Here is a 57671-nt window from a genome sequence, read left to right as displayed (position 1 = left end):
ATAATATCGCGCGGTTTTAACGTTGGGTCAGCATCGAACATCGCCAATAGTTGATCATGCAGCACTTCCACTTCACGCATCGGGCTGTGACAAGCGTGTAGGCTCAGTGATTTATCACCCAAGCTAACCACTTGTTTGTGATGACTGTTTTCAATCTGTTGGTCATCTTGATGTTCTTCAAGATTGAGAATATCCGCTTGCAATTGATGGAGCAGACTGTCGCGCTCAACATCAACAAAGGCTTCAATTTCATGAGATTCCAGCTGAGACAACAGATACATATTGTCACGCCCGAGTTTACCCATGGACGCCAACAGACTGTTTCCAACCACATCGGTGTGCAGCTCATCGATCACATTATCTTCCAATGAGCCTTTCAGTTGCTCAGTTTCACCTTGCACTTCCGAGTGATCGTCCTGCCACACAACGTGCTGACGATGTTTCGCCGCCAAACGAGCCAGATATTTGCGATCTCGAACTTCACCCCAGTAATAACGACACGGGTTGGTGAACATCAGATGCACGTCGATGTGTTCACCAATTGCTTTTAGCGCATCCATATAGCGAGGCGGCAACGAAGAAATACCAAAAACAAACAAACGCTTGGGTAAATGGTCAAAATTGCCGTTAAAACTCGCTAATGTGTCGATAAAGTGCTCATAAAGGTTGGCACGGTGATAAGGAGACTGTCCTAATGACACAGTGTGATCGTACAACGCTTGCCACAGGATCGGCTGCCACGGATGCTCATCTTCCAGCTCTGGCACACTCTGCCCAGCTTCCCAACTTGCGATCCATTCCGGACGATACACCAAGTAACCATCGAAAATATCGGCAATTTTCTCAGCCAGCTGATACAGCTTAGAGTGGTCACTGTCATCTTTGAGGTACTGCGCTAACGGCGAAAACACCTCTTGGTTGAGAAGCCCCGGAAGCAGATGCATCAACTTCCACGTCATCGCTTCTTTGTTAAACGCACTGCGTTTTGGCACGTCTGGCAACACCTGCGTAAACATATCCCAAATGAAGGTAGCAGGAAGCGGAAAATCAATGTTCGCGGCAACACCAAACTCTTTGGCCAATTCCATTTTTAGCCACTGGGACATGCCCGGACTTTGAACCAGAATTTGTTCTTTTTCGAACGGGTTTTCCAGCGGACTGATTCGAATCAGTTCGACAAGGAGTGATTTAAGAACGTCAACTTGGTTGGAGTGATAAACAGTAAACAAATTGGGAATACCGAGCGCCGATTGAAACTGTTAGCTAGCTTAGCACAGCCCCATTTAAACCCGCAGTGATCTCGTGTTCGGAAAAAACAAAAGGTTATATATCACTCAAATAGAGTATGAATCTTCTTAATTTTCACATGTCAATCAAGTCTGACACTTCCATACAAAATGTGACATTCATCGCAACTATTCCATAATAAAAAACACTGTTTTATACTCCCACTACCCATAATTTATAAACAAACAAAAAGTATGTTTCGCAAACTGTCTTCCAACAGCGCTTGGCTGATTGCTTTTTTTGCTTGCTTTGCAGTGTATCTGTCGATCGCTTGTTATCCTTTTGTGTTGTCTAACAATCAGAATGAACCGCTAACCTTGTTGCAAGGTTACTATTTGGTTTCGACTCAATATGGCTGGCTGGGCTTGATCGCACTTCCATTTATGTTGTTGAGTTTATTGCTCTCTTTTCTACCGACTCGAGCATTCAAAGGCATCGTGATCGCTATCGCGATCTGTCTATTGATCATGTTTAAAGTCGATATCCTCGTTTTTCAGCAATACAAACTTCACATCAACGCCCTATTAATTCGTATGTTTTTCGAAGGTGGCGGTGATGTCTTCGATATTTCGTGGATGAGTTGGCTAATCTTCATCAGTGAAGTTGCCGTTCTGGTGATCGGGCTCGCCTGTACCGTTTGGGTAAGTAATAAACTGGCACAAAGCCGAGCTAAGTTCGTTTTGATCAGCGTCTGGTTTGCTGTATTGCTCAGCACGCAGATGATTCATGCGTACAAAAACGCGCTTTACGACGATGAAGTCAGTCAGTTTTCGAATAACTGGCCACTTTACTACCCGCTGACGGCTCGTAAATTTATTTACAAACACGACCTAGTGGATGAGAACATTGCATCGAAGAATCGCGTAGAGTTAACCAACATTGAACGTAGCTCACTCAACTACCCACTTGCGCCCATTCAAGTACAAAGCAAAGAGGAGCAACCCAATGTTTTGTTTATCTTAGTTGACGCGTGGCGCTACAGTGATGCGACGCCGGAAGTCATGCCAAATGTCAGCAAGTTCGCCGAAAAGACAGTGAATTTCACACAACATATGAGCGGCGGCAACTCAACTCAAGCCGGTATTTTCAGCCTGTTTTACAGCTTGCCCGCGACCTACTGGGAAAGCTTTTACGCAAGCCAACGCTCTCCTGTTTTTATGGATACGCTGCAAGCAGAAGGCTACCGCATGGGCATTTTTGGCTCGGCACCGCTCACCAGCCCGCCACTTTCTCGCACAGTATTCAAAAAAGTGTCGGACTTGACTCTGAGACAAACTGGAGAAACGGCCGTCGAGCGCGATCAGCAGATCACAGACAAGTTCATCGAGTTTCAAAAACAGGACAGCGACAAACCGTACTTTGGTTTTCTGTTCTACGATGCCGCCCACGGTACAGTATTTCCCGAACCTGAATTTGCGAAATTCAAACCATACTGGGAACGCGTTGACCACATTTTGCTCAACAACGATTTTGACGCTTCGCTTTACCACAATCGATACAAGAACTCGTTGTACTACATCGATAGCTTGATTGGTGATGTGCTGAAAAACGTCGACTTAGACAATACCATTGTGGTGATTTCATCTGATCATGGTGAAGAGTTTAATGACCATAAGATGAACTATTGGGGCCACACGGGTAACTACAGTGACGTACAAGTGCATGTGCCTCTTTACGTGTACATGCCAAATCGTCAACCAGAGCAAATTAATTACCGCACGACCCATTTCGACGTCGTGCCAACCATGATGAATACGCTGTTTGACGTTCAAGGCACAACGAGTTCATACAGCGTTGGTCATAACTTGTTTGATAGCTCTGCCCCTCGCGATTGGTATATTGCTGGCAGCTACTACAACTATGCATTGGTCGGCAAAGAACTGATGCTTGTGGTCAATCCTGGCGGGCACTCTCAGCAACTGAATCGCCAGTTAAAAGTCGAGAAAGAACAGAAAGTTCCTGTCGATATCATTCGTCATTCTCTGGATGAGATGTCGCGATTTTACAAAAAAGGCTAGTGTCCAACATCGACGCCGATTGAAATAAAAAAAGCCTCTTGGCTGTAAGACCAAGAGGCTTTTTCCTATCTGCTATTTAAGCGTGATGAGCGTGCATCAAGCGTGGCTGAATCAATAAGTTGTTGATGTATTGTAAAGCCACATAAGAGACAACAAATGTTGCCACAATCAACTCAAGACCAGCTAAGCCTCGCACTTGTTGAACATAGTGCGCAGCCAATCCTTGCAACTCCATCCAATTCGCCATTTTAAACAGCGCCGTCGCACCGATCACCATCGGGAAAGTGAACGCCGCATAGCCTGGGCTAAATGGCAGTCTAAGCAATTTAAAGAATGCGAGGTAAATGATGGCCGTCATCAATACCGCGATACCAAATAGCATAGCGATGATCACTGGTGATGGTGTCGCAGTGACCGTTAAGTACCCTGCCAATGATAGACTTGCTGGCGCTGCCATGATTGCCATTGTTGGTTTCGCTGCATCCGGAATTTCATGGGTAAACATGAAACGGTAAATCATCATCGGCAACATGATCGCGTACGCCACCATCCCAAACATCAATGCACCTTGTGCCACTGGTGCTAACATCGGGTTGCCAGAGAAAGACACATCCGCAACGATGATACCCACTGGCGGTACAAACCAACTAGGAACCATGTGGTGCAATTCAAAATCTTTGGCGCGATGGTAAACAAAGCTCACCAAGAACACGATGTGCAGAACCACTGCAATCAGCCAAAGTACATCACCAGCCAATGGGTAAAAATGGCCGAGAGAGTTCGATACCACCATAGTGCCCATCGCAAATGTCGGAACCACGCTGCCCACAACCGGATGAGCAAGATCTTCTCTCAATAAATGGTTATGTAGCAAAAACTTGGTTGCCAATATAACCAACAATACGCTCGCAATACCCGCACTAATCCACTGTCCGTAGCCATGTAATTCGGCGAAGTTTTCCCAACTCCAGCCTAAGCTTGCAATACCAAGAGCCAAACCCGCCATCGGAGTTGGTGCTCCCATTACTTTTGCTTTTGTTCTTTGAATCATGATGACCTCAACCAGACTCACTCTTGATGGAGCGTATAATACGCTTGCACTTCGTTCCGATATATCTAATTATTTAAAACAAACGTTCAAAATTACTTAACGGTGGGGTATGGCAAGTCACATTTCTCTTAAACAACTGAAAGTGTTTACGACGATCACGCAGCACAAAACGCTCACAGCAGCTTCTGATAGCCTCTTTTTATCAAAAGCCGCTGTGAGCATGGCACTCTCAGAATTAGAAAAGCAGATCGGCCATCACTTGTTTGATCGTGTTAATAACCGACTGATTTTGAACCAAGAAGGTCAAAAACTGCTGCCACTGGCGGATGAGTTACTCAACCGAGCCAAAGACATCGAGAGCATTTTCGATGGTGACCAAGCGCTATCGGGCCAACTTCGCATTGGTGCCAGCGACACCATTGGCAACCAAGTCGCGCCCTATTTGCTTAGCGAATTTCGTCAGCAAACGAACCATCGTTCTCAAAGTCTGTTCATTTCTAACTCTGCACAAATCTGCGACATGCTGACCGATTACGAGTTAGACATAGCCCTCATTGAAGGCAAAACACTTCACCCTGAATTGCAGTCTACCCAGTTTAGCGAAGATGAAATGTGCGTGATTTGCGCGCCAGATTCTCCAGCCGCGCACGAAGGGCCCGTAAATTTAACCGAGCTAGAAAACAGCGAGTGGATATTGCGAGAGGCAGGATCTGGTTCACGCGAATTTTTTATGCGCGTTGTCGCGCCGCGCTTGGAACATTGGCATGAAGCTTTTCAGCTCAATACCACCGAAGCGTTGATCAACTCAGTATCGGCGGGGTTAGGCTTGGGCTGCTTGTCACGTTTGTCTGCAGAACCTGCTATTCGTGACGGTCGCGTGCAACTGCTCGACATGCCTTTAGATATGAAACGTCGCTTCTGGCTACTGGTTCACAAAGAGAAATACCAAAGCCCACTACTCAGAACGTTTATCGAATTTTGCCAAGATTGGGAACGACCAAATAACCTTTATCTAGAGAATACGCCCTCCAAGTGAAACGGAGATAGTTTAAATGCTGGTCAGTTAGTTGTACGTGTCTCTCATTCTTAGGCTTGTCGCTAGACTTAACTGGTCAAAAACTGTATAAAAAGCCAGTATCAATACACCAAGTTAGGGGACCAACCATGGCTGTAATCGTCAAGTACGTGGTAGAACGCAATGGAGAAGAGAAAATGACTTTTACCTCTAAAGCGGAAGCTGACGCATACGATAAAATGCTAGACATGGCAGACGAACTATTCACGCTGCTAGGTAAAAGTGAACTTCTAGAAGACGAAGGTAAGCAAGAAGATCTTGCGATGTACCTCGCTCAAAACAAAGAAGAAGTGCTTTACGCACTGGGTGCAAAACGCAAACCGGCACCAAAGAAAGCAAAAAAGCTTGAATCTGTAGAAGAAGACAAGCAAGAAGACGCTGCATAAGCCTCTCATTTGTTAAAGAAACGCCGCATCATGTGGCGTTTTTTGTATCTGAAGGCACACATCATCATGGAAAGATCGCCCTTTCTTTCGAGCACAGATACGACAAATCGCCTTCTTTCATTTCAACAAACACCCGCTAATTGACCACCTCACAACCACATTTCTCATCAGACAGACATATCTCCCAAAAGACAAAAGGTATCCATCTACAGACTTTATCTATTTCCCCTCTTTAAACTCCCTAGCACTCTCATTATGATGGCTGACAACTTAATTATTTCTTGTCAGTGAACAGACGAGACACAAGACTCAACACATGGAGATCAACTATGGCTTTCTTTTCTCTAGCCTTTGGTACAGCGACTAAAAACCGCGATGGCAAAATCATTGAAGCGTTTTTTCCAAACCCAGTTCTTAACCCAAATGAAGAGCTTGTTAACGCACTAGCAGCAGTAACAGGTTACGAACAAGGCAACCAAGCTATCGAGATCTCTGCAGCACAAAGCGCAGAACTTGCGGCGGCTTTCGAAGCAAACGGCGATGCAGCAAACGCATCTTTCGCAACCAAAGCAGCAGAATCAGCACAGCCGCTTGTACTGGTTATTCTAGCTACGGATGAACAGCCACAATCTGTTGCTGAAGGCTTCCTAAAACTTCAACTTATCTCTAACCGTCTAGTTAAGCCACACGGCACAGTACTGGATGGTATCTTCGGTCTGTTGCACAACATCGCATGGACAAACGAAGGCCCAATCGACCTACCTGAGCTGGCTGAGCGTCAAATCGAAGCTCGCCTAGCTGGCCGTACGCTAAGCGTAGATTGCGTAGACAAGTTCCCTAAAATGGTGGACTACGTGGTTCCAACTGGCGTTCGTATCGCAGACACTTCTCGCGTACGTCTTGGTGCACACGTTGGCGAAGGCACAACGGTAATGCACGAAGGCTTCATCAACTTCAATGCGGGTACAACAGGCGTGAGCATGGTTGAAGGTCGTATCTCTGCTGGCGTAGTGGTTGGTAACGGCTCTGACATCGGCGGCGGCGCATCTATCATGGGTACGCTATCTGGCGGCGGCAAAGTTGTGGTTTCTATCGGTGAAAACTCTCTACTAGGCGCGAACGCAGGTCTTGGCTTCCCAATGGGTGACCGTTGTACTATCGAATCAGGTCTATACGTAACTGCTGGTTCAAAAGTGCGCATGCTAGATTCTGCTGGCCAAGAAGTAGAAGTAGTGAAAGCACGCGATCTTGCCGGTGTTTCTGACCTACTGTTCCGTCGTAACTCTGTGACAGGTCAAATCGAGTGTCTTGCAAACAAGAGCGCGGTTGAACTGAACAGCGAATTGCATAAAAACAACTAATAAATAGTTAAGAAAAATCCCCCAGCAGGAAACTGTTGGGGGATTTTTTAGCTTACAGCAAAATGCGTGATTACTGATTTAAAAAGCTGACCGCTTTATCTGGGAAGTCAGTAAACAAACCATCCACCTTCACTTGGTTGTAGTACACATCCATCATGCCTTCAAAACTGTCCGTGTACGCTGGAATGCGTCCTGGATCGGCACGGAACGTGTATGGATGAACTTGTAAACCAGCGTCTTTTGCAGACTTCATCAACGGCTTAATGATGATGTTGTCTTTGGTTGACTTATCATCCACCAGCATCGGCTTCCAAGGTCCAATACCTTCGGCGTAACTCGCCACTTTCTTCATTCCGTCGGCTTCGAACATCCAATCATAGCTGTATGGCGTTGCTGTATCGCCTTTGTACACCATAGTTTCGTTCCAATCGGTGTAAGCCATGAGCTGAACGAGCTTTAAATCCATGTCCATTGCGGGCATCAACTCACTGTTAATGCGTTGCAGTTCGTTCGCATCAAAACACTGCAGGTAAACTTTGTCATCTTGCGAGTCGTAACCGTACTGCTTCAAGACTTTAAGCACCGCTTTAGAAATGTCCTTACCTTCATGACGATGGAACCAAGGCGCTTTAATTTCTGGGTAAATACCGATGTCGTAACCCAACGTCTTGTTAAGTCCTTGGATCAGCTCAATCTCTTCAGCAAACGTCGGCACGGTAAAATCCGATTTCCACATTGGGAATCGTGTCGGATAACCAACGACCTTATTACCTTTGTCATCGATATTAAAGCCTTCAGTTACTCGCAAGGATTTGATTTCCGCCAGTGTGAAATCAATCGCGTAATAACGGCCGTCTTTGCGCGCACGATCAGGAAAACGCTCCGCAACATCCGTTACACGATCGAGATAATGGTCATGCAACACGACCAACTGGTCGTCTTTCGTCATTACCACATCTTGCTCTATGTAGTCAGGTTTCATTGCGTAAGCAAGCGCTTTGGCTTCTAGCGTGTGTTCAGGCAAGTAACCCGATGCGCCACGGTGTGCAATTACAAGTGGTTTTGCAATCGCACCAGCTGAGAGGCTAAGTGCTAAAAAAGTAAGACATACTGACTTTGTTTTCATTGTTATTTCCTTGATAAAGCGAAGAGGCAGTATTCCACTGCCTCTTTAAATAAATATTACGCTAGCGCTTCCTTTTCGCGCTCTTTTTGCTCGTGGTGCGCACGCTCACCTAAGAAGGCGTACATCAAACACACAATAGAAGTAATACAAGAACCCACTAAGATGATAAAGCCACCATCCCAGCCAAAGTGGTCTACCGTGTAGCCCAGAATCGCGTTTGCGGCAACTGCCCCACCTAAGTATCCAAATAAACCAGTAAGACCAGCAGCAGTACCCGCTGCTTTTTTCGGTGCCAATTCAAGTGCATACAAACCAATCAGCATGACAGGGCCGTAAATCAAGAAGCCAATCGCGATAAGAGCCATCATATCGATTGTTGGGTTGCCCGCAGGGTTGAACCAGTAAACCAATACCGCCAACGTTACCAATACCATGAACAAGATGCCTGCAGGTGCACGACGGCCTTTGAACAATTTGTCTGAAATCCAACCACACAATAACGTGCCAGGAATACCTGCCCACTCGTATAGGAAGTAAGCCCAAGACGATTTATCTACCGAGAAGTCCTTCGCTTCTTTTAGATAAACGGGTGCCCAGTCCAACACACCGTAACGGATCAAGTAAACAAACGCGTTTGCAATCGCAATCGACCACAACAGTTTATTGTTGAATACGTACTTGAAGAAAATTTCCTTCGCCGTCATTTCTTGTTCATGCGACTTGTCGTAGTCATCTGGGTAGTCATCTTTGTACTCTTCAATCGGCGGTAGACCACAAGACTGAGGCGTATCTCGAACCGTCATCCAAACAAACACAGCAACCAACGTGGCGAAAAATGCAGGAACATAAAATGCAGTGCGCCAATCATCGTTAAATGCCCACAGGCCAAGAATAAATAGTGGACCAATCAAACCGCCACCCACGTTGTGTGCCACGTTCCAAACCGAAACGATCTCACCACGCTCTTTACGTGACCACCAGTGCACCATGGTTCGTCCACATGCGGGCCACCCCATGCCTTGGAACCAACCGTTCAAGAAAAGCAAAATGAACATCGCAGTGACGCTGCCAGTCGCCCATGGCATAAAGCCAAAGCAAAACATCACTAATGCAGACATCAACAGGCCGCCACTTAGGAAGTAGCGAGGGTTGGAACGGTCAGATACGCTGCCCATTAGAAATTTAGAGAGACCATATGCAATGGAAACAGCTGCCAGCGCGACACCTAAGTCACCGCGGCTAAAGCCTTGCTCGATAAGATAAGGCATCGCCAAACTGAAGTTTTTACGAACCAAATAGTAACCGGCGTAGCCAACAAATATACCGATAAAGAGTTGCCAACGGAGGCGAGAGTAGGTGCTATCGATACTGCCTGGGGACAGACGATCAATGTGCGCCTTAGGTTTGAATATTCCAAACATAGGAACCTCATTATTTTGTATGCGATGGTAAAAAACACAAAAGGAGCGAACGAAACAAAAAAATCTTCGTTCGAAAGTTCATGAATTGTATTGAGTTAGGATTTTATTTCTGTGACAAATGTTGCACATGAATTAAATATAAGTAAATACAGTAAATTAGAGCGCATTAATTAGACCATCGTTCAACTTTACTCATAATTAGTTAATATGAAACTGATGTTTCAACCTCTCATTTGAGCATTCTAATTCGAAACCAATGAAACAAAGGCTCGAATAAGAACACAAATTAACCGTAAAAAGGGTGTTTCACATCCATCCTTGTTACGCGAAACCACTAAATAACTAAAAAGATGAAAAATGTTCGCGCTTAGTATCAAACGAAATAACAAAACTAATGTTATCTGAACTCAAACCTAGACAGTGATTCACGAACACAAGACATAAACCGCGCTTATTTTCCTCTCCATTTTCATAATTAACACTAATTTGGATAACAAGTTCCTCTCGAGATATAAACATAGCAACGCATTTTCTTATATCACCGCTAGTCCTTGATGTACTTGACCTCGCCTTACCTCTTTAGGGTTAATTACTACGCAAAATCTGAGTAATAAATCCCCAAGCACGTAGCAGCTTCACAAAACTCCTCTTACCAGTTGTGCATTCTTTTTCACATCGGTAATTTGAGCGCTTCCAAAACACACTTCGTAGCAAAGAAGTTCTTTTCGTTGTTTTCTTTTTCGATTAAAAGATGCGCCATTTAACAAAAACGAAGACTTTGATTAACAATTTTATGCTCAAACGCTCATTTTTAACGCGCGTTTGTTTTCGCAAACGTTTATATGTGCACAATAGTATCGTGCTAGACAGGCAAAAATGATCAAAGGACTTTTAACATGACAACGAACAAACACCCCTCTCTGCTCGGAGAATGTTTGGCCGAGTTTATCGGTACAGGACTACTTATCTTCTTCGGGGTAGGCTGTGTCGCAGCCTTAGTTCTAACAGGCGCATCATTTGGACAATGGGAAATCAGTATTGTATGGGGCCTAGGTGTCGCCATCGCTATTTACTGTACTGCCGGCGTTTCAGGCGCGCACATCAACCCAGCGGTAACCATCGCACTCGCTATGTTCCATGGTTTTGATAAGGCGAAAGTGGTGCCATACATCATCGCCCAAATGCTTGGCGCATTCTGCTCTGCTGCGTTGGTTTACAGCTTATACAGCAACCTTTTCACCGACTACGAAATCGCACATAACTTCGTCCGCAGTAGCCAAGATGCACTAGCAACCGCTGGTATCTTCTCAACCTATCCACATGCTTCCCTCTCTTTCTTTGGCGCTTTTGCTGTGGAATTCGTTATCACTGCCGTGCTGATGTTTGCGATTTTGGCTTTGGGCGATGAAAATAACGGCGCTGCACGAGGTGCAATGAACCCACTGTTAATCGGTATTTTGATTGCCGTGATCGGTGGTTCTCTTGGTCCACTAACTGGCTTCGCGATGAACCCTGCGCGCGACTTTGGACCGAAACTGTTCGCTTACTTCGCAGGCTGGGATTACGCTCTGACAGGTGCTAAAGACATTCCTTACTTTATCGTGCCTTTACTTGCTCCGATTGCAGGTGCGTGTTTTGGTGGTTGGTTGTATCCAAAAGCGATTGCGGCTTACCTTCCACAACAAGGCCACGGCTGTACAATTCCAAACCAATGTGAGACGGAAGAAGAAACAGAAGAAGCTAGAGCTTAAAACTGACGCAACTCGAACATTTACTAAAATATAAATAACGAAACAAAAGGATTCTTACCATGACTGAGCAAAAATACATTGTTGCCCTAGACCAAGGTACGACAAGCTCTCGCGCAGTAATTCTTGATCATGACGCGAACATCGTAAGCGTCGCACAGCGCGAATTTACTCAGATTTATCCAGAGGCAGGTTGGGTAGAACATGACCCAATGGAAATCTGGGCAACACAAAGCTCTACGTTGGTAGAAGCTCTAGCTAAGTCTGGCATCCGTAGCGACCAATTGGCGGCTATCGGTATTACTAACCAGCGTGAAACTACCATCGTCTGGAATAAAGAAACAGGCAAACCCGTTTACAATGCGATCGTATGGCAATGTCGCCGTACTGCTGACATCTGTGAAGATTTAAAAGCGCGTGGTCTAGAAAACTACGTACGTGACAACACAGGTTTGGTGCTTGACCCTTACTTCTCAGGTACCAAAGTGAAATGGATTCTGGACAATGTTGAAGGCGCGCGCGAAGACGCAGAAGCAGGCAAGCTGTTGTTCGGTACCGTCGATACTTGGTTAGTTTGGAAGATGACTCAAGGCCGCGTTCACGTGACCGACTACACCAACGCATCGCGTACAATGCTATTTAACATCAACGATCTATGTTGGGATCAGAAAATGTTAGATGAGCTTGGTATCCCAGCATCTATGATGCCAGAAGTAAAACGTTCATCGGAAGTTTACGGTAAGACCAACATTGGTGGTAAAGGCGGTACTCGTATTCCTATTTCTGGTATTGCTGGTGACCAACAAGCTGCGCTTTACGGCCAAATGTGTGTTGAAGCGGGTCAGGCGAAAAACACTTACGGCACGGGTTGTTTCTTGCTAATGAATACGGGCCAAGAAAAAGTCACTTCGACGCACGGCCTACTGACAACTTTGGCTTGTGGTCCTAAAGGTGAGCCTGCTTATGCACTTGAAGGTGCCGTATTCATGGGTGGTGCTTCTATCCAATGGCTACGTGATGAATTAAAAATCCTAAACGGTGCAGAAGACTCTGAATACTTCGCAACCAAAGTGGATACCTCAAACGGCGTTTATGTCGTGCCTGCCTTTACTGGTTTAGGCGCACCATACTGGGATGCCTACGCACGTGGCACGATTGTCGGCCTTACTCGCGGCGTGAACTCAAACCACATTATCCGTGCGACTTTGGAAGGCATCGCTTACCAAACTCGTGACGTACTGGATGCGATGCAAGCCGACTCAGGAATTAAACTTGCGAATCTTCGCGTCGATGGCGGTGCGGTAGCGAACAACTTCCTAATGCAGTTCCAATCCGATGTATTGAATACAGAAGTACACCGCCCTCAAGTAACAGAGGTTACCGCTCTTGGTGCAGCCTACCTTGCAGGCCTTGCCGTGGGTTACTGGGACAGCATTGACGAGTTGCAGAATAAAGCGGTGCTTGATCGCACCTTTGAGCCGCACGATGATGAAGAAAAACGCAATCGTCGTTACAAGGGTTGGAAACGCGCAGTGAAATGTGCGCAAACCTGGTCTGAGCTTCACGACGAAGAAGATTAATCTCACCTCCATACGAAAAAAGAGCGCCATTTGTGCGCTCTTTTTTGCGCTTTGCCCCTGATTCCTGAACTCGCTTACTTCTCACAACGCGCAAATTCGAGCACAATAGAGCTTCGAATTTGAAGCATTGGCCGTTACCAATGCACAAGGGAGTGGTAAGTGAAGCAAATACCTCGACACCAACAGATTGTTGAGTTGGTGAAAAAACAAGGCTATGTCAGCACGGATGAGTTGGTAGAAAGATTCAATGTCAGCCCACAAACCATCCGACGCGATCTTAATGAACTCGCCGACGACAACAAAATTCGTCGTTATCACGGTGGTGCAACCATCCCTCTCAGTTCTGAAAACACATCTTACAACACGCGTAAAGCGCTCAACTTCAATGAAAAAGATGTCATTGCAGACGAGGTGGTCAAGCACATTCCTGATGGCGCGACTCTATTTATTGATATCGGCACCACACCAGAAGCGGTTGCGCGAGCGCTCAATAAAAACCATAAACAGCTACGCGTGGTTACCAACAATATCAACGTGGCAACCATTCTCTTCCCCAACCCAGAGATCAAAGTCATCTTAGCAGGCGGTGAAGTTCGAAGTCGCGATGGCGGCATTGTTGGCGAGGCTACTCTCGACTTCGTTAAACAGTTCCGTCTCGACTTTGGCATTCTTGGCATCAGTGGTATCGACTTTGATGGCTCGCTATTAGACTTTGATTACCACGAAGTCAGGGTCAAACAAGCGATCATCGACAACAGCCGCAGTGTATTTCTCGCCGTCGACCACACCAAATTTGGGCGCAATGCCATGGTGAAGCTAGGCAATATCGCTCAGCTCAACATGATCTTTACCAACAAGCAGCCACCAGAAGAAATCCTGTCGATTTTAAAAGAAGCTTCAATTCCACTTGAAGTCGTTGAAGCGAACGAGACAAACTTCGAAAACGAGTAGTTTCAATCATTAATTTGCCTCTCAAATGACCTCTGTCTTAATTAGGCAGAGGTTTTTTTGTGCCTAAATCACACAAAACGCTCACAAACGAAAATAATAGATGATCACAAACGAAACCTAAGCTAGGATTAGATCATGTTCTAAAATGCTCGTTCGCTCACCAAGAGGTCAAATTTATGAGTATACAAAAAAATGCTTCCACTACTAGCTCATCCACTACCTTAGACTTGATCGTAATTGGTGGCGGCATTAACGGGGCTGGTATTGCGGCAGACGCAGCTGGCCGCGGTTTGAGTGTTGGCTTATACGAAGCAAGTGACTTTGCGTCCGCTACTTCTTCGGCAAGTTCTAAACTGATCCACGGCGGTTTACGCTACCTTGAACACTACGAGTTTCGTTTGGTTTCGGAAGCGCTCGCAGAGCGTGAAGTTATTCTTCGCAAAGCGCCTCACGTTGCCCTACCAATGCGTTTCCGTTTGCCTCATCGCCCATTCCTACGTCCAGCTTGGATGATTCGCTGTGGTCTGTTCCTTTACGATAACTTGGGTAAACGTACGACTCTGCCAGGCAGCAAAACAGTCAACTTAGCGAAATCGGGCTTGCTAAAACCAGAAATGAAAACCGGTTTCGAATACTCTGACTGTTGGGTTGATGACGCGCGTTTAGTATTACTTAACGTTCTGGCTGCTCGTGAAAACCATGCAGAAGTACGTAACTACTGCCGCGTAGAAAAAGCACACCGTGAAGGTGGTATCTGGCATGTCACAATTCATGACGTGATGACAGACCAACGTTTCGAACGCAAAGCAAAAGCACTAGTAAACGCAGCTGGCCCTTGGGTAAAACAGTTCTTTGATGATGGATTAGAGCAAGCCTCTCCTCGTAACATTCGCTTAATCAAAGGCTCGCACATCGTTGTTCCTCGTATCCACAACGAACCGCAAGCCTACATTCTTCAAAACAAAGACAACCGCATCGTATTTATGATTCCTTACTTAGATAAGTTCTCAATCATTGGTACAACAGATGTGGAATACAAAGGTGACCCACGCGAAGTGGCGATCTCAGATGACGAAGTCGATTACCTCATCGATATCGTAAACCAACACTTTGTCCACCAGTTGACTCGCGAAGATGTGGTTTGGACATACAGCGGTGTTCGTCCTTTATGTGACGATGAATCTGACTCTCCGCAAGCGATCACACGAGACTACACGCTAGAACTCGATGCGGAATACGACCATGCACCTCTGCTTTCTGTCTTTGGTGGTAAGCTGACGACCTACCGTAAGCTGGGTGAAGCGGCAATGAAAAAGCTGGCTCCTTTCCTACCAGAGATGGGAAGCGACTGGACGGCAAATCAAACCCTACCTGGTGGTAACTTCAGCTGTAGTCGTGAACAATTAGCTAAACAAATTCATGCTAAATACGCTTGGGCGCCAGAAGCATTGATTCTTCGTTACGTAACACAATTTGGTACCCAAACGTGGAACTTAATGGAAGGCACAGCAAGCGAAGCTGACCTTGGACACGCGTTCTCATCGCAAGCCGGCGGTGTTTACCAACGTGAGATCGACTACTTAATGAACCATGAAATGGCAATGACCGATGAAGACATTTTGTGGCGTCGTACCAAGCTTGGTCTGTACATGAACGATGAAGAAAAGCAGGCTTTATCGGACTATTTAAAAGAAAAGCTACAGCAGAAAGTGGTTAATCTTTCTCAAGTTGGCTAACTGCTCCTCCCCTCCCTACTAGAAAGCCTGCCTCGTTGTAGGCTTTTTTATTTTGCTGTTTTTACACCACACTTTGGCTTGCTTCACTTGATTACAAATAAGAGCAACTATTCATAGACATTTAGCGTTAAATGCAATCATACTCATTTAAATAATTATCCCTGAATAACTTCATGGCGCTAGGTTCAGAACGTTATCACTGATGCATTTCACGGAAAATAATGCAGCGGAAGAGCACAGGCTCTTTCCGAGTTATTTGGGGAAAGGCTCAGACAAGGAAAAGAAAATGGGTTTTATGATTGAACATTGGGATTTTTCAACCCCAGAAGCAACTCAGCAATCCACAACGGCGGAGCAGATTCAAGCCAAACATTGGTACCATTGTGAGCGGCTGCATCCCGATATTCGGGGCTGGCTAGAACAAAACCAAGTGCCACGTGCCACTGTTGATCACCTGTTAGCCGACGAGAGCCGACCGTCTTTCCACCCTTTGGATGACGAGAACTTCATGTTGATTTTACGAGGCGTCAATATGAATGGCGATGCTTCACCAGAAGACATGCTCAGTATTCGAATTCTCTATTTTCAAGGGGCACTGATTTCAACACGTAAGATCCCATCGCGTGCCATCATGGAAATTCGTCAAGCATTGGCGGAACATAAAGGCCCGAAAAGCCTTGCTGGTTTACTTCATCAGATTATTGAAGGATTAAATAGCAAAATAGACGTTTACCTCGATACGATTGAAGAGACGTTAAACCAGTTTGATGTGAATGATGAATCGACGTACAAGCATATGGCGACTCAAAAAGCGCTTATCTCCATCAAACGTTTTATTCGCCCTCAGCAATATGCTATTCGAGATCTCGTTGAATCAGAGTCCGAGTTGGTGGCTTTAAGGCCCCATCAATATCGCTTCGCCCACAATAATATTACGCGCATAAATGAAACACTTGAGTTTTATCTTGGAGAAGTCGCACTCTTTCAAGAAGAAATCAAACATCATCGTGACGAGAAAACTAATAAAAACAGTTATCTATTTACCCTAGTGGCGACTATTTTCTTGCCAACCAGCTTCCTAACAGGTTTGCTTGGCATCAACATTGGCGGTATGCCAGGCGTGGAATCCGCCATGGCGTTCACCTGGTTCTGTATCGCTTTAATTGTCATCTTTGCTCTAGAGTGGTGGCTATTCAAACGTTTGGGGTTTACGAATAAAACGGACGACGAAGACGAATAAGCGCGAATCCTATAAAGAACAACAATCAAAAGAGGAGCGCACGGCTCCTCTTTCTCTACTCACATTAGAGCCCTATCCGGGATGACCATCAACGCGAGGGGTAATAAGCATCACGCCAAAGCGCCAAACAAACAGGCCAAATGCGACAATCCACAATCCGCCACTGATATTAATCCACAGCATCATATTGGCAGGATCAAATATCACGGCAAAACTGCGAACCAAAGCTGCCGCGGTAATCGCCGCAAACGCAAGGCTCATGTTCGGACCTTTGTAGATCATGCGACCAGTATGTCCCATCGTCACGCGTGCGATCATCGCTAAAATCAAGCCGCCTAATGCACCTATCGCAAACAGGTGAATCAGGTTATGGCTGGCAAATGCATCTCCCCAAGTGCCTCGCAAAATTAAGCTTAGTGGCAAACACAAATACGCAGCATGCAGCGACCACACTAAAGGCTCGCTCAGGGTTAACCAAGGTTTCCAGCGAACAAAACGCACCAACTGAGCAACTCCTGCAAACAGCATCAACGGATTGCCTAATTCTGCAAACGTCACAGGGAAAAAGCTCAGCACAAATAGCATTACCAACGGCAAGTTCGCGAACCATTCTAACCAAGCCTGTGGTTGCGCTTTTTCGAAATTAAATCGACGCGCAGTAAAGAATGGAATCACACGTCCGCCCATGACCGACAATAACAGCGTAAACCACCACAACATCGCCTGCCATACAGCAGAAGAGCTAAACGGCGGCATGCCTTTTATTGTTGCGTAGCTTGCAAAGTTCGCAAAAATGGCCAAAAGAAACAGCGGCACAAAAAACAGATTACGCCAACCTTTGGCTCGATAAACACGAATGCCTACCTCATAGGCAACAAACAACAAAAATACCGCTTCAATGCTGCTGGTTAACCATAACGGCGCTGGCGTCCAGAGCAATATTCTAGGTGCTAACCACAAGCCAAATAAGATCAAAAGCGTGTAATGCTTGGTGCCACTAATGCCAGTCCAGTTTTGTACTGCGGTCAGTACAAAACCAACCACAATCGCCATCGAAAAGCCGAACAACATTTCATGAACGTGCCACCATAATGCCGGTACAGTTAATGCGTTTGGCTGTCCGCTCTGGAACATCCACACCCACAACGCGATCGCAACAATGGCGTAAATCGACCCAAACAGAAAAAACGGCCGAAAGCCTAATCGCAGCCATGCGGGGATTTTTTCTTCCACTTTTTTATCGGTGATATTCAGCATTATCTTGCCCTCAAGCGTCTCTCGATGCTGGTTAACTCAACTACAATATTGATGCTACCATAAACATGTATAAAAAATACATGTTAAGAATTAAGATTATACTTAAGAGGTAAAGTTGTGCTTCAGAGGCGGGTTAGGTATAAACGGTGAGAGACACAACCATCAGTTAAGGGATGCAACGAAGATGTACATATTTGGCTATGGCAGTTTGATTAATTCTGCGTCACGTAAGTTAACCGGACAAACGGGAGAAGCCATTCCCGTCATTGCTCATGGACTGGTGCGCTACTGGGGAAAGATTGATGACAGCTACACTCTGTCTCCTCTGGTTGTAAACCAAGGCGATGGGCAGGTCAACGGCGTTTTACTCGAAGTGAATGAAGAAGCTCTCGCAGAATTCGATCGCCGTGAGCGTGGTTATCATCGTATTCAAATTCAGCCAGATCAAATCGAAACGGACGCGAACTTTAACCAAGAACATAGCATCTGGGTTTACGTAAAAGACGAGCCATTACCACCGTGCGTAAAAAGCCCAATCATGCAAAGCTATGTCGATACCGTGCTAGCAGGTTGCTTGGAGGTATCCCATGCGTTTGCGGAGCATTTTGTGCGTCACACCATTGGCTGGCAACACGCAAAAGAAAATGACCGCCACCAACCTAAATATGGCAACCTTGCAGGCGTGCAAGAGCATCATTACGAGTTGATTGATAATCTGATTGCCCAAAATTCGTAGCTCAATCCCATCTGTAAAAACAGCTCTAAACTAAGAGCTGTTTTTACAATAGAGCGACCAGTGAACTGATTAAACAATTCTCACCCCAGTCGGCATCGCTCTTTCTGGCGTAAGCAACACACTTTCGGATTCATCATCCGTTTCTGCGCACAACAACATACATTCAGAGGTTTCACCGCGCATTTTGGCTTTGGCAAGATTACACAACACGACCACTTGTTTGCCCATCAACTCTTCCTCGGTGTAATAAGGTACTAAGCTGGTTACGGTTTGCAGTGTTTTTTCACCAATATCAATTTGCACAATGTACAGCTTGTCTGCATTTTGATGACGAGCCACTTCAATGATTTTTCCGGTACGAATTTCCAGTTTGGCAAAATCAGAGTAAGCAATAGTTTCCATAATTAAAACCTCAGTAAAGTTTTACTAAAAAGATAACGTTTACACTATCAGTAAGCTTAATAAATACAAGTGGTAAAGATCTCATTTCCGAAAGCAAATTCCCTATCAAATTGCACTTATTACACAATGGGTGTTTAATACTTCCAGTCAAAATTTTTAGCCACTAAAGGTTCTATATGGCAACGATCAAGGATGTCGCGAAAGAAGCCGGTGTTTCGGTCGCAACGGTTTCTCGCGTGATCAACAAGTCCCCAAAAGCCAGTCAATCATCGGTAGAGTCAGTCACCAAAGCAATGAGAAAACTGGGTTACAGGCCCAATGCCGCAGCTCGCGCACTGGTGAGTCAAAGCACAAACACCATGGGTGTGTTGGTGAGTGATGTGTCCGATCCTTTCTTCGGCACACTAGTCAGATCCGTCGATAATGTCGCGCGCGAAAATGGCAAACATATCTTGATTGGCAACGGTTACCATAATCCAGAAGATGAGCGTCAAGCCTTAGAATTGCTGATCAACAGCCGTTGCGATGCAATAGTCATCCACTCGAAAGGCTTATCTGATGAGGATCTAATTGGCTACGCCCAAGAAGTAAAAGGTATGGTGCTTATCAATCGTCATATCCCAGAGCTGGCTGAACGCTGTATTTCCCTTGATAACCGCAAGGGGGCATTCCTCGCGACAGAATATTTGATTCGTCACGGGCATCGCAAAATCGCTTGCATTGCCTCATCCCACGATATCGAAGATACCGATGAGCGATTGCAAGGTTACCAAGCCGCATTGAAAGAACATGGTATTGAACTCTCCAAAAGCTACATCGAATACGGTGAGCCCAACAGTGATGGTGGCGAAGTTGCGATGACCAACCTGTTAACCAAATCTTTGGAGATTACTGGAGTGGTGGCCTACAACGACTACATGGCCGCTGGCGCACTCGCAGCGTTAGATCAAAATGGCATTGACGTACCAAGTAAGGTTTCTATGGTCGGGTTCGATGATGGCTTAATCGCCCGCTTTGTTCACCCTAGCTTGACTACTATTCGCTACCCAATCGAGATGATGGCAGAACGCGCCGCCCGTTTGGCTTTGGCGCTATCTCGTGACGAAAAAATTGAAGACGAAACCATTATTTTTAGCCCAACTTTAGTACGAAGAAACTCTGTCGAGCGTTGTTGATGGTGAATAATCTGTAATTTGAAAACGAAAAGCCCGCTCAGGTTATTGAGCGGGCTTTTTCTTTGAGCACTTGTCGAGACGATATGGACTCTAGCTCAAGGCTTCGTTCGGTTTTGCAGACTTCACGTCAACGCCTTGCGCAAACTCACCACGCTGTAATTTTTCTCGTAAAATCGCGTGTTGGTCTTCGGTAAATGTGTAGCGAGACATAATAAAGATGCGCACTAAAGCTCCCAATGCGGGTAGCAACGCAATACAGAAGAACATGCCACTGAGCGCGGTTTCCGTTTGCACCGCATTTGGTACATAGCCAATCATCGTCAAGATAACCCCCGTTAAGCCACCCGCTACCGCAACAGAGAGTTTGCCTGTAAAGGTCTGTCCCGAGAACGTGATCGCCGCGGTACGTTTGCCGCTGTGGTAGTAAGAGTACTCAACTGTATCTGCAATCATGGCCGAGATAAGAGGGTTAGTCATCATAAAGATGCCTGTGATCACCGCTAACCACGCCATCACGACCGTTGGATTATCATAGCCAGTAAAATAGAACCCAATGCGAGCGATGATCTCTAAAACGCACAGCGCAATAAAGATGTCACGTTTTTTGAAACGCTTCGTCAGCACTGGCGTAGCCAAACACGCAATCGCACTTACCAAAGTGATGGTACCAATCAGAGAGACTAACCCTGCGTCCCCCATGTTGTATGTGAAGAAGAAAATGTACAGGCCATTCACTAGATTGAAAAACACATTCATGAAAAACGCTGCCAGAATAAAAAACAACGGCTTGTTTTTACGAACGGCTTGAAAGGTTTGTTTTAGCGTGACTTTTTCACAGCTCTTCGTCGAGATGCGTTCTTTGGTGTTATAAAAACCGTTCAGCATGAAGAACAAACCCGCGATCATCAACACAATCACAGCTGGTAAGTAACCCTGATCTGCTCGGCCATCAGCGAAGTAAGCGCTCAGTTTCGGGAACACAACCAAAGTTGCACCAATACCTGCATTCACCCCTAACATGGCACAAGTTGCCGCTTTTGCTCGCTCTTGCGGTTCATCCGTCATAACAGAAGACATAGACCAAAACGGCACATCAGAAATGGTGTAAAGCGTACCCCAAAGAATGTAAGTGATACCGGCATACATCACTTTTGTCGACGTATCAGCATCAATGTTATAGAACGCGGCAACCGTGACCAGAACAATCAGAATCGGCGTAAACAGCATGTAAGGGCGGAATTTACCAAAGCGAGAGTCTAGCGTGTCCATGTATCCGGCAATGAGCGGATCGTTCACCGCATCCCACACACGAGCAATCAAAAAAATCGTACTCGCCGCAATTGGAGAAATGCCCAAAATATCGGTATAGAAATAAAGAATAAAAGAGCCGACTAGACCAAAGCTAAAGCACTGGCCTACCCCATAGCCGAAGTAAGACATCAGCTCCTTATTGGTGAGTTTGTTTTGTAGAGTAGTCATTGTTCACGTCTCAATTGATTTTATTGTAAATAAGAAACCGACCCATTTCTCAGAGTCGGCTCACAGGCAATTAATCCACTTCTGCGAGTGTTTTGATCAATTGCACTTCGCTTGCGTCATACGGCTGTCCTTGCTCATCAAGCAAATCGTGGAACCATTGACTCGCATAGTTTGCATCGCTACGTTTTATCTCTGGCCAAGGCAGATGCGTTTGTGTTTTTCCTTTCACTAATCCCCACTGGTAGCAGCCAATGTTTTTCTGTTTAAAGACCGGAAGCTGTTCGTGCATGTACGATTGCGCATGACGAGCAAGCCACTCAGTACACATCATTGGTCGGTTGTAGCTTTCTACAATTTCAACGGCTTCATGGAACAGATCGAGTGGTAAGTAAGCGTGGAAAGTAATGATGTCCGATAGCTCCATCGCTTTGCGATCGGTTGGGTGTTCATAAATAGGTAGGCTTCGGTCAAGAATGCTTGGCGCATGCCAAGCGCCAACGGTGAGAGGCTGAGTTGGGTTTTCTTCACGTGCCCACTCAAACGCTTTTTCCATCAGCTCATGACTAAAGGTTTCCATTTCTTCGTCGTAAGCGATCTCACCCGTAGTGGTGAAAATCATGCGGTTGGTTGGCTCGTTATAGAGATCCCAAATAACGATTCGAGGGTCATTTTTGTAGGTAGAGATGATGTCGCGAATATACGCTTCGACCTCACCCCACATAGATTTGTCCATCACCACATTGCGACCAGGACTTGCTGCTGCTTGGCTGTTGTGCAAATCCGGTACGGGCGCTTTTTGTTCACCAAGATAAGGATGGTCGCCCGAGAAACCGCAGTCATCCATCGGCGTGAGCATCACTTTGATTTGATTGCGTTCGCAAATATCCAGAAAGCGCTCAATTCGCGCATGTAAACCATCGCGATCCGCTTGCCAAACTATAAATGGTAAGTTGGTACGTAAAGTGTTGTAACCCACATCATGCGCCCAAGCTAACTCTTGTTCCATCACCTCAGGTGCAAAAGATTCCGCTTGCCACATCTCATTCCAGTTAACCGCTGTGCGCGGTAAATAGTTAAAGCCACGTAGCCAGCCATGCTCTTTTTGCCATTGCCACGCTTTCTCTTCCGACCATCTTTTCATCTTACTCACCTTAAAACTAAATTATTAACTAATAATATTAGCTAATATATTAATTGATAATTTAATGACTAGGTGCTCAAAGAATAAACGTGGTGAAAATCACAGCTTTTAAGTTGCTCTGACTTACTTTTGTGATCTTTATCTTTAAAGGATGATCCGAACTTAATCTTTAGCTAATATCTTTAGCTAACGAAATTACGTAAAAGAGCAGAATGGCTAAAAAAATCACCATGAGTGACATTGCGGCGGCGGCTGGCGTCTCTCAGTCGACCGTATCGCTGGTATTGAATGGCTCAACTTCCGTAAAAATCGCGGAAGCGACCAAACGTAAAGTGCTCGAAACCGCAGAATCACTTGGCTACAAAAACAAAAAGGTTGCCCATGCTTTGGGACGCCCTAAAAAGATCGCATTGGTGATCAACGGCTTAACCAGTTATGACCCATTTATCGATGCCATCAATGCAGCGAGAGAAGAAGCGTGGTCGAACGACTACATATTGGTGACGTTCAATTACAGCCATGATGAAGTGTTGGCAAGCAAGATTGAGTCGGAGATCAACGGCGGTGATTACGCAGGCTTGGTTTACGCATCCAGTATGACGCGAGAGTTGGAGCAGCAACGCGTCACAACTTCCTTACCGACTGTACTGCTGAACTGCACCAACGAAGAACACACCGAAACGCCAAGTATTTTGCCGGCCGATATGATTGGAGCTTACAAAGCAGTTTCACACCTCACGACGCAAGGCTATCGTCGCATTGCCATGCTGTCTGGTGAAAGTTGGATGCTAGCCAGTAAGCAACGTGCCGATGGTTATCGTCAGGCTCTCATTGATGCAGACATCATTCCTAACTCAGAGTATTTAGTCGATGCAAACTGGTCGCTAAAAAAAGCGCACCAGCAAACACTGGCACTACTGAATATGGAGCAACCGCCAGAAGCGATTTTCTGTGGCAGCGACTATATGGCAATGGGGTGCTACCAAGCGATAGCGGAGTTGGGGTTGAAGATTCCTCAGGATGTTGCCGTTGTCGGTTACGATAATCAGCAAATCGCCTCTGAAAGCTTTCCAGCATTAACGTCGGTTGAACTGCCCTACTCAGACATGGGTAAACTCGCAATCGAATCGTTGATGGCACTGATTGAAGCGCAACCGTTGCTTTCTAACAAACGCAAAGTAGAGGGTGAGCTCATCGTTCGAACCTCTTCGACAAAAACAAAAAAGGTGGGCATGTAGCCCACCATAACACCCAAAGTCGTTGGAGTTGCATCGCTGCCGCTGCAAGTTCAAAGGGTAGAAGTGCTATCTAAAATTCAAACTGATAAGTAGTTTGATGCTGATAGCAATCCCCAGAGCTCAACACCCCATTGTTGAGTCCCCATTCTGGTTTGTTTGGCCCGTCTGGAAAGTACTGCGTTTCCAACGCAAGGCCGTCATAGCGTTCGTAAGTTTTACTTGCACCTGGCGTACCGGCTAAGAAATTACCTGAATAAAACTGGATGGCAGGTTTGGTGGTTTTCACCTTCATCACCACATCTTCTTTGGGTGCAATTAAAACCGCAGCGACAGACACGCCATCGGTCACTTCAGGTATGAATAGAAAGGCGTGATCGTAGCCACCAGCAGTTTTCTGATCTTGCTCGGCAAGAAATTCTTGGCCTATCGATTTTGGCTCGGTGAAGTCGAAACTGGTACCCAAAACTGGCTTTTGTTCACCGGTAGGAATTAACCCCGCATCCGTTGGCAAGTAATATCCAGCGTTAAGCTGTAAAGTATGATCCAAACTTTTCGCGCGGCTCGCCTCACCAGCCAAGTTAAAGTAGGCGTGATTGGTTAAATTCACTGGTGATGTTTTGTCAGTCTTAGCATCATAGGCGATAGCTAATTCATTCTCATCAGTGAGCGTGTACGTCACCTTCACATCGAGATTTCCCGGATAACCTTGGTCACCGTCCGGGGAGCGAAGTGAAAAAGTGACCTGTTGATCATTTTGCTCTTCAACCTTCCAGCGGCGTTTATCAAACCCTTCCAAGCCACCGTGCAGTGAGTTTTCACCGTTATTGATACCAAGTTGATACTTCTCTCCGTCTATCTCAAACTGCCCTTTCGCAATTCGGTTAGCAAAGCGGCCAACAATGGAACCAAAGTAAGCGTCTTGCTTCATGTGTTCAGCCATATTTGGTGAGCGCAACAACACTTCACGGTTTTCACCATTTACCGGTAATGTGCAACTCAACCATGTCGCACCGATATCCATAAACGACGCCGTCATACCATTCGCGTTGGTCAAATGAATCAGATTCGCAGTTTGGCCATCAAACGACGGCGTTGGCGCCATCGCTTGTTCTAGTTGTTGAAAATAGGCTTTCATCATCATTCCTTACAGCACTTCAACCAAACCCGCACCATTTTTGGCTTGGCAAACATAAATCGACTCTTTTAAGCCCGTAGCTGCTTGGTACTTCGCTTCAACTACCGCTTTCACGTCATCAACCAGTGCTGGCGGTACAAGTGCCACGATGCAACCACCAAAGCCACCGCCAGTCATGCGCACGCCGCCTTGATCGCCAATCACCTCTTTGGCTATCTCCACCAGCGTATCGATTTCTTTTACCGTGATTTCGAAATCATCGCGCATCGATGCATGAGACTCGGCCATCAGCTCGCCCATACGCTTCATGTCGTGTGCTCGTAGCGCTTGCGCCGCTTCCACAGTACGATCATTTTCTGTGATGACATGACGGGCACGTTTTGCCACCATTTCATCCAGCTCAGCGACTTTCTCGTTGAACTGCTCAATCGTCACATCACGCAAAGCTTTCACACCGAAAATACGCGCCGCTTCTTCACATTGCTGACGACGAGTGTTGTATTCACTGTCGACCAAACCACGTTTTTTATTCGAGTTGATGATCACGACGGCCATGTCTTCTGGCATAGAGACTGCTTCAGTTTCAAGGCTACGGCAATCTAATAGCATCGCATGATTTTCACGCCCTTCCGCTGAAATCATTTGATCCATGATGCCGCAGTTGCAACCGACGAATTCATTCTCTGCTTGCTGACCGTTTAAGGCGATTTCGGCTTGGCTGATTTCAAGGTTAAACAGCACTTTAAACGTTTGACCGATCACCACTTCCAATGCCGCCGATGAGCTCAAACCCGCGCCTTGAGGCACGTTGCCGCTGACTGAAATATCCGCCCCAGTAAACTGGTAGCCACGCGCCAGAAGACACTTCACCACGCCGCGAATGTAGTTCGCCCACATTTTGTCTTGCTGGAAGGTAATGGCTTGCGTGATATCGAATTCGTCCACTGCGTTACCGTAATCGACCGACACCACACGCACGATATTGTCTTCACGCTTTGCCGCCGCCACGACCGTTTGGTAGTTAATGGCACACGGTAGGACAAAACCATCGTTGTAATCGGTGTGCTCACCAATCAAGTTCACACGACCAGGCGCTTGAATAATATGGCTAGGTGCGTAGCCCAACAGTTGCTCAAATGACGCTTTCACATTTTGGATAAGTTCAGACATAGGGACGTTCTCTTAAAATAGTAATTTGTGTGGGATAGCGCGTTGAGCCTAACTTTCTATCTGTAAAGTCGCGCTATCCCGTTATTCGTAATCAGTCCAATTTAAAGACTTAGCATTCTTTGTAGTGGACATCACTCACATCACGCAGACGCTGCGCCGCTTGCTCTGCGGTCAGGTCACGTTGGCTTTCTGCCAGCATTTCGTAGCCCACCATGAACTTACGAACCGTGGCACTGCGCAGTAGTGGCGGATAAAAAAGTGCATGAAGCTGCCAATGGTCGATGTCTGTGCCTTCGTCAAAAAACGGCGCGTAGTGCCAGCCCATCGAGTAAGGGAAAGAGCATTGGAATAAATTGTCGTAACGGCTGGTCAGCTTCTTGATCGCTCGCGCTAAATCGTCTCGTTGCTCATCGCTGAGTTCGCTCATGCGACGAATGTGCGTTTTCGGCAACAACATGGTTTCGAACGGCCAAGCTGCCCAGTAAGGCACCACCGCCAGCCAGTGTTCGGTTTCCACCACAATGCGTGAACCGTCTTTGAGTTCCGCTTGTACGTAATCCACCAGCAAGTTGCTGCCGTGTTCTTGGTAGTAGGCTTTTAGGTTGTGCTCTTTGCGCTCGATCTCATTTGGTAAGAAGCTGTTCGCCCAGATTTGACCGTGTGGATGAGGCTGAGAACAGCCCATGGTTTCGCCTTTGTTTTCGAACGCCTGAACCCAAACGTACTCTTTGCCTAGCTCTTCAATTTGTTCGTTCCATGTATCAATCACGCCACGAATTTTATCCACTGGCAGCTCCGGTAAGGTTTTGCTGTGATCTGGCGAGAAGCAAATCACTCGGCTCAAACCACGCACGCCTTGCGTTTTGAATAGCGGGTTGTTTGACTCTGGTGCATCTGGTGAATTCACCATCAGCGCTGCAAAATCGTTATTGAACACATAGGTGCCTTGGTAGTCTGGATTAACATCGCCAGAGATACGTTCGTTGGTTGGACAAAGGAAACATTTACCGTCATAGCTTGGTAGCTCATCCAATGCGGGCTTTTCATCTGCGCCGCTCCAAGGGCGTTTAGCACGGTGAGGTGAAACCAAAATCCATTGCCCTGTCAGAGGGTTGTAACGGCGGTGTGGATGATCCACTGGGTTAAATTCGACATTCGACATGTTACTTACTCAACTCTTTAAAATTCTTCAAACTCAGCTTCCCAAAACCGTGAGAAGTGCAGATGGCAACGCGGCGACTACAATTACTCCGGGGAATAGCCATTGGGATTTTTTGACTGCCAGTTCCACGTATCGGCGGTCATTTCAGCCACCGTGCGTGTTGCCTTCCAGCCTAGTTCACGCTCAGCTTTTTCCGTGCTTGCCCAACATTCAGCAATATCCCCAGGACGACGCGGGCATAACTCGTAAGGCACTGATTTACCGCAAGCGGTCGCGAACGCATTCACCATCTCAAGTACGCTCGAGCCTTTACCTGTACCTAAGTTATAAATGTGCAAACCCGATTTCTCACCCACCATTTTCAAAGCCTCAATATGGCCGTCGGCCAGATCCATCACATGGATGTAATCACGCACACCAGTGCCGTCAGGGGTTGGATAGTCGTTACCAAATACCGCGAGTTTTTCTCGGCGACCAACTGCGACTTGAGCGATAAATGGCATCAAGTTATTGGGAATGCCTTGTGGGTCTTCCCCCATGCAGCCCGATGGGTGCGCGCCAACTGGGTTGAAGTAACGCAGTAAGGTGATGCTCCAATCGTTTTCAGCATGGAACACGTCGCTTAAGCACTGCTCCACCATATATTTGCTGCGTCCGTATGGATTGGTGGTTGCACCTGTTGGTGAATCTTCCGTAATCGGCACAATTTCTGGGTCACCGTAAACCGTTGCCGATGAACTGAATACGATGCTTTTCACGCCCGCTTTACGCATGCTGCGCGCCAACACCAATGAGCCATTGACGTTGTTGTCGTAGTACTCAAGTGGTTTTGCCACCGATTCGCCAACTGCTTTGAGGCCAGCAAAGTGGATCACGGCTTGGATGTCGTGCTGCGCGAATACCGTATCCAAAAAGGCTTCGTCACGGATGTCACCTTGGTGGAACGCAGGCTGTTTGCCAGTCAGCGCTTCAATACGGTTTAACACTTCCAGCTTGGCGTTACACAAGTTGTCGACGATGATAGGTTCCATTCCCGCTTCAATCATCTGAACGCAAGTGTGACTACCGATGTATCCCATACCGCCAGTGACAAGAACTTTCACTTTTGCTTCTCCATGTTGGCTGCTTTCGGTTCATACCTCACTCTGATGCGCTAAAAGCCAATCGCTATTGCATCGAATCAGTACGCCCATTTCTTAACTGGCTAAAAGTCTAGCAACCAATCTCGATCCAGATCCGTGATCGAATTCAAATTGTGTAAACGTTTCCACAAAATTACACAAAAGCCTTATTTTAGATGCTGACTTTAGTTAAATTAAACCAGGAAGATGATGAGCAGTGAAGATGAGTCGAGCAGATACCGCTCTCTTGCGTGGATCGCACGATTTTACTAAAAGTTTGTGCATCCCTAAGTAGCTGTTTACAATAGCCAGATTATTGAGTTCTCACTTGGACTGTGAGCAATGCCAACGGGAAATGTACATGGCAACACTAAAAGATATCGCCACTGAAGCGGGCGTCTCACTTGCAACCGTATCGCGAGTTTTGAATGACGATCCGACGTTGAGCGTTAAAGAAGAGACCAAACGCCGCATTTTAGAAATCGCAGAAAAGCTGGAGTACCGCACCAGCAGCTCGAAGAAAGCCACCAAAGAAGCCAAGCAAAAACATCACTTTTTGGCCTTGTACAATTACAAACAAGAAGCAGAAGTGAATGACCCGTACTACCTGTCGATTCGTCATGGGATTGAAACTCAGTGCGACAAACTCGGCATTACGCTAACCAATTGCTACAACAGCGAAGTTGATGTTGAAACGCAAAAGATCACGGGTGTCCTTTTAGTCGGGAAAGTCGACCAAAAGGTGGTCAATAAGTTACCTAAACGCCTAGCCGATAGCATCTGTTACATCGACTTTTCAGATCCAACTAGTCCTTACGATTGCGTTGATATCGACCTTGTGAGAATCAGCAAGCAAGTGGTTGATTTCTTTGTACAACAAGGCTACGAGCGTATCGGATTTATTGGTGGACAAGACGAACCCAACACCGCAGACATTCGTGAAAATGCGTTTGTGGACTACGGCAGTCTAAAAGGTGTGGTTTCTGAAGACGACATTTATCGTGGCGATTTCTCTAGCTTGTCCGGTTATGACTTAGCGAAAGAGATGCTGGCCAAAGGCGATTTCCCAAAAGCGATGTTCATTGCTTCGGACTCCATTGCGATTGGTGTGTTACGAGCAGTGCATGAGTTTGGTTTAAACATTCCTGATGATATTGCGCTGATCAGCGTGAACGACATTCCTACCGCACGCTTTACCTTCCCACCTCTATCTACCGTTCGTATTCATTCTGAAATGATGGGGATTCAAGGCGTGAACTTGTTAGTAGAAAAATACCGTGACGGACGCGCACTGCCCCTTCAAGTGTACGTTCCAAGCAAGCTCAAGCTACGCGGCACAACTCGATAAAAACACCCTCAAAACTGTTCAAATAAAGCACTGAATTTTCAGTGCTTTTTTATTTCTTCTTTTATTTTCTACCGAATTTTTACTGTTTTTACTTTCCAAAACAATCTAGATCTCATTCCTTTACGCTGATCACATCTTGCTCAACATTGGTCATTTAAAACGTGACCAAGTTAAAGTAAAACGTTTTCACTGATTTATTTTAGTAAAACTTTTACTAATATCTTTCTCAGATTATTCATAAGCATTTTTCACAATACATCGGCCGTTGTTTTTGCACTGATGTTGAGCCGGGTGAAACCAATCCGGACTCCAACATAAGCGCACCAAGCCGAGGGGAGATCAAAACGTGAACAATTGGGAAAACTTCCAACACTTACACGAGAATCGTATGGCACCGCGTGCGTACTTTTTCTCCTACGACTCTGTTCAGAGCGCACAAACCTTTCAACGTGAACTGAGTCGCCGCTTTATGTTGCTCAGCGGCCAATGGACATTCCGTTATTTCACCAACCCAATGTTGGTACCTGATGCGTTTTACTCACAAACAATGAACGACTGGGGACATATTACCGTCCCAAACATGTGGCAAATGGAAGGCCACGGCGATCTGCAATACACCGATGAAGGCTTCCCATTCCCGATCGACGTCCCGTTTGTACCAACCGACAACCCAACGGGCGCTTATCAACGCACATTTACACTTGGTCCACAGTGGGATAACCAACAAACCATCATCAAGTTCGACGGCGTGGAAACCTACTTTGAAGTGTACGTAAACGGCGAGTACGTCGGCTTTAGTAAAGGCAGCCGACTCACAGCGGAATTCGACATTTCCAAGTTCGTCCAACAAGGCGAAAACTTACTCTCTGTACGGGTGATGCAGTGGGCCGATTCCACTTACATTGAAGACCAAGACATGTGGTGGACGGCGGGGATCTTCCGCGATGTTTATCTTATGGGCAAAGAGCAGATTCACGTCCAAGATCTCACCATTCGCACCGATTTCGCCGACGATTATCAAAGTGCGATGCTCAGTGCTCAAGTCGAATTAGAAAACCTTTCCACCGCTATCGCGTCAGGCTATACGCTGGAATACGCGCTGCATGACAAAGGCACTGTCGTAGCCAGTGGTCAATGCGATTCACTGACTATCCAAAACCACCACTCAACAAGCTTTGCGATTGATATGGTGAGCCCAACGCATTGGACGGCTGAAAACCCTTACCTTTACCACTTGTTCATCACCTTAAAAGATCACCAAGGCAACGTAGTGGAAGTGATCCCACAACGCGTGGGTTTCCGTGATATCAAGGTGCGTGATGGCCTGTTTTACATCAACAATCAATACGTGATGCTGCATGGTGTAAACCGTCATGACAACGACCACCTAAAAGGTCGCGCAGTGGGCATGGACCGCGTGGAAAAAGATCTGATTTTGATGAAGCAACACAACATCAACTCAGTTCGCACCGCACACTACCCGAACGACCCACGCTTCTACGAGTTGTGTGATATTTACGGCCTGTTTGTGATGGCAGAAACCGATGTGGAAACCCACGGCTTTGCCAACGTTGGCGACCTGAGCCGTATCACCAATGATCCAGCATGGGAAGCGGTGTTTGTTGATCGCGCAGTGCGCCATGTGCACGCACAGAAAAACCACCCTTCTATCATCATGTGGTCACTCGGTAACGAATCGGGTTATGGCTGTAACATCCGTGCGATGTATACCGCGACCAAAGCAATTGATGACACCCGTTTGGTCCACTACGAAGAAGACCGCGATGCTGAAGTCGTCGATGTGATTTCGACGATGTACTCACGCGCTCAACTGATGAATTACTTTGGCGAACACCCACACGAGAAGCCACGCATCATCTGCGAATACGCCCACGCGATGGGGAACGGGCCGGGTGGTTTAACCGAATACCAAAACGTGTTCTATGCGCACGACCACATTCAAGGTCACTACGTTTGGGAATGGTGTGATCACGGCATTCTAGCGCGTGATGAACACGGCCAAGAGTTCTACAAATACGGCGGCGATTATGGCGACTACCCAAACAACTACAACTTCTGCATGGATGGTCTGATTTACCCAGATCAAACCCCGGGCCCTGGCCTGAAAGAATACAAACAAGTCATTGCACCGGTGAAAATCCGCGCCGTTGAAGGTTGCCATGACCGCTTTATCGTTGAGAACAAATTGTGGTTCACTAACCTCGATGATTACACCATTACTGCTGACGTGCGTGCCGAAGGTGAAACCCTGCGTAGCGTGCAATTCAAAGTCGAAGCTTTGGTCGCCAACAGCGAACGTGAAGTGACCATCGACTTGCCAGAATTGGATGAGCGCGAAGCCTTTGTTAACTTCACCGTACGCAAAGACAGTCGCACGCTTTACAGCGAAGCCAACCATGAAATTGCGGTGTATCAGTTCCAACTGAAAGAAAAGACCGCGTCTGCACCTGCGTTCATCAATCGCAACGCACAACCTTTGGTGATTAACGAAAGCCGTTTGGAACACGTAATTGAAGGCCATAACTTCACGCTTACTTTCTCGAAAGTAAACGGCAAGCTGACTTCTTGGCGCGTAAATGGCGAAGAGATCATTCAATCTGAGCCAAGACTGAACTTCTTCAAACCGATGATTGATAACCACAAACAAGAGTATGAAGGTTTGTGGCACCCAGCGCATCTGCAAATCATGCAGGAGCACTTCCGCACGCTGAGCGTGGAAGCGAGCGAAGATGCCATCCTGATCACCACCAGCAGCATTGTTGCGCCACCTGTGTTCGATTTTGGCATGCGTTGTACCTATCGCTATCAAATCAATGCTCAAGGCCATTTGAACGTGGAACTGAGTGGCGAGCGCTACGGCGACTACCCTCACGTGATTCCGGTCATCGGCTTGGATTTGGGCATCAACGGCAGCTTTGATCAAGTGAGTTACTACGGTCGTGGCCCAGAAGAAAACTACCAAGACAGTCGCCAAGCTAACCTCATTGATGTTTACCACACCAATGTGGCGGACATGTTCGAGAACTACCCGTTCCCGCAAAACAACGGCAACCGCCAACACGTGCGCTGGGCATCGCTCACCAACCGTCATGGCACAGGGTTATTGGTGAAACCTCAGCAAGAAATCAACTTCAGCGCGTGGTTCTACACCAACCAAAACCTGCATCAAGCGCAACATACGATCGAGCTAGAAAAGAGTGGCTACATCACCCTTAACCTTGACCATCAAGTGATAGGGTTAGGCTCGAACTCATGGGGCAGCGAAGTGCTCGACTCTTACCGCGTGTACATGGACGAGTTCCGTTACGGTTTGACGCTGATGCCACTGCAAGCAGGCGATTGCAACGCACAAGTGATGGCAAACCATGATTTCGACAACGCATTTTTCACTCAAACCAATACTCAATCAGTCAACGAGGCGTAATCCATGATCGTGTTAGACAGCTTAGAGCAATTCAAACAGGTATATCGCAACGGTCGTAAATGGAACCGCTGTGTGGAAGCCATTGGCAACATCGGCAACATCAAAGATGGCGTGATGCACTCGATTGGCGATTCACTGGTGTACATGGTTGAAGATGGCATCGCGAAACAAACCGAAATGTTCATCGGTAACCGTCGTTACTTCGATGTGCATTACTACCTCGAAGGCCGAGAAACCGTTGAGTTCGCGGATAAAACCGCGTTGACACGAGAACAAACTTATCGTGATGAAACTGACCGCGAATTTTTTTCTGGTCAGGGTGAAACACGTGAGCTTTGCGAAGGCCAAGTGGCGATTTTTGAAAACAGTGAAGCGTACCGCTTCCATGGAGACAACCACGTAAGAAAAGTGGTGCTCAAAGTGACCATCGAAGATGGCTACTTCCTAAATAAATAAAACAAGAGAAGGGCTGTGATCACAGCATTACAAGCCCTTCCTCCCTACAATTCCAACGTGATTCACCGGAGATAGAACATGTCTGAATCCAAACGTAATACGATAGGCAAATTCGGGTTGTTGTCCCTCACCTTTGCTGCAGTATTTAGCTTTAATAACGTAATCAATAACAACATCGAGATCGGTCTAGCGTCTGCACCAATGTTCTTTCTGGCGACCATTTTTTATTTCATCCCTTTCTGTTTGATCATCGCAGAATTCGTATCTCTGAATAAAGATTCTGAAGCGGGGGTCTACGCATGGGTAAAAAGCTCACTCGGCGGTCGCTGGGCGTTTATCTCTGCCTACACTTACTGGTTCGTTAACCTATTCTTCTTCACGTCCTTGCTACCGCGCGTTATCGCTTATGCGTCTTACGCGTTCTTGGGCTATGAATACATTCTGACGCCATTCACCACTACCGTGCTCAGTATGATTTTGTTTGCGTTTGCGACCTACGTATCGACAAACGGCGCGAAAATGTTGGGGCCAATTACGTCGGTGACCTCCTCCCTCATGCTGCTACTGACAATGTCGTATATTTTACTGGCTGGCGCTGCGTTGATCGGCGGCGTAGAACCAGCTGACCCAATTACTGTAGAAGCGATGATCCCTGATTTCAGCTGGGCATTTTTAGGCATTACTACATGGATCTTTATGGCGGCAGGCGGTGCGGAATCGGTCGCGGTTTACGTAAACGATGTGAAAGGCGGCTCGAAATCGTTCGTTAAAGTCATCATCATCGCAGGTATCTTTATCGGTGTACTTTACTCAGTCGCGTCTGTTTTGATTAACGTGTTTGTTCCTAGCGAAACCCTAAAATACACGGGTGGCTCGGTACAAGTATTTGAAGGTTTGGCTGCGTACTTTAGTTTGCCAGAAGTATTGATGAACCGCTTTGTAGGCTTGGTATCCTTCACCGCTATGTTTGGCTCTCTACTGATGTGGACAGCAACGCCAGTGAAAATCTTCTTCTCTGAGATTCCAGAAGGCATTTTTGGTAAGAAAACCGTAGAGCTGAACGAAAACGGCGTACCAGCTCGCGCAGCTTGGTATCAGTTCCTTATCGTTATCCCACTGATGATCATCCCAACATTAGGTTCTAACACCGCTCAAGATCTGATGAACACCGTGATCAACATGACCGCAGCGGCATCCATGCTCCCACCATTGTTCATCATGTTGGCGTACCTGAATCTGCGCTTGAAACTGGACCACGTCGAGCGTGATTTCAAAATGGGCTCACGCAAAATGGGCATCGCTACCGTATCGGTACTGATCGCTATCTTTACAGTTGGTTTCTTAGCATCGACCTTCCCTACTGGGGCCGACATCATGACCATCATTTTCTACAACGTTGGCGGTATCGTGATTTTCCTTGGCTTTGCTTGGTGGAAGTACAGCCAATACGAAAAATCATTGAATCAGGAAGAGCGTATAAAAGAGGCCGCGCCAGCTTCGCAAGCGGTATAACACAGACTCTCAATGACAAACATTCTGGGCACCCTTTAGTGCCCTTTTTTATATGTGAGAGGTGATGGTCGAAGAAACCAACTCGCGTAGCCAAATGCCTTTATCTTCATTGTTTCGGCTGGAATGCCACAGCATGGCAATATCAAAATCCGCAACGGCGATCGGCGGCTTAACAGTAATGAGATCGTCCGAAAAGCCCTCCGCCAACGCCATTTTTTCTGGCACGATGGCAATGAGATCGCGCTTTTTCAATAGATGCCGAATGGTGAGAAAGTTGCGCGACGCCACGGTGACTTTACGGCTCAAGCCATGTTCTGCGAGCTTTTGGTCTACTTGTGTCTTTAAGCTCCCATCGGGACTTACCAGAGCTTGCTCTATGTTCGCGAACGCTTCCAGAGACAGCTGTGTTTCCCCTTGCAATACCTGTTTATCACACATACACACGTGTTTTTCCGTGTACAAGTACAAGCTCTCAAAGTTGTCATCCAACACTGGCATGCTGCCAATAATGACATCGAGCTTTTCGTGCTCAGTTAATGCCACGTAGTTGCTGCGATTGACGTTAATAAAACTGATCTGGGCCTCTGGTGCGCGCTGGCGTATTTCGTCATAAAGCCGAGGAGCAAAAATAAACTCGGCATAATCCGTTAACCCAATGCGACATATACCCGCGTAATTTTCAGGTTGGAAGGCAGACTTAGTGAGCAAGTCTTTGGCGATAGAGTCCAGCAAATGATGCACGGTTGGCGCGATGTGGTGAGCGTGCTCGGTGGGCTCCATCTTGTGTCCTTTTCGCTCAAAAAGCGGGTCGTCAAACAACAACCTTAAACGAGACAAACTATGACTCATCGCCGACTGGCTAACGTAACTTTTCTCTGCCGCGACGCTAACGCTTCGATGGCGATACAAGTAGGAAAACGTCACCAATAGGTTCAAGTCAATGTTGCGCCACTGAATGTCCTCTTTCACCTCAACACCTTCATCCCATCTCATTCATAAATGAAATTAAATTTATCAATTTGAGTCATTTTAGAGCATCCGATAAATTAGCAACAATGCTTTTTAGATAAACAGGCTCGACATGTTCACCATCTTCAAAACTTTTTTCTGGCTGGGTTGGTTCAGCTTCGGCGGCCCGGCGGCTCATATTGGTTATTTTCGCCAAACCTTTGTTGAGAAACTGAAATGGCTTGATGACAGCGAGTACGCGCAAATTGTCGCGCTCAGTCAGTTTTTGCCGGGACCCGGCTCAAGCCAAGTCGGCTTTGCATTGGGTTATAAACGCGGCGGTTTAGGTGGCGCATGCGCAGCATTTGTCGGATTCACGCTTCCTTCGGTGATCATCATGTTGGCGCTGGCGATGGTGAGCAGCCAAATCACCGACACCGCAGTGTTCCAAAACATCGTTCACGGCCTAAAACTGCTCGCAGTCGTGGTCGTGGCGGATGCGACTTGGGGCATGTACAAAAACTTCTGCCAAAGCAAACTGACCGCGGGTTTGTGCGTCGCGACTGCGATTGCGTTGCTGGTGGCACCAAGCATCATGACGCAAATGTTCGTGTTGCTCGCAGCTGGTTTTGTCGGCATGCGATATCTGAAGAAAGACTCCGCGCCATCAGCAGAGCCGTTTAAACCATCTATCGCGCCATTGGCTCTATTTGCGGTGCTTTTACTCGGCTTACCATTAGTGGCTCATACGTTGCCTTTGCTTGGGCTGTTTAGTGATTTTTTCCAAGCTGGTAGTTTAGTGTTTGGTGGCGGTCATGTGGTGCTGCCGCTTCTGCAAAACATTGTTGGTGACCAACTTAGCCAAGATGCATTTTTAACAGGCTACGCCGCTGCACAAGCTGTACCGGGGCCAATGTTCACCTTTGCGACTTTTATCGGCTATGAGCTTTCAGATACGCCAATTTTAGGCGCGCTGATCGCAACGCTTGGCGTATTCCTCCCAGGTTTTCTTTTACTGCTTGGCGTTCTTAAAAACTGGCAAGCACTGGCAGGCAAACCGCTGGTCTCCGGCGCCATCAACGGTGTAAATGCCTCGGTAGTAGGGTTGCTACTCGCGGCACTTTACCAGCCAGTATTTAGCAGTGCAGTTGTTGCTCCCATCGACATGGCGTTAGTGATCGCGGGTTTCTATCTACATAAAAAACTCAACATTTCGGTGCTATGGATGATCGTGTTTTTTGTGGCGGCAGGCCTTGTCACGGGCATGATGTAAAAATCTTAAACGACAAACTCTTAGCGGGCACTTAAATACAAGTGCCCGTTTTCTCAACTAAGCTTAATGACATTGGAAGGATAGAGATGACGGATCGTCGATGGAACAAGACAACAATTACCAGATCAACGTAAGTTGGCAGCAAAAAGCAGCGACTTGGCTCCAGTCTGTGAAGAACGAGTTATTGATCGATAAGATTTTCTACACCTATTGCTTTATCTCGACTGCTGTCATTTATCTTTGTTCTTTATATCTCGATTTCCCTATTGATTACTCTTTTACCACTTACCTTGAAACGCTCATGCAAGCTTTGTATGTCACAGGTTTAAGCTGGTGTATCTATTATTATTTCTATCTCATACTGCGCAAAGAAAAACAGCCAGCAAAGCGCTTCATACGAAAACTGAAACATCTTATTTTTCCACTGCACCGCCCTGTATCAGTGTTTGTTTCGATGATGGCACTTAACCTGATTTTCTCTAACCACACGTTTTTGAAATCGCTTATTCCAATCATCAATCCTTTTAAATGGGATCTAACCTTTGCGAATATTGATACGCTGTTGCACTTCGGCGTTGCACCTTGGGAATTGACTCATGCATTATTCTCCAATGCTTGGGCCTCACTGACGCTAAACGTTGCCTACAACGCATGGTTTTTTTGTATGTGGGGTATACTCATCTTTTTCCTTATCTACAAAAAATACCCGTTGGTAAGGCAACAATTTTTACTCACGTTCGCATTGTCTTGGATGATTCTTGGTGTCTTCTTCGCCACGTTACTCTCTTCAGCAGGTCCTTGCTACGTGGAGCTTATCACCGGAGATGAACAGTTTGTTCCTCTGATGAAAACGCTCGAAGCCCAAAGCCAATATCTTACCAATGTGGACGCTGGGCAATTGTGGGCATTGCCTACACAGCAATATCTTTGGGATGAGTACATCGCGAATGCCAATGGTATTGGCTCTGGCATTTCGGCAATGCCGAGTTTGCACGTTTCCATTGCTGTTTTGATGGCGCTATCAATTTATAGACTCAACAAAACCATCGGCTACTTTGCTTACACTTTCGTCGTCATCATTCAAATCGGTTCGGTACATTTAGCCTGGCATTATGCGATTGATGGTTACCTAGCAACACTCTTAACGGTGATGTTATGGAAGATAGTTGGTTGGGCTTTGCGGCGCTATGCTTCTTACCCTGAAAGAAGAGAATGAACGGCTAGTTGAACAAACACCTTTGCAACGGACTACTCTCCATAAATGAAAAAGTCCCCAAAATGAAAAAGCCACTCCATCTTACAGAGTGGCTTTCTTTTAAAAGAGTCTTCGAATTTATTGGAGAAGCGCGGTAGAGGTATCTCCTCGCTCTCTGACCATTGCTAATGCTCGCTCTAAGTTTTTATTTGCCAGTTCATAGTAGGCAGGGTTCTTATCAATAGCCTGTTGTAGATAAGGAATCGCCTCACCTGGTTTACCTTGAAGGATCAAGAAGTAACCAACATTGTTGAGTGCTTCCGGCTCTGTCATGTGTCGACTAAAAATACTCAGCGCTTGTCGTGGTTGATCTTTTGCCAGTGCAATGAGACCCAGGTTATTGATTCCCTTTTCATCCCCCGGCTTAATGCTCAGCGCAGCTTGAGTAAAGTGCGCCGCTTTTGAATAAGCTTTTTCCATGTAGTAGGAATAGCCTAGGCTGACTAAAGCATTGACGTTTCTTGAATCAATATCCAACGCTTTTCTAATTAATGCCTGCGCAATATCGTGGTCGCCACGAATGTCGTAAAGTACACCTAGACCAGAGTAAGCAGAAACCGGTGATTTATCATCATAGCGATACGTTGCAACGCTCTCAGCTGTAATATTGTCTTTGGTGATAATAGGATCGCCATCCATACGAATTTGGTCAGCATTCAAAGCGCGGATGTAGTAACTCTTCCCGACGTCCTTTTCGCCACGTTTCGTATACAGAGTGCCAAGTTCTGTGAGGGAACCAATGTGATCAGGGTTCTCTGCTAAAGATGCTCGAAATGATTTATCCGCAAGTTCTGAATTCTCTCTTGCCAAATGGATACGCCCCACGGTGTATAACGTTTTGTCTTTATGGACCGCATTCGGGAAAGAGAGCGAGCGAATGTATTCATACAACGCTAAGTCGACATTTTTATTGCTTAATGCAATATCCCCTCGAGAGATTGCCTCCTCCTCTGTTTTTGGAGGTTCATCATTGGTGAGTGACTCAACGGGCTTACCTGAGTACAGCGTTGAATCGAAGTCTGATGACTGTTCAGTTGTTGAACATGCGGTAAGCACCAACAACGAGATGATGACGTATTTCTTAATCCACATAACGATCCCTATTTTGCTTTTTAATTAGAAAATGCCTCAGCCAATGAAATTAACGCAGGTCCAATAGCCACGATGAAAAAACATGGCCAAATAAACAGCACCATTGGAAACATCATTTTGACTGGGATTTTTGCAGCAATTTCTTCTGCTGCTTGTTGACGCTTATCCCTATAGTCTTCGGTATACTCACGCAAGGAGTTGACTAAGCTCCCACCTATTCGAGAGGCGTGGCTAAGCATGCTCACCAGCCCCATCAATTCTTCTAACCCTGTCCTTAATACTAGCTCTCTTAAGGCTTCAGGCATTGGTTTACCCGCTTTAATTTTGTTGCACACCGTGTCGATTTCATCGGCAAGCTCTGGGTGAGATATAACCAGCTCGTCTGCAACGCGACGCAAAGCTGCATTAAAGCCAAGCCCTGACTCGGTACAAACCACCAGCAAATCGAGCATGTCGGGCACACCTGCACGAATCGCTTGCTGACGCTTGTTGACCATTCGGCGCAAAATAAAATCAGGAATCAGAAGCCCAATAAATACGGATAACGCCATGTAGGTGTACAGATATTTAGATTCCGGAATAGAGAAATACACCAGTGCCGCCACCATCACACCTAGTATTGTTGTGACCGATTTAATGGCATAAAACATCGACAATGCATTGCTTTCATGAAACCCAGCATGCATCAGTTTATTGCGTGTCGTTTGGCGCTCTTTTTCACTGGTTGGCGAAGTTAAAGGCGCTAACGACTCCAATGTGTCAGCCATTTTTTTGTTGTGGTGAGAGACTTCCTTTTTATCACCAGACAGTTCGGCTAACTTTCTTTTAATTGGCGAGTTGACCCCGATAATTATCGAGCCCAGCGTCATCACCACTAACACGGTGGTGATGAGGATCAACCCCATGAGTAACGTCTCTTGGCCGACAGCAAAACCGTTTAACCATCCTTGAATGCTTTCCATAGCTACACCTCAATATTGACGATTTTACGAATCCACAGCGTGCCGATAAATAAGGCCACCATCCCACCAATCACCATTTTGATCCCCATTGGGTGCGTATGAAGCAGCTCAATATACTCAGGCCGAACGAGTGAAATGATGACGTACAACCCAAAAGGCGCTAATACTAATACCCATGCCGACATTCGAGATTCCGCAGAAATAGTTTTGATTTTTCGAGCGAGTTTGAAACGAGCACGTAGGATATGAGAGAGCTTTTCAATGTTTTCGACTAAGTTACCACCCGTTTCTTTTTGCAGTAACACCGCACTCGAGAAAGCAAGCATGGATACCGTAGGGGTTCTTTCCGACATTTGCATAATCGCCAAGCGGAGGTCATAACCATAGTTGAGTAAGTTAAAGGTATTCATGAACTCAGGGCCAAGCGGCGCACTGACCTCTCTGCCTACTTCCCCGAACGCTTGTGTAATTGGCTGACCGGCCTGTAGGACTCGTTTAATGATATCGAGCGCCTCTGGCAGTTGCTCTTCGAACTTCATTAAACGATCTGCAATTCTTTTCTGTAAGTAGAAGTAAACCGACACCCAACAAGCGACAGCAACACCGGCACAGAGGTACCAAACTTGCCCGAATAAGAACAGAAATAGCCCAACCGCAACCCCACCGAGGAAGGTGAGAAAAATAAACCGACTGAACCCCATGTGTATCCCAGCCAATTCCAACTTCTTCTTAAAGTTATCGAATAGGCTGAACCTCACAAGCCATCGCTCTAATGGAGAAAGGTTTTTGAGCGAGTTTTCCCTTAGTAGGGAAATACTCTCTTGATCGATGTGTTTATGACTTTCGTGTATCCGCTTAATTAACTGCTTATGCTTAACCTTTTTACCCGCAGAAGGCAGAATTAACGCCTGGCTAATAAAGAATACGGACAAAAAAAGCAGCACAAGAAAAAGGGGGAATTGACTATCCATAGCAATCTCCTAACGGGCTTTTTCATTGAATATTTCAAATGGTACGTCTAAGCCTCGTTTTACTAATTGGTCATGACAGCTTGGTACAATCCCTGTTGCCATGTAATCACCTAACACATTACCTTCTTGATCGACCCCTCTTCTTTGGAAGGTGAAGATCTCCGACATGGTGATAACGTCGCCTTCCATGCCATTGATTTCTTGTACGCTGACCATGCGGCGTTTACCGTCTTCTTGGCGATCCATTTGCACGACAATATTGATGGCGGAGGCAATCTGCGCTCTCAAGTTTTTGGTCGACACATTCCAACCCGCCATCGAGAACATATTCTCAATACGGCTCAACGCATCCCTTGGTGTGTTAGCGTGAATGGTGGCCAGCGACCCATCATGACCCGTGTTCATTGCCGATAACATATCCACCGCTTCTGAGCCACGAACCTCACCAACAACTATCCGGTCAGGACGCATACGTAGCGAGTTTTTCACTAAATCGCGCTGAGATATTTCACCTTTACCCTCGATATTAGAAGGACGTGTTTCTAAGCGGATAATATGTGGTTGTTGGAGTTGTAACTCTGCCGAATCCTCAATGGTCACAATACGTTGATCACTTGGAATGAAGCCCGACAAAATATTCAGCGTGGTTGTTTTACCAGAGCCTGTACCACCAGATATCAGGATATTCATTTCCCCCACAACCGCAGCATTGAGAAACTTCGCCATCTCTGGAGATAACGAACCAAGCTCTAATAGGTTATCCATATTCAAACGTTCAACTGCAAAACGTCGAATAGAAACGGAAGGGCCATCAATGGCAAGAGGAGGAATAATCGCATTGAAACGCGAACCATCTTTGAGTCGAGCATCCACCATTGGTGATGCTTCATCGATTCTTCGTCCAACCTGGCTAACAATGCGATCAATGATGTTGCGCAGATGGCGCTCATCTAAGAAGGTATGTGGCGTTTTCTCGAGCTTACCAAAACGTTCGACAAAGATATTTTTCGGACCATTGACCAAGATATCTGAGATCGTTGGGTCTTCAAGCAACGGTTCCAGCGGCCCTAGACCAAACACTTCATCTTCAATTTGATGTATCACGCGATTGCGAGCTTCAGAGCTCAACGGGTGTGTTTGATCTTCAGCAATGAGCTGAACGACCGCTTCGCGTAACTCCTCTTTCGCACGATCTTCTTGCAAGTGCGATAGAAGCCCGAGATCTAAGGTATCCAGTAGCTTTTTGTGATAGTAGTGTTTGATCGAGAGATCTTGTTCTAGCTGTTTTTTCTGCTCCTCGATCGCTTTCATCTTGGCTTCAACAGGCGATAAAGCCCTTTGCTCATCTGACGTATCTTCGTCAGATTTTGCCAACTCGACATTCACAACTTTGGATTCTTTTGTTTCATCTACGGAATTGAAAGAACTCCCGACGCCTTTCCGTTTGAAAAACATAACTCCCCCTTACTAAGAAAATAGTTTTTTGATCCAACTTTGATTCTCTTTGGTCGGACTTTCTAATAAGTGCGATATTTCAGCCAAAGAAGCTTTCAGCGCACTATTTTTCTTAGATTGAACAATTGGGTTACCCAAATTAGCGCTCTCGATAGCAATAGCAAAATTATTAGGTACTAAATGTATCGCATGTCCACTAACTGCATTTTCAATGTCTTTCAAAGATATTGTTGATTTCTTTTCAAAACGATTAACAATCAGTTCAACCTGATGACTACTTAAACCATAGTCTAATTCTAAAGAACGTATGTAGCTGACAGCATGCTTAACCGAAGTAACATTCTGCTGCATAATTAAAAAGATATGCGTAGCCGGAGAAACAATTTGTTGATAAACATGCTCAACACCATGAGACAAATCCACAATAATATGTGAGTAAAACTGTCTCAGAATAGGTAATAACTTACTGACTTGAACTGCGTGTTTATGATTATCCTTGGTATCATTTTGGTTAAAACATAAATAATTCAAACCTGAAGGATGTTGATATACGAGACCTTCTAGTGATAACTCATCCAAATCATTAACAGAATCAATCACATCATTAATATTGTATTTTGGCTTACAGTTTAAATAATCGGCCGCATCACTAAACTGCATATCTAAGTCAATGAGCAATACTTTACTCTTCGCGTAACTTGACAGTTCTATCGCGGTGTTGATCGCCAGTGTTGTTGCACCCGAACCACCTTTTGTATTGATAAATAAAGTTAAATCGCCCATTTGTTTATTGGCAATCTTTTCATCCGCGGTCGATTTTAATAGCGGATAAAGCTCACCAAGATCAACAGAACGCGACAAATAGTCTGTTGCGCCAAGCCTCAATGCCATTTTGAGAGATGCCGTATCGTTTTCATCACCAAAGACAATCAAAGCGGTGTGATTATGCTGTAAGCTACTGTCACTAGAGTACACATGAGCCACTTTCTGCGCCCAACTTTCACCGGTTTCAATATAAATAAGATCGGGAATTTGCTTATTTTTAACAAAGTCTAAATTAAAAGACTCTAGCTCTATCCAATCAATATTTAGATTGACACATTCGGATAATTCATCAGCAATATGAATTTTAAAGTTTGACGTAGAATAAACTATCCAAACTATCAAGTTAGTTTTTAAACTTTTATATGTTTCTTCATTTATTTTAACTGGTTTCAACATAAAGCTACTCCATTAGCAATCCGTAATGACATTGGTCCCTTCGGGTCTAAGTATTCCTAAACTCTCTGCAGGCAATATAGTTTCAAAAGCTGGAGTACTCCCTACTGCATTAATTAAAGCAGCTAAAACAAAAAACTGAAAAGTATAATTTACCGCTCTTGCTCGAACATATTTAATTTGAGAAAACTGCGCATTTAATACGTCATTAGACGCTGGAGGGGTAGAAAGAAAGCCTGATACATCAACACTTGCACCAGCTTCATCAAGATAATCTATCTGTAAATTACTCGCAGAAAAGCCTGATGGATAGAGATCTGATACAGCTGGTAAGTTAGGAATGTCATCCCTATCAGCGATATAGCACACGGTAGCAAGCCTCGCAGCTCTTCGTGTTACCTCATTGACCATTTGCACCGAAAAGAAATAGATCGCAAACTCGATGATCAAAAACAGGACTAATATAACGGCCAAAGCGATTACCGAGAACTCAAGCTGCGTCACTCCTTTTTGTTTCGTTATCAATCGTTTCATGGGCCTGTCCTCATAGACGTGGTCGCCCCAATGCTAAATTGCAAAGAAGTGCTCGAAAAAGGTAAGGTCGAGAATATCGGCACGTAATTGTAAGTCGCCGATAGAGTGACCACCTTATTGGTACTCGTTGGTTGGGTAATGACAATATCATCCACACTGATATGGTCTATCACAGGTGTAGTAGAGGCTATTGGGCTTCCATACACAACGACATTCTTGATACTGGTTTCGTCAGCAATTGACTCAAAGTTCAACGTGCCGTACGTATCAACGACGGCATACCTTGCCCCATTCTGCAGCGCTTTATTGACCTCGGTATACTGAATAAAAGCTCGGCTCACATCGATCACTAAAACGGTTAGCATCAATAGCACTGGCAAGGCGAGAATAAACTCTATGATTGCCAGCCCTTGTTGACTGCAAATATTTGGCCTTTGATGCTTTCTATTTGAATACAACATATCAAGAGGCCCCGCTAAACGGATCTTTGTACAGCTGGATACGGTAGAAGCCTTTATCTGTCGGATCCGTGCCAGTCGAACCGTTATTAATTAAACAATCATAAAGAAATTGCCCAAACACTGATGATTGACCTGAGTTACTAACTTTTTGTAGTAAAAAGAAGCAACCAAAACCCAAAACATCAAAATCAGACTTACCTGTAGAAGCCGTACAATCTACGATAGGGATACGCAAAATCCGGCGTCCGTTCAGACCACCATCACCGGTATAACTACTGCCATCACAAGCACCACCGCTTTCACAAGAGCTTAGCTCCTGACGATAGTTGGCGTAATACAGGTCGCCTGCGTACTCCGCATCGGTCTCAGCCAAAACATCGGGCTCTCTCACGTATTTGTCTGGTAAAACCGTTCCGTCATTTTTAATCGGTCCCGAAAAGTCGTTGAGCCTCACATTCAGTCCCTGTGCAACTGGACCTGCACTATTACCTGGTTTAGTCGTAACGGTATCGCCAATTGAGGCGCAACCGTTGTAAGCACCAGACAATGCATCACGAACTAAGGCTGCACCACTATTACCCGTTCCTTGCCCAAAATCGAGTAACTGAAAGTTTCCCGGCCCCATATCGGTGTTATTCTGATCCCCGACTTTCAGCTCATGCACTAGAGAAGGATCCATATCTACATTAGGGTCGTAACCCGGCGGACGATACCCCCATGCATCACTCACATCACCAGCAGGATCACCACACATGGCGATTGGCGTTAAATTACACGTATATGCAATCGCCGCACTTCGCCCTGCAACCGCACTCGCAGAGACCTCTTTATCAATCCCAAACAAACCACTCAAATACTGCGTTAGGCTAATATCGGTGACCGCTACGCGGACATAAATATCGTACTCCCCCAATGGCGGTGTAAAACTTGCTGCACTTACAAACGTCTGCATATCATGCGAGAATGTCACTGCTGTATTACTGTCACTAAACGTCAGCTCAGAATTTCCAGGCTCGGTTGATATTCCACTAAGCGTTGTTCTCACTGCGGTTTCAGCCTGATTCACATCCTCTGTCTTATCGGCAACGACAGCACCTGCAAGGGCCGCAGTATCGACCGCATTCTGTAAACGTGTTTTATTAAGAACTTGGTGATTTAAATCAATACCAAACGCCGCAACGCCTAGCAGAATCAACAAAACCAAGCTTATCAACACTAAGGTAATCCCTTTCTGGGTTCGCCTTGGTGCTATATGCATATTCCTTCGCATAGCCCCTCCTAAGTGAACACATCACTTACTCATCTTTGGCTACCCCGTTGTTGTTATATACCTCTAAGCTAACTTGTGTACGCTCACCACTACCTTCCGGTAAATAACCCAAATTCTCATACCACGCTTCTGGATTAAGAGTTTGTTCAGCGCGCAACTGGCTAACCGAGATACCAAGCTCGGGGTCATTCGCACAGCCAAACAAGCCGAATGATGTGAAACAAATGGTCATTATCATTATGCTTTTCATCTTGCTCTCCCACTTATAGACTGTGCCCAAACTTGCCCTCAGAGCCACCTTCTGACGAACCGTATTGAATAAAGTTGTTAGTATCTTCTTCACTGATGTCGTTTAGCTGGTATCTATCGAAATCCAACTCAGCACCTTTACCAAGCAAATAGAACTCCACATCGTTCGGAGCCACAAAGCCATCCGTTGGCAGTGTGATTCGACGTCGATCGATTGGGGTTGCTAATCGAGGGGTGACCAGAATGACAAGTTCTGTTTCCCCTGAGGTAAACTCTTCACTCTTGAACAAGCGTCCCAAAACAGGTAAATCACTCGCTCCAGGTATGCCATCCGCGACATTACGTGCGTTTTCACTCAATAAGCCTGCAATACCAATGGTTTGGCCATCAGCCAGCTCAATCGTGGTGCCAGCACTTCGTTTAGTGATTGGCGGAATAAAGAACGTGGCATTCACTTCGTTTGGATTAAACGTCAGCACACCTGAGTTGGATATTTCACTCACATTGACGTTCAATTTGAGGTTGATTCTCTTATCACTCAAAATAAACGGAACGAAGTCGAGTTGAACACCGTACTCTTTATAATCGATGGTAATACCATCTTCATTTGGTACTGGAATTGGGAACTCACCACCAGCGACAAACTCGGCTTGCGTACCACTTAATGCGGTAAGGCTAGGCTCTGCCAACACTTTTGCCACACCATTTTGTTTCGCCACATCAAGTGCGAAGGTAAACAAGGTATTGCTGTCGATAAACGACCCAAGAAAACCGAAATCTTCGACTGTTGGGACGTTCAAAATCGGTCCAATGCCATCAATACCGCCACCAGCAGTCGTACCACCCCAGGTAAAGTCTCCACTTCTTTGGAAAAAGTGGAAGTTTGAATCAAAGCGTCTTACTAGTGTGCGCTGCACTTCGGCAACGGTCACTTCTAGCGTCACCTGTTGAGCCCCGCCAATAGAAAGTAGATTGATCACCATGCTGTCATCATCTTTAGAGCTGTCATCTTCTTCATCTGCCGCTTCACCCAAAGCGAAGGTTTCAGCAATTTTGACCGCAGTGTCCATGTTTTGCTGACTGCTGACCAAGCCTCTAAGTACCACTTTTTCTTGCGCACTGTGCACTTCGATATTTTCATCCGGCAAGAACTGATAAAGCTTCGACTTAAGCGTGTTTAGATCATGCGTGACTTCCACGTTAAACTGCTCAATTAACCGGCCTCGGCGATCCCACACCGACACATTCGTGGTACCTAACTTCTTACCAATAAGAAACAGCTCGTTCGATCTGAGCACTAAAATATCCAAGACTTCTGGATCCCCTAACGTCACTTTCTTCGCTTGGCCGGATATCATCAATTGGGTTGATTGGTGATGCGCAACGGTCACGACTTTTCCTGACTGCACCGTGGCTGCGTTAACAGACAAGCTGACAAAAAGTAACTGGCTAACGAGTAATATTATTGTTTTCATAATTCACCTAATTGCTGACTCGGACACTGGATGCCTGAGATCCCTTAATAATGGTCACACTAGGTCGTGGCGTGTATTTTCTTGCTACAACAGGTTTATCCACTTCATGAGGGTTGCGTAGAGCAAGTTGAATGTCGCCTTTGCTGTTCGCCGATAGGAGCTTTTCTGCCTCTTTCGGTGTTACTTCTAAAGTCACCGCACGCACAATAACGGGTTTGTTATCATTGGTTTTGGCTGTTTGGTCGACCGCAAGAACGTTGATGTTTTTAAGCACCGTTTTTGTTGTGGCGTTTTTACCTTGTCCATAACTCACGGTATTCAATACATCGACCTTATTGCCCGGTAACAAGAACCCAGCCACACCGATAACGTCATTAACACGAATGGTGATTGCTCGTTTGTTTTCAGGGATTAAAGCAGCAAGTGTCGCGCCCTCACCGGGCAATGCAAGACGATTCGAGTTAACCAGCTCGCCCGCATAAATGGTATTGGCAACAATTCTTCCCAATGCCTGTTCTTGTACTTTTAGCGTTTCATCGTCTATCCAATCCACTTCCATGAGCTTAGTAGACAAATGTTTCTCAGATAGAATGGTCCCTGGCTCTAGTTCCATGGCGGCAACTAAAACTGGGTGTCTTTCGACCTCTTCTAACTCGACAGTTGGTTGGTTTCTGCCATCCATCCATTGTTTAGCGATCAGCACGGCGGCAAGGCCGAAAACAATGGAGAGCAACAGCAACATGATGACTTGAGTCCGACTCATAATTTAGATCTCCCTATTCATCCACTGTGAAGTACAGTCCCCAGGCACGGGTTAAAATGTCTGATGAGACGACCTTCTCTTTCCCTTCGAACACCAAAATATCGCGGCTAATACCGAGTAAGTCTTTTGGTAAACAAGGGTAGTTGGCGACATCATTGTCGCGATGTAACTGACTTAACGTATCGAAAAACTCAGGCACAAGCGTCATTTGGTAATCTTTAGCAAGCGAAACCCAAAGCGCTTGATAATCTGTCAAACCAAGCGGTGTAAACTCGATCTTGTAACCCAAACGACGTAAAAAAGCGGGGTCTGCAATTTTGCTTGGTGCAAAGTTGGAGGAGAATGCCAGAGTGAGCATAAACGGCACCGTGACTTGTTGACCATTTGGCAAAGCTAGGTGGTCAAATAAGTACTCCATAGGAACGATCCATCTGTTTAGCAGGGCATCAACAGGCATTGACTGACGACCAAGGTCATCAATCACCAAGATTCCGTTGTTAGCCATCATTTGCAGTGGCGCAATCCATACACGATTATGCTCGCTGTGGTTTACCTCAAGCATATCCAATGTCAGCTCACCGCCCACTTGAATGTTTGGTCTTTCACAAAGAACCCAGCGTTTGTCGTAATGCGTTTCCAACTTAACGAAAACCTGAGAATGGGAGTTGTCTAAACGACGGTGATGATGCTCTGAGAACACTTTGATGATGTTGCCATCGGCATATACGGCATAAGGAATGAATACCGAAGTGTTCATTGCATTGAGCACTCTTGATGCGACGTAGCTTTTACCGGTACCCGCATGACCATACAGCAACAAAGCGCGCCCCGAGTTAATGGCTGGTCCTAAAACGGGTATCAAATGATCCGAACCAAACACGTCAGACAGCGCTCGCTCAACATCATTGCGATTAATAGGATGCTTGCGAAGATCTTGTCCCTCAACAACCGTCCAATATTCTTCCAAAGAGACGGGAACAGGACCGATATACGGATCTTTTCTATACGCAATGTCTGCTTCTGCAAGCCCAAGCTCAGTTAAACTGTAGCGTACGTTGGAATACGATGTACTCAACTTGTCTGATGCTGGCTGATAAACTTCTACCCAACTTCGCTTTCTTAACTGCGCCAAAGCAAGCTCGACAATATTCGAAACAATACAAAGCCGTTGCGTTAATTCGATTAAGTCACATTTGGGATAGGCAGACAGATGTTTCAACACTAGGTTTTCAACAACTGAAGACGGCACGCCAAGACCCTCGACAGACGAAGGCACCTTTGGTGGATTTATTTGTGGCACGAGTTTTTCCCAATACACAGAGCCCATCACACTTCCCCTCTTGAAGTTGCCTAGTCAACTGATGCTGCATGCCATTTTTTATTATTATTTAATGGGTGTAGGAGAAATAAGCTAATCCAATTACGATTATCGGCGCGAAAGGAATGACTAACGGCTTATTAGACCTAAAGCCTGGTGTTACTTTTTCTAAGCAATACCCTTTTATCTGGTGTGATAGAGCAACACTAGTCGATGACACGTGTAACATTAGATAAAAAATGCCCACGATGCCTCCAGCAAGTATTATTCCAGTAGACGCTTCCCCAAGGTTACTCAGACCCAGCCATGCCCCTATGACGGCGAGCAACTTAACGTCTCCTCCAGCCATTACTCTGAACAGATACAGCGCGAAACACACTGCAAACGCAACCAACCCACCATATAAATGATCCAAGCCACTTGTTGCTGGGTTGTAAATTACGTTTGCAGTAACAGCAACCAAAAGCATAAGCACCGCTTTGTTTGGTATTCTGTGTTTCTGAGCGTCTGATACTCCAATCGCAATAAGCAATGACCAAATAACTAACTCGCTAACCATTACGAGCTGCTGATACGACCAGCTACTGAAGTAAACTTGTTAGACAAAGTCGTCCAGAAGCCTGAAGTCAAGAACGCTGTAACAATTAACGCCGCACCTAGAATGTACTCTAAAAGTGTTAGCCCCTCTTCATCTTCCATGAAGTCCTTGATTAGATTGCGAAAGTTATCCATAAGATTATCCCCTTTAACGTATCTCGCTATTAATGATACAGGTCTCATGTGCACCTGAATCATGCTTAAACATTAGTCACCGAGAATTAGGGGGGTTAGGACTTTTTTGCCAAAGGTTGGTACTTTCTTGCCTACCTGCGCTTCAGAATCAAAATGTATCAATAACGAGACACATCACCACCAACTATGTGACACCTTTCACACTTGCAGTATGACTATATAAGCCTAAGCTTAATAAACGAAAGGGTGAGGTCTGAAGCTCAAGGAATGAGGCTCAACTGACCTCAATACATACTAACGTTGGTGTAGTACGTACTGAGCGGGATTCATATGGATAGACTGACCAAAGCTTATTGGATTGGAGAGACTCTTTGCTCGCTGCCGGAATCACTTCGCTGTGAGTTTGATAAGAACTTTGAGATTATGGACTGTAGCAAAGATATCTCTGTGCTTAGCGATAAAGAACACAGCTATTTCTTCTACTACATGACTTGCGATCATCGAGAACACCTGAAAGGCGTCATCACGCTCTGTGAAAATCTCGACAAAAAACTGATCGTTGTACATCCAACCGGTATCGAGCCTCACTTACCGCCAAAGCATATTTGTGCGGAATATTATACGTTGAATGAAATCACCCTCCCGATTTGGCTATCACAGATAAAATTGAAATACTTTTTGCACAGCAAGGTCGACGAAGAACAAATTTCGGTCGATAAACTCTTTTCTCGAAGCGGAAAGTCGAATTTTTCTGACGTGGTTCATTACATCGCCAATAACGTCCATAAAGACCTAAGAGAAGAGGAAGCTGCTGCGCTTTGTCACTACTCACCGAACTACTTTTCCAAAGTATTCCATCGCAAAGTTGGTATGTGCTTTCGTGATTATGTCACTGCGAAACGCATTTCATTAGCAAAGAAAATGCTCGTTGAAAATGAATCCATGAAAATTGCCTACATCGCTTATCAGTGTGGATACCGAGATGTCTCTTACTTTTCTCGAATTTTTAAGAAAAAAACAGGCCTGTCCCCAGCGAATTATCGGCAACAGTTTTAGGCGCTATTAGTACCGACTTTAGGGGTAACTAACGCTATCCTCCCCACATATTTCATCAAAATGCATTCCCGTGTCGTTATTTAACATGCTAAAGTTAACAATGCGTTAACAATTATAAATACAACGAGAAGACATGGAGTCACTAAAAATGAATCAGCCGAATCTAAACAGCGCTGCTGGTTGCGCTCTCCCACCACCAAATGAAATGATTCTCAAATGGGCTCAAGAGCGTCCAAATGAGGTCTATCTAAAACAAATTATTAATCGACAATTTGTTGAATACACGTTCGCTGATGTTGCCGATCAAGCCTTAAAACTCGTCAGTGCACTACGCAACCTCGGAGTACAGCCTGGTGACAAAGTAGCATTAGTATCTAAAAACTGTGCAGAGTGGTTTATTTGCGATCTTGCGATGATGCTTGGCGATTATGTCAGTGTGCCAATCTTTCCTACCGCCGGCGCGGACACCATCGAATACTGTGTGACTCATAGTGAAAGTAAAGCGCTCATTGGCGGAAAACTCGATGATCCTAAAGCAACCCAGCAAGTCATTGATGCAATGCCGGAGCTCATTAGTATCTCGCTCCCCTACGATACTGCACCAAAATGTCAGTACGAATACCAAGCACTCATTGCCGATGCAATGCCAAGTGAAGAGCGTCCACAGCACTACGACGATAAGCTAATGTCTTTGGTGTATACCTCTGGTACGTCAGGATTACCGAAAGGTGCGATGCTGACCTACGGAGCGTTTAACTGGTCAGTACAACAACTGATAAACCATATCGGTATTCAAGAAAATGATCGCCTATTTTCTTACTTACCTTTGGCTCATATTACAGAGCGCGTCTACATTTTTGGCTCATCCATCATGGGTGGTGTACCAACAGCATTTCCAGAATCATTGGATACCTTTATCGAAGATGTAAAAATGCACCGCCCGACTCTGTTTATCTCAGTCCCGCGATTATGGACGCTATTCCAACAACGTATTCAAGACAAACTTCCACAGAAGAAGCTCAACATTCTATTGAAAATCCCATTCGTCAATTCTCTGATCAAGAAAAAGCTCGCAGAAGGATTGGGGTTGGATCAGGCTCGAGTATTAGGCTGTGGCTCTGCCCCGGTATCACCAGCACTGCTGGAGTGGTACCACTCTGTAGGACTCAATATTACTGAAGCTTGGGGCATGACAGAATCATTTGCCTATAGCACGCTCAACTACCCATTTAGAGCTGACAAAATTGGTAGTGTCGGTAATGCTGGACCAGGTATTGAGTTAAAAATCGCTGACGATGATGAAATCATGGTGCGTGGCAACGGGCTATTTTCTGGCTACTACAAAAATGACATTGCCACCCAAGAGTCTTTTGATTCAGAGGGCTGGCTACACACAGGCGATATAGGCTCTATCGACTCAGATGGTTACCTAACCATTCAAGGCCGTAAAAAAGATAACTTTAAAACCGCCAAAGGTAAGTTTGTCTCTCCAGTTCCTATCGAGAAAAAACTTTTCGAATACAGTCGCGTAGAGATGATGTGCCTCATCGGTTTAGGGCTACCAGCCCCGATTCTTTTGGTTGTGCCACATGATTTTCCTAACTTTGATCGGGAGCGGTACGCACGAACCACCCGCAAAGTCATTGCAAAAATGAATCAAGAACTCGCCTCTCATGAGCAAATCAAAGGCGTATTAATGATTAAAGAGCCTTGGAGCATTGAAAATGGCGTATTGACGCCAACACTCAAAATTAAACGTCATGTGCTTGAGCAAAAGTATCATGAAATTGGTCACAACTGGCCGAAAGGTGAATTGGTTGTGTGGGAAGAAGACTTATAGCCTTGTCTGCACTCCTCAATATCATTGGGGAGTGCAGTTTAATTCTGAGCTTGAATCAAACTCATAAACTACTCTCTCCAAAACGGCTTCCTCACTTCACTATTAATCTCCTTTTCATCTAATCCTATATCGTCCCAAAGATGTTCTGGTAACTCTCTCAAGTGACGACGTGTCTTGTAGTTTCTTCTCCAACTAGCAAGTTTAGAATAAATTAACTGTAATCCGGTCTGATGGTCAGCTGATAAAGTGCGCTCACAAGTGTGTGTCATGTTTTCCATGTAACCAACTCCTATAACAATGTTGACCACTTAATAATCAGCGACTACGCTGATATCCTCAAACGATAGAATCTGCCATTGAGTTAAGGAAAACTAATGTGAAAGATCGAATGCCTCCTTTACAGGGCTTGTATTACTTCTTCGTTGCAGCAAAGGAAGGAAGCTTTAAAACAGCGGCAAAAGAATTGTTTGTTACGCCAGCCGCAATTAGTCAGCAAATTCGTCATCTTGAAGAGTTTTTAGGAACGGACTTATTTGTTCGCCAGCACAGAAAAATCGTGCTCACACCTGAGGGAGAGCTGCTGTTTACTCAGGCTGAAAGAGGGTTTGCTCATTTGCAGCAAGGGGTTAGATTGGTTAATCAAGATCCTAATCCTAACCACCTTTCGATATCAACACTCCCCTCTTTCGCTCACCATTGGTTAGTCCCGAAAATTACGGCTTTTCGTCAGCGTCACCCTGATATCGCCTTACTATTAGAACCAACCAATGATTTGGTGTCTTTTCAAGATAGTCAGATCGATTTGTGTGTCCGTTACGGTTTAGGAAAATACCCTAATTTAGAATCACAATGGTTAATGGATGAAGCTTTTTATCCTGCCTGTCACCCGGTATATCAGAAAGAGCACGGAATCTATCGCATTGAAGATTTAAGCAAAGCAGAGCTCATCGAAGACGTATGGCCAGATCTGGACTGGAACATGTGGTTAGCGAGACTTGGTCATTCAGCGGCAAAGCCTGCTTTAAAATACAGTGGCTCACACTTAGTGTTAGAAGCCGCGTTATCACTACAAGGCGTAGCGCTCGTCAAACACAGTTTAGCTCATCAATATTTCCGTTCAGGCAAACTGGTCCGAATTGGTGATATAGCCATTAAACCCAAATTTGCGTATTACCTGTGCGCTCCAAAAGGCTACTTAAAGCGACCTAAAGCCCAATTGTTTGCACAATGGTTGAGAGAAGAAATAGAAACATTTGAAAAGTCAGTGATACCAGATTTTAAAACCATCGACCTCAATGTTAGTAATACTGGCTCAGCTTCAGAATAGTCGGTAAACAACACCAAAGGCGTATATCAGCGAAACAAAAACGCGCTATGTATAAGCGGTTAGATACAAAAAGCCCCGCACTAGGCGGGGCTTTCAAGTTATAGAGTTAACTTAAGAATTACTTCTTAGCGTTACGCTCTTTAACGTCAGCAATTACTTGCTCAGCAACGTTTGCTGGACATGGTGCGTAGTGTGAGAACTCCATAGAGAACTGACCACGACCAGAAGTCATTGTACGTAGAGTACCGATGTAACCAAACATTTCTGATAGAGGTACATCACCCTTGATACGTACGCCAGTAGACGCAGCTTGTTGGTCTTTGATCATACCACGACGACGGTTAAGGTCACCGATTACGTCACCAACGTGATCTTCTGGAGTGAACACGTCAACTTTCATGATTGGTTCAAGAAGTTGCGCGCCAGCTTTAGGCATAGACTGACGGAATGCGCCTTTAGCAGCGATTTCGTAAGCGATTGCTGAAGAGTCAACTGCGTGGAAACCACCGTCGAATAGTTCAACTTCAACGTCTAGAGTAGGGAAGCCAGCTAGAACACCGTGCTCCATCATTGACGCAAAGCCTTTCTCAACTGCAGGCCAGAATTCTTTAGGTACGTTACCACCAACAACTGTTGACTTGAACGTGAAGCCAGAGTTTGGCTCACCTGGTTTGATACGGTAATCGATCTTACCGAACTGACCAGAACCACCAGACTGTTTCTTGTGCGTGTAGCTGTCTTCGATTGCTTGAGTGATAGTTTCACGGTAAGCAACCTGTGGAGCACCAACTTCTAGCTCAACGCCGTAAGTACGCTTAAGGATATCTACCTTGATGTCTAGGTGAAGTTCACCCATACCTTTCAGGATAGTTTCGCCTGAATCTTCATCAGTCTCAACTTGGAATGATGGATCTTCTGCAACCATTTTACCGATCGCGATACCCATCTTCTCAGAACCGCCTTTATCTTTAGGCTTAACTGCGATAGAGATTACTGGATCTGGGAAGATCATTGGCTCAAGAGTACATTCGTGCTTAGGATCACATAGAGTGTGACCAGTTTGAACGTTCTTCATACCAACTACAGCGATGATGTCACCAGCTTGTGCTGAATCGATCTCGTTACGCTCGTCTGCGTGCATCTCAACCATACGGCCGATACGCTCTGTTTTACCAGTTGCAGAGTTAAGTACTGTGTCACCTTTCTTCATCTTACCAGAGTAGATGCGGATAAAGGTTAGAGCACCAAAACGGTCGTCCATGATCTTAAATGCAAGCGCACGTAGTGGCTCGTCTGCAGATACAGTCGCAACTTCACCAGTTGGCTCACCAGTCTCTGAATCAGTTAGAGGCTGTGGATCAACTTCTGTTGGAGATGGTAGGTAATCAATTACCGCGTCAAGAATAAGTTGGATACCTTTGTTCTTGTACGCTGAACCACAGTAAGTTGGGAAGAATGCTAGATCACGAGTACCTTTACGGATACAACGTTTGATGTCTTCTAGAGATGGCTCTTCGCCTTCTTCTAGGTAAGCCATCATTAGATCTTCGTCTTGCTCTAGAGCAGTTTCGATTAGCATTTCACGGTATTCAGCAGCTTTTTCTACCATGTCTGCTGGAATATCTTGAACTTCGTAGTTCTCTGGCTGGCCAGACTCATCCCATACGTAAGCTTGTTGGCTTAGTACGTCTACAACACCTACGAAATCTTCTTCG

At 45.7% G+C, this 57671-nt stretch carries 50 protein-coding genes (2 of these 50 only partly in view); 21 read left to right on the top strand and 29 right to left on the bottom strand.

Going from position 1 to position 57671, the window contains the following annotated elements; all coding sequences use genetic code 11:
- Positions 1-1229: the beginning of an exodeoxyribonuclease V subunit gamma gene (gene recC, locus FR741_RS03835; RefSeq protein ID WP_167426292.1), read on the bottom strand. 2263 nt of this gene lie to the left of the window's left edge; 1229 of the gene's 3492 nt are visible here — the first part of the coding sequence; the start codon lies at positions 1227-1229; its stop codon lies beyond the left edge, outside the window.
- 252 nt (positions 1230-1481) lie between these two features.
- Between recC and FR741_RS03830 the strand changes: the two genes are divergently transcribed.
- On the top strand, positions 1482-3305 hold the full coding sequence (locus FR741_RS03830; RefSeq protein WP_167426291.1) for a DUF3413 domain-containing protein: 1824 nt from the start codon (positions 1482-1484) through the stop codon (positions 3303-3305).
- 76 nt (positions 3306-3381) lie between these two features.
- On the opposite strand, the gene FR741_RS03825 is transcribed toward FR741_RS03830, so the two are convergent.
- On the bottom strand, positions 3382-4356 hold the full coding sequence (locus FR741_RS03825; RefSeq protein WP_025533968.1) for a TDT family transporter: 975 nt from the start codon (positions 4354-4356) through the stop codon (positions 3382-3384).
- Positions 4357-4465: 109 nt separating this feature from the next.
- On the opposite strand from FR741_RS03825, the gene FR741_RS03820 reads away from it, so the two are divergent.
- The 3 genes from FR741_RS03820 (at position 4466) to dapD (ending at position 7178) form a co-directional block, all read left to right on the top strand.
- On the top strand, positions 4466-5392 hold the full coding sequence (locus tag FR741_RS03820; RefSeq protein ID WP_053809262.1) for a LysR substrate-binding domain-containing protein: 927 nt from the start codon (positions 4466-4468) through the stop codon (positions 5390-5392).
- A 128-nt stretch (positions 5393-5520) separates the two neighbouring features.
- Positions 5521-5817 carry a YebG family protein gene (locus FR741_RS03815; protein ID WP_041852896.1) on the top strand — a complete coding sequence of 99 codons (297 nt, stop codon included), beginning with the start codon at positions 5521-5523 and terminating at the stop codon, positions 5815-5817.
- Between the two features lie 329 nt (positions 5818-6146).
- Entirely contained in the window at positions 6147-7178 is a 1032-nt protein-coding gene (gene dapD / locus FR741_RS03810) for a 2,3,4,5-tetrahydropyridine-2,6-dicarboxylate N-succinyltransferase (protein ID WP_134647122.1), read from the top strand.
- Positions 7179-7248: 70 nt separating this feature from the next.
- On the opposite strand, the gene glpQ is transcribed toward dapD, so the two are convergent.
- Positions 7249-8304 (bottom strand): glycerophosphodiester phosphodiesterase, encoded by a 1056-nt coding sequence (gene glpQ, locus FR741_RS03805; RefSeq protein ID WP_167426290.1) that lies wholly within the window; start codon positions 8302-8304, stop codon positions 7249-7251.
- A 56-nt stretch (positions 8305-8360) separates the two neighbouring features.
- On the bottom strand, positions 8361-9725 hold the full coding sequence (gene glpT / locus FR741_RS03800; protein ID WP_167426289.1) for a glycerol-3-phosphate transporter: 1365 nt from the start codon (positions 9723-9725) through the stop codon (positions 8361-8363).
- Between the two features lie 896 nt (positions 9726-10621).
- Here glpT and FR741_RS03795 point away from each other — a divergent pair.
- From FR741_RS03795 to FR741_RS03775, 5 genes are all read left to right on the top strand, one after another.
- Complete coding sequence (locus tag FR741_RS03795) at positions 10622-11476, top strand: MIP/aquaporin family protein (RefSeq protein ID WP_046875005.1); 855 nt, start codon at positions 10622-10624, stop codon at positions 11474-11476.
- Between the two features lie 59 nt (positions 11477-11535).
- Positions 11536-13053 (top strand): glycerol kinase GlpK, encoded by a 1518-nt coding sequence (gene glpK / locus FR741_RS03790; protein WP_006742415.1) that lies wholly within the window; start codon positions 11536-11538, stop codon positions 13051-13053.
- A 159-nt stretch (positions 13054-13212) separates the two neighbouring features.
- Positions 13213-14004, top strand: coding sequence for a DeoR/GlpR family transcriptional regulator (locus FR741_RS03785; protein ID WP_006742414.1), 792 nt, complete (start codon positions 13213-13215; stop codon positions 14002-14004).
- A 176-nt stretch (positions 14005-14180) separates the two neighbouring features.
- Complete coding sequence (gene glpD / locus FR741_RS03780) at positions 14181-15740, top strand: glycerol-3-phosphate dehydrogenase (protein ID WP_167426288.1); 1560 nt, start codon at positions 14181-14183, stop codon at positions 15738-15740.
- A 286-nt stretch (positions 15741-16026) separates the two neighbouring features.
- Positions 16027-16980: a CorA family divalent cation transporter gene (locus FR741_RS03775; RefSeq protein WP_012841472.1), complete on the top strand. Its 954-nt coding sequence runs from the start codon at positions 16027-16029 to the stop codon at positions 16978-16980.
- 72 nt (positions 16981-17052) lie between these two features.
- On the opposite strand, the gene FR741_RS03770 is transcribed toward FR741_RS03775, so the two are convergent.
- Positions 17053-18237 carry an NnrS family protein gene (locus tag FR741_RS03770; RefSeq protein ID WP_167426287.1) on the bottom strand — a complete coding sequence of 395 codons (1185 nt, stop codon included), beginning with the start codon at positions 18235-18237 and terminating at the stop codon, positions 17053-17055.
- Between the two features lie 184 nt (positions 18238-18421).
- On the opposite strand from FR741_RS03770, the gene FR741_RS03765 reads away from it, so the two are divergent.
- The gene (locus tag FR741_RS03765) at positions 18422-18973 is read left to right on the top strand and encodes a gamma-glutamylcyclotransferase family protein (protein WP_104970888.1); all 552 of its coding nucleotides are present in this window, start codon (positions 18422-18424) and stop codon (positions 18971-18973) included.
- A 69-nt stretch (positions 18974-19042) separates the two neighbouring features.
- Here FR741_RS03765 and FR741_RS03760 read toward each other — a convergent pair whose 3' ends face one another.
- Positions 19043-19375 carry a tRNA-binding protein gene (locus FR741_RS03760; RefSeq protein WP_005494151.1) on the bottom strand — a complete coding sequence of 111 codons (333 nt, stop codon included), beginning with the start codon at positions 19373-19375 and terminating at the stop codon, positions 19043-19045.
- Between the two features lie 176 nt (positions 19376-19551).
- Here FR741_RS03760 and FR741_RS03755 point away from each other — a divergent pair, with 176 nt between their 5' ends.
- A complete protein-coding gene (locus FR741_RS03755; RefSeq protein ID WP_167426286.1) occupies positions 19552-20550 on the top strand; it encodes a substrate-binding domain-containing protein in 999 nt (332 codons plus the stop codon).
- 90 nt (positions 20551-20640) lie between these two features.
- Here the strand turns inward: FR741_RS03755 and FR741_RS03750 are convergent, their stop codons facing one another.
- Together FR741_RS03750 and FR741_RS03745 are read right to left on the bottom strand one after the other, a co-directional pair.
- Positions 20641-22029 (bottom strand): MFS transporter, encoded by a 1389-nt coding sequence (locus FR741_RS03750; RefSeq protein WP_233059795.1) that lies wholly within the window; start codon positions 22027-22029, stop codon positions 20641-20643.
- A 70-nt stretch (positions 22030-22099) separates the two neighbouring features.
- Positions 22100-23170, bottom strand: coding sequence for a cellulase family glycosylhydrolase (locus FR741_RS03745; protein ID WP_167426285.1), 1071 nt, complete (start codon positions 23168-23170; stop codon positions 22100-22102).
- 212 nt (positions 23171-23382) lie between these two features.
- On the opposite strand from FR741_RS03745, the gene FR741_RS03740 reads away from it, so the two are divergent.
- Positions 23383-24408 (top strand): LacI family DNA-binding transcriptional regulator, encoded by a 1026-nt coding sequence (locus FR741_RS03740; RefSeq protein ID WP_167426284.1) that lies wholly within the window; start codon positions 23383-23385, stop codon positions 24406-24408.
- 70 nt (positions 24409-24478) lie between these two features.
- Here FR741_RS03740 and galM read toward each other — a convergent pair whose 3' ends face one another.
- The 4 genes from galM to galE all read right to left on the bottom strand — a co-directional run bounded on the left by galM (position 24479) and on the right by galE (position 28978).
- Entirely contained in the window at positions 24479-25543 is a 1065-nt protein-coding gene (gene galM, locus FR741_RS03735; RefSeq protein ID WP_167427062.1) for a galactose-1-epimerase, read from the bottom strand.
- Positions 25544-25552: 9 nt separating this feature from the next.
- Complete coding sequence (gene galK, locus FR741_RS03730; RefSeq protein WP_167426283.1) at positions 25553-26713, bottom strand: galactokinase; 1161 nt, start codon at positions 26711-26713, stop codon at positions 25553-25555.
- Between the two features lie 109 nt (positions 26714-26822).
- A complete protein-coding gene (locus FR741_RS03725; RefSeq protein ID WP_167426282.1) occupies positions 26823-27875 on the bottom strand; it encodes a UDP-glucose--hexose-1-phosphate uridylyltransferase in 1053 nt (350 codons plus the stop codon).
- A gap of 83 nt (positions 27876-27958) precedes the next feature.
- The gene (gene galE, locus FR741_RS03720; protein ID WP_167426281.1) at positions 27959-28978 is read right to left on the bottom strand and encodes a UDP-glucose 4-epimerase GalE; all 1020 of its coding nucleotides are present in this window, start codon (positions 28976-28978) and stop codon (positions 27959-27961) included.
- Positions 28979-29357: 379 nt separating this feature from the next.
- Here galE and ebgR point away from each other — a divergent pair, with 379 nt between their 5' ends.
- From ebgR to FR741_RS03700, 4 genes are all read left to right on the top strand, one after another.
- Positions 29358-30344, top strand: coding sequence for a transcriptional regulator EbgR (ebgR, locus tag FR741_RS03715; protein ID WP_025591165.1), 987 nt, complete (start codon positions 29358-29360; stop codon positions 30342-30344).
- A gap of 346 nt (positions 30345-30690) precedes the next feature.
- Entirely contained in the window at positions 30691-33789 is a 3099-nt protein-coding gene (gene ebgA, locus FR741_RS03710) for a beta-galactosidase subunit alpha (protein WP_167426280.1), read from the top strand.
- A 3-nt stretch (positions 33790-33792) separates the two neighbouring features.
- Positions 33793-34245, top strand: coding sequence for a beta-galactosidase subunit beta (locus FR741_RS03705; RefSeq protein WP_167426279.1), 453 nt, complete (start codon positions 33793-33795; stop codon positions 34243-34245).
- A gap of 78 nt (positions 34246-34323) precedes the next feature.
- Positions 34324-35757, top strand: coding sequence for an amino acid permease (locus FR741_RS03700; protein ID WP_047008923.1), 1434 nt, complete (start codon positions 34324-34326; stop codon positions 35755-35757).
- Positions 35758-35805: 48 nt separating this feature from the next.
- On the opposite strand, the gene FR741_RS03695 is transcribed toward FR741_RS03700, so the two are convergent.
- Positions 35806-36726: a LysR family transcriptional regulator gene (locus FR741_RS03695; RefSeq protein ID WP_167426278.1), complete on the bottom strand. Its 921-nt coding sequence runs from the start codon at positions 36724-36726 to the stop codon at positions 35806-35808.
- Positions 36727-36838: 112 nt separating this feature from the next.
- Between FR741_RS03695 and chrA the strand changes: the two genes are divergently transcribed.
- Positions 36839-37978, top strand: a complete 1140-nt coding sequence (gene chrA, locus FR741_RS03690) for a chromate efflux transporter (RefSeq protein ID WP_167426277.1) — start codon at positions 36839-36841, stop codon at positions 37976-37978.
- Positions 37979-38078: 100 nt separating this feature from the next.
- Positions 38079-39194 (top strand): phosphatase PAP2 family protein, encoded by a 1116-nt coding sequence (locus FR741_RS03685; protein WP_167426276.1) that lies wholly within the window; start codon positions 38079-38081, stop codon positions 39192-39194.
- 117 nt (positions 39195-39311) lie between these two features.
- On the opposite strand, the gene FR741_RS03680 is transcribed toward FR741_RS03685, so the two are convergent.
- The 14 genes from FR741_RS03680 to FR741_RS03615 form a co-directional block, all read right to left on the bottom strand.
- On the bottom strand, positions 39312-40325 hold the full coding sequence (locus FR741_RS03680) for a tetratricopeptide repeat protein (RefSeq protein WP_006742396.1): 1014 nt from the start codon (positions 40323-40325) through the stop codon (positions 39312-39314).
- A 20-nt stretch (positions 40326-40345) separates the two neighbouring features.
- Positions 40346-41287: a type II secretion system F family protein gene (locus FR741_RS03675; RefSeq protein WP_047008928.1), complete on the bottom strand. Its 942-nt coding sequence runs from the start codon at positions 41285-41287 to the stop codon at positions 40346-40348.
- A gap of 2 nt (positions 41288-41289) precedes the next feature.
- Positions 41290-42258 carry a type II secretion system F family protein gene (locus tag FR741_RS03670; protein ID WP_006742394.1) on the bottom strand — a complete coding sequence of 323 codons (969 nt, stop codon included), beginning with the start codon at positions 42256-42258 and terminating at the stop codon, positions 41290-41292.
- A gap of 9 nt (positions 42259-42267) precedes the next feature.
- On the bottom strand, positions 42268-43713 hold the full coding sequence (locus FR741_RS03665) for a CpaF family protein (RefSeq protein WP_006742393.1): 1446 nt from the start codon (positions 43711-43713) through the stop codon (positions 42268-42270).
- Positions 43714-43725: 12 nt separating this feature from the next.
- On the bottom strand, positions 43726-44934 hold the full coding sequence (locus tag FR741_RS03660) for an AAA family ATPase (protein ID WP_006742392.1): 1209 nt from the start codon (positions 44932-44934) through the stop codon (positions 43726-43728).
- A 12-nt stretch (positions 44935-44946) separates the two neighbouring features.
- A complete protein-coding gene (locus FR741_RS03655) occupies positions 44947-45465 on the bottom strand; it encodes a TadE/TadG family type IV pilus assembly protein (protein WP_041852895.1) in 519 nt (172 codons plus the stop codon).
- Positions 45462-45926 carry a TadE/TadG family type IV pilus assembly protein gene (locus tag FR741_RS03650; protein ID WP_012841464.1) on the bottom strand — a complete coding sequence of 155 codons (465 nt, stop codon included), beginning with the start codon at positions 45924-45926 and terminating at the stop codon, positions 45462-45464. The genes FR741_RS03655 and FR741_RS03650 overlap by 4 nt, the downstream gene beginning before the upstream one ends.
- Position 45927: 1 nt before the next feature.
- The gene (locus FR741_RS03645) at positions 45928-47196 is read right to left on the bottom strand and encodes a pilus assembly protein TadG-related protein (protein WP_109169524.1); all 1269 of its coding nucleotides are present in this window, start codon (positions 47194-47196) and stop codon (positions 45928-45930) included.
- Positions 47197-47221: 25 nt separating this feature from the next.
- Positions 47222-47446 (bottom strand): hypothetical protein, encoded by a 225-nt coding sequence (locus FR741_RS03640; RefSeq protein ID WP_012841463.1) that lies wholly within the window; start codon positions 47444-47446, stop codon positions 47222-47224.
- A gap of 13 nt (positions 47447-47459) precedes the next feature.
- Entirely contained in the window at positions 47460-48920 is a 1461-nt protein-coding gene (locus tag FR741_RS03635) for a type II and III secretion system protein family protein (RefSeq protein WP_150919350.1), read from the bottom strand.
- A gap of 7 nt (positions 48921-48927) precedes the next feature.
- A complete protein-coding gene (gene cpaB, locus FR741_RS03630) occupies positions 48928-49683 on the bottom strand; it encodes a Flp pilus assembly protein CpaB (protein WP_006742389.1) in 756 nt (251 codons plus the stop codon).
- A 13-nt stretch (positions 49684-49696) separates the two neighbouring features.
- Positions 49697-51010, bottom strand: coding sequence for a hypothetical protein (locus FR741_RS03625; protein ID WP_006742388.1), 1314 nt, complete (start codon positions 51008-51010; stop codon positions 49697-49699).
- A 61-nt stretch (positions 51011-51071) separates the two neighbouring features.
- Positions 51072-51560: an A24 family peptidase gene (locus FR741_RS03620; protein ID WP_167426275.1), complete on the bottom strand. Its 489-nt coding sequence runs from the start codon at positions 51558-51560 to the stop codon at positions 51072-51074.
- Positions 51560-51733: a Flp family type IVb pilin gene (locus FR741_RS03615; protein WP_031781043.1), complete on the bottom strand. Its 174-nt coding sequence runs from the start codon at positions 51731-51733 to the stop codon at positions 51560-51562. Before FR741_RS03615 ends, FR741_RS03620 begins: the two co-directional genes overlap by 1 nt.
- Positions 51734-52063: 330 nt before the next feature.
- Here FR741_RS03615 and FR741_RS03610 point away from each other — a divergent pair, with 330 nt between their 5' ends.
- A complete protein-coding gene (locus FR741_RS03610; RefSeq protein WP_167426274.1) occupies positions 52064-52789 on the top strand; it encodes a helix-turn-helix domain-containing protein in 726 nt (241 codons plus the stop codon).
- Positions 52790-52937: 148 nt separating this feature from the next.
- Positions 52938-54629, top strand: coding sequence for an AMP-binding protein (locus FR741_RS03605; protein WP_167427061.1), 1692 nt, complete (start codon positions 52938-52940; stop codon positions 54627-54629).
- 68 nt (positions 54630-54697) lie between these two features.
- Here the strand turns inward: FR741_RS03605 and FR741_RS03600 are convergent, their stop codons facing one another.
- The gene (locus tag FR741_RS03600; RefSeq protein WP_047008935.1) at positions 54698-54907 is read right to left on the bottom strand and encodes a DUF1127 domain-containing protein; all 210 of its coding nucleotides are present in this window, start codon (positions 54905-54907) and stop codon (positions 54698-54700) included.
- Positions 54908-55005: 98 nt separating this feature from the next.
- Here FR741_RS03600 and FR741_RS03595 point away from each other — a divergent pair, with 98 nt between their 5' ends.
- Positions 55006-55956 carry a LysR substrate-binding domain-containing protein gene (locus FR741_RS03595; RefSeq protein ID WP_065645470.1) on the top strand — a complete coding sequence of 317 codons (951 nt, stop codon included), beginning with the start codon at positions 55006-55008 and terminating at the stop codon, positions 55954-55956.
- Between the two features lie 118 nt (positions 55957-56074).
- On the opposite strand, the gene fusA is transcribed toward FR741_RS03595, so the two are convergent.
- Positions 56075-57671, bottom strand: partial view of an elongation factor G gene (gene fusA / locus FR741_RS03590; RefSeq protein ID WP_012841459.1) — the 3' portion only. Its footprint extends 494 nt past the window's final position; 1597 of the gene's 2091 nt are visible here — the last part of the coding sequence; its start codon lies beyond the right edge, outside the window; the stop codon is at positions 56075-56077.

The sequence above is a fragment of the Vibrio diabolicus genome, from assembly GCF_011801455.1.
GTDB classification, from domain to species: Bacteria; Pseudomonadota; Gammaproteobacteria; order Enterobacterales; family Vibrionaceae; genus Vibrio; species Vibrio diabolicus.
The sequence above is the reverse complement of the archived record's forward strand: the minus strand, read 5'-3'. Positions and strand labels throughout refer to the sequence as shown.

Excerpts from the sequence above, each read along its gene's own strand:
- FR741_RS03830 (WP_167426291.1), top strand. The coding sequence starts at position 1,482 with ATGTTTCGCAAACTGTCTTCCAACAGCGCTTGGCTGATTGCTTTTTTT.
- FR741_RS03825 (WP_025533968.1), bottom strand. The coding sequence starts at position 4,356 with ATGATTCAAAGAACAAAAGCAAAAGTAATGGGAGCACCAACTCCGATG.
- FR741_RS03820 (WP_053809262.1), top strand. The coding sequence starts at position 4,466 with ATGGCAAGTCACATTTCTCTTAAACAACTGAAAGTGTTTACGACGATC.
- FR741_RS03815 (WP_041852896.1), top strand. The coding sequence starts at position 5,521 with ATGGCTGTAATCGTCAAGTACGTGGTAGAACGCAATGGAGAAGAGAAA.
- dapD (WP_134647122.1), top strand. The coding sequence starts at position 6,147 with ATGGCTTTCTTTTCTCTAGCCTTTGGTACAGCGACTAAAAACCGCGAT.
- glpQ (WP_167426290.1), bottom strand. The coding sequence starts at position 8,304 with ATGAAAACAAAGTCAGTATGTCTTACTTTTTTAGCACTTAGCCTCTCA.
- glpT (WP_167426289.1), bottom strand. The coding sequence starts at position 9,725 with ATGTTTGGAATATTCAAACCTAAGGCGCACATTGATCGTCTGTCCCCA.
- FR741_RS03795 (WP_046875005.1), top strand. The coding sequence starts at position 10,622 with ATGACAACGAACAAACACCCCTCTCTGCTCGGAGAATGTTTGGCCGAG.
- glpK (WP_006742415.1), top strand. The coding sequence starts at position 11,536 with ATGACTGAGCAAAAATACATTGTTGCCCTAGACCAAGGTACGACAAGC.
- glpD (WP_167426288.1), top strand. The coding sequence starts at position 14,181 with ATGAGTATACAAAAAAATGCTTCCACTACTAGCTCATCCACTACCTTA.
- FR741_RS03775 (WP_012841472.1), top strand. The coding sequence starts at position 16,027 with ATGGGTTTTATGATTGAACATTGGGATTTTTCAACCCCAGAAGCAACT.
- FR741_RS03770 (WP_167426287.1), bottom strand. The coding sequence starts at position 18,237 with ATGCTGAATATCACCGATAAAAAAGTGGAAGAAAAAATCCCCGCATGG.
- FR741_RS03765 (WP_104970888.1), top strand. The coding sequence starts at position 18,422 with ATGTACATATTTGGCTATGGCAGTTTGATTAATTCTGCGTCACGTAAG.
- FR741_RS03760 (WP_005494151.1), bottom strand. The coding sequence starts at position 19,375 with ATGGAAACTATTGCTTACTCTGATTTTGCCAAACTGGAAATTCGTACC.
- FR741_RS03755 (WP_167426286.1), top strand. The coding sequence starts at position 19,552 with ATGGCAACGATCAAGGATGTCGCGAAAGAAGCCGGTGTTTCGGTCGCA.
- FR741_RS03750 (WP_233059795.1), bottom strand. The coding sequence starts at position 22,029 with ATGACTACTCTACAAAACAAACTCACCAATAAGGAGCTGATGTCTTAC.
- FR741_RS03745 (WP_167426285.1), bottom strand. The coding sequence starts at position 23,170 with ATGAAAAGATGGTCGGAAGAGAAAGCGTGGCAATGGCAAAAAGAGCAT.
- FR741_RS03740 (WP_167426284.1), top strand. The coding sequence starts at position 23,383 with ATGGCTAAAAAAATCACCATGAGTGACATTGCGGCGGCGGCTGGCGTC.
- galM (WP_167427062.1), bottom strand. The coding sequence starts at position 25,543 with ATGAAAGCCTATTTTCAACAACTAGAACAAGCGATGGCGCCAACGCCG.
- galK (WP_167426283.1), bottom strand. The coding sequence starts at position 26,713 with ATGTCTGAACTTATCCAAAATGTGAAAGCGTCATTTGAGCAACTGTTG.
- FR741_RS03725 (WP_167426282.1), bottom strand. The coding sequence starts at position 27,875 with ATGTCGAATGTCGAATTTAACCCAGTGGATCATCCACACCGCCGTTAC.
- ebgR (WP_025591165.1), top strand. The coding sequence starts at position 29,358 with ATGGCAACACTAAAAGATATCGCCACTGAAGCGGGCGTCTCACTTGCA.
- FR741_RS03705 (WP_167426279.1), top strand. The coding sequence starts at position 33,793 with ATGATCGTGTTAGACAGCTTAGAGCAATTCAAACAGGTATATCGCAAC.
- FR741_RS03700 (WP_047008923.1), top strand. The coding sequence starts at position 34,324 with ATGTCTGAATCCAAACGTAATACGATAGGCAAATTCGGGTTGTTGTCC.
- chrA (WP_167426277.1), top strand. The coding sequence starts at position 36,839 with ATGTTCACCATCTTCAAAACTTTTTTCTGGCTGGGTTGGTTCAGCTTC.
- FR741_RS03685 (WP_167426276.1), top strand. The coding sequence starts at position 38,079 with ATGGAACAAGACAACAATTACCAGATCAACGTAAGTTGGCAGCAAAAA.
- FR741_RS03680 (WP_006742396.1), bottom strand. The coding sequence starts at position 40,325 with ATGTGGATTAAGAAATACGTCATCATCTCGTTGTTGGTGCTTACCGCA.
- FR741_RS03675 (WP_047008928.1), bottom strand. The coding sequence starts at position 41,287 with ATGGAAAGCATTCAAGGATGGTTAAACGGTTTTGCTGTCGGCCAAGAG.
- FR741_RS03670 (WP_006742394.1), bottom strand. The coding sequence starts at position 42,258 with ATGGATAGTCAATTCCCCCTTTTTCTTGTGCTGCTTTTTTTGTCCGTA.
- FR741_RS03665 (WP_006742393.1), bottom strand. The coding sequence starts at position 43,713 with ATGTTTTTCAAACGGAAAGGCGTCGGGAGTTCTTTCAATTCCGTAGAT.
- FR741_RS03660 (WP_006742392.1), bottom strand. The coding sequence starts at position 44,934 with ATGTTGAAACCAGTTAAAATAAATGAAGAAACATATAAAAGTTTAAAA.
- FR741_RS03655 (WP_041852895.1), bottom strand. The coding sequence starts at position 45,465 with ATGAAACGATTGATAACGAAACAAAAAGGAGTGACGCAGCTTGAGTTC.
- FR741_RS03650 (WP_012841464.1), bottom strand. The coding sequence starts at position 45,926 with ATGTTGTATTCAAATAGAAAGCATCAAAGGCCAAATATTTGCAGTCAA.
- FR741_RS03645 (WP_109169524.1), bottom strand. The coding sequence starts at position 47,196 with ATGCGAAGGAATATGCATATAGCACCAAGGCGAACCCAGAAAGGGATT.
- FR741_RS03640 (WP_012841463.1), bottom strand. The coding sequence starts at position 47,446 with ATGAAAAGCATAATGATAATGACCATTTGTTTCACATCATTCGGCTTG.
- FR741_RS03635 (WP_150919350.1), bottom strand. The coding sequence starts at position 48,920 with ATGAAAACAATAATATTACTCGTTAGCCAGTTACTTTTTGTCAGCTTG.
- cpaB (WP_006742389.1), bottom strand. The coding sequence starts at position 49,683 with ATGAGTCGGACTCAAGTCATCATGTTGCTGTTGCTCTCCATTGTTTTC.
- FR741_RS03625 (WP_006742388.1), bottom strand. The coding sequence starts at position 51,010 with ATGGGCTCTGTGTATTGGGAAAAACTCGTGCCACAAATAAATCCACCA.
- FR741_RS03620 (WP_167426275.1), bottom strand. The coding sequence starts at position 51,560 with ATGGTTAGCGAGTTAGTTATTTGGTCATTGCTTATTGCGATTGGAGTA.
- FR741_RS03615 (WP_031781043.1), bottom strand. The coding sequence starts at position 51,733 with ATGGATAACTTTCGCAATCTAATCAAGGACTTCATGGAAGATGAAGAG.
- FR741_RS03610 (WP_167426274.1), top strand. The coding sequence starts at position 52,064 with ATGGATAGACTGACCAAAGCTTATTGGATTGGAGAGACTCTTTGCTCG.
- FR741_RS03605 (WP_167427061.1), top strand. The coding sequence starts at position 52,938 with ATGAATCAGCCGAATCTAAACAGCGCTGCTGGTTGCGCTCTCCCACCA.
- FR741_RS03600 (WP_047008935.1), bottom strand. The coding sequence starts at position 54,907 with ATGGAAAACATGACACACACTTGTGAGCGCACTTTATCAGCTGACCAT.